Source organism: Blastococcus sp. SYSU DS0510, from assembly GCF_054050835.1.
The window spans coordinates 112,810-169,577 of record NZ_JBJHAC010000002.1 but is presented as its reverse complement, the minus strand read 5'-3'; the positions used below and the strand labels follow the sequence as shown (position 1 = coordinate 169,577).

The window sequence follows — 56,768 nt, the reverse complement described above, 5'->3', positions numbered from 1 at the left end:
GACGGGCTACGGCCGGCCGCCTGGTCTGCGGCGGCGTCCGGCCCTCGTTCTGCCGCAGCGGTTCGCGCTGGGACACTGCCCACATGCTCAAGCCTCGCCGGTCGGTCGACGAGCAGCTGCGCAGGGCGCTGTCTGACCTTGAGACTGCGCGCGCGCAGGCTGCAAGCCTAGAAGCGGGCCTCGAGTCCAACCGCCGCATCGGGATGGCGGTCGGCATCCTCATGGAGCGCCACCGGCTGACTTCCGACCAGGCGTTCGCGCTCCTGGTCGACGCAAGCCAGCGCCAGAACCTGAAGCTGCGCGAACTGGCTGACCGGATGACCGTGAGCGGCTCACTCGACGACTAGCAACGGCCCCCGCACGGGATCGAAGGAACGGTGGGCGTAGCGCGGACCGGTACCATCGGTGGGCCGACTCCGTGGGACCTCACGTCCGCGTCCCTGTCCAAGGGGGTCTCTGTGACTGGCTCGCTACCTGCGGGCACCGCGCTGCCGGCGCAGTCGGATGCGGCGTTCGAGCGCTTCGCCCGCCTGGTGCGCCGCCAGCTGAACGTCCCGGTGGCGCTGGTGACGATGGTGTCGGACGACGAGCAGGTGTTCCCCGGCGCGCTGGGGCTGCCCGAGCCGTGGCAGTCCACGCGCAAGACACCGCTGAGCCACTCGTTCTGCCAGCACGTGGTGCGCTCGGCCGCGCCGCTGGTCATCACCGACGCGCGCACCGATCCGCTGGTCGCCGACAACCTGGCCATCCCCGACCTGCATGTCATCGCCTACGCCGGCGTTCCGATCACCGACGCCGACGGCAAGGTCGTGGGGTCGGTGTGTGCCATCGACAGCCGGCCACGGGAGTGGTCGGACGAAGACGTGGCGGTGCTGACCGACCTGGCCGGTGCGTGCGGCTCGGAGCTGCGGATGCGGGCGGCCCAGCTGCGCGCCGACGCCGCCGTGGCCTGGGCGGAGGAGTCCGCGGCGCACGCCCGGCAGCTGCTCGTCGAACGCGAGTTCGACCGGTCCCGGTGGTCGCTGGCGCTGGCTGCCGGGCAGGTGGGCACCTTCGACCTGGATCTGGACACCGGCGCGCTGACCGTAGATGACCGCCTGCTGGGGCTGTCGGGCATGGATCGGGCAGGCTTCTCCGGCAGCCCCGACGACGTGTACGCCCACGTGCACCCCGACGACCTCGCCGATGTCGTCGCGGCGGTGCAGTACGCCGTCGACACCGGCGCGACCTACGACGCCGAGTACCGAATCGTGCATGCCGACGGCGCGCACCGCTGGCTTGCCGCCCGGGGGCAGGTGATCGGCGGTGGCGACGGCGCCGGTTCGCGTCTCGTGGGCGTGGTGCACGACACCACCGCCCAACGGGAGCCGCTGGCCCTGGCAGCTCAGGCGGTCGAGTCGATGGCGGTCGGCTTCCTCGCGGTGGACACCGACTGGGTGATCACGCACGTCAACGCCGAGGTCGAGCGGATCACCGGCTTCCCCCGGGAGAAGGTGCTGGGCCGCCCGCTGTGGGAGGCGTTCCCGGCCGCCGTCGGCACCGAGTTCGAGGACCACTACCGCCGCGCCGCCGACACCGGGCAGCCGGTGTCCTTCGACGCGTACTACCCCCAGCCGCTGGACGTCTGGGTCGAGGTGCGCGCCGTGCCGAACCCGACCGGGGTGGCGCTGCACTTCGTCGACGTCACCGCCCGCGCCGTGGCGCAGCAGCAGGCGGAGCGGGCGGCCGGCCGGGAGCGGCTGCTGGGCCGGATCACCGAGGAGCTGGTCGGCACCCTGGACCCCGACGAGGCCGCCGACCGGCTGGTCCGGCTGCTCGTCCCCGCGCTGACCGACTGGTGCATCGTCACCTTGAGCGTGGACGACCAGGCCGCGGGCGTCCGGCGCGGCCTGCGCCACGCCGCCGCCCAGCACGTCGACCCCGCGATGCAGGAGGTCCTGGATGACTACGCCCGGGTCCGGTTGGCTGCCCTCTCCAACGACGCCGTGCTGAAGCGGGCCATGCGGACAGGTCAACTGCAGCTCCTCGACGCCGACGCGACCGCGCGAGCCCTCACGAGGCTCCCCCCCGGGCCGATGCACGATGCGCTCCGGGCGCTGGCACCCGAAGCGGTGGTGGTGCTCCCACTACCTGGGCGGGACGGCTCGGTCGGGATGCTCACCCTGGCCAACGGCACCGACCGGGGCGCGTTCAGCGCCGAGGATCTGGTCACCGCCCGGCACGTCGCCGCCCGCGCCGGGCTGGTGCTGGACAACGCCCGGCTGTTCCGGCAGCAGCGTGGGCTGGCCGAGGGCTTCCAGCGGTCGCTCCTCACCGCTCCGCCCGAACCCGACCACCTGCAGATCGCCGTCCGGTACGTGCCCGCAGCTCAGTCGGCGGAGGTCGGCGGCGACTGGTACGACGCGTTCATGCAGCCCGGCGGCGCGACCCAGCTGGTCATCGGCGACGTCGTCGGGCACGACGTGGCTGCCGCAGCGGCGATGGGGCAGATCCGCAGCATCGTGCGCACCATCGGCGCCCTGGACCAGAATGGGCCGGCTGCGGTGCTGCGCCAGGTGGGCCAGGTGATGGAGACCCTGCAGTCGCGAATCCTGGCCACGACGCTGATCGCGCGGCTGGAGCAGACCGACGACGAGCGGGAGGCCGGGCTGACCCGGTTGCGCTGGTCGAACGCCGGCCATCCGCCGCCGATGACGATCGCCGCTGACGGCACGGTGACCGCGCTGACCACCGAGCGCACCGACCTGCTGCTCGGTGTGGATGCCCACGCGCTCCGGCGAGAGTCTCAGGTGACGCTGGAGCGGGACGTGGTCGTCCTCCTGTACACCGACGGGCTCGTCGAGCGCCGGAACTCCGACCTCGACGCGGGAACGGCTCGGCTGAAGGCTGTGCTGGCCGAGCTCGCCGGCCGGGAGCTGAACGAGCTGTGCGATGAGCTGCTGGCGAGGATGCTGCCCGACGCGCCCGACGACGACGTCGCCCTGGTCGCCGTCCGGCTGCACCCGCAGGACCGGCCGCGCCCGCCGGAGGCCGGCCCGCACCGGGTGCCGCCGGGCTTCCCGAGGGACTGACCCCAGGACAGCGCGGGGGTCGGCTCAGACCCAGCGGGTAGTGAGCCGGACGCTGCTGCCGTGCGCGTCGCGGCGCAGGGCCACGTGGTCGCACAGCTGGCGGGCCAGCCACAGCCCCATCCCGCCGGCCGACAGGTCCTCGCCGTGCGCCGGCCCGTACCCGGCGAAGGGGTCGGCCGGGCCGGTTCCGGCGTCGCCGATGGTGCACACCAGCTGACCCGGCGCGGTCCACAGCCGCAGGCTGACCGGCCGGTGGCCGTGCCGGACAGCGTTGGAGGTCATCTCGTCCACAGCCAGCTGGAAGTCCTCCAGCAGGTCGGCCGGTCCGGCGAGGTTGCTCAGATGGCGGCGGATGGTCCGCCGGAGCCCGATGAAGTCGGTGACGTCGTCGGCGACCAGCGCGGGCGGCGTGCGCTCCAGCGGCTCGTCGGGGACCGAGAGACCGGCCAGGTAGGTCGCCGGGTCGACGTAGTCAGCGTTCGTCGCCCGGCCGTCACGGCTTACCAGCTGCGGGTGGGTGCGCCGGGCAGCAGTCAGCAGCGGCTCGGGCAGGGCGGTACTGAACACGCACAGCCCCCACAGCGGTGACGACGCGAACGCGGCGTTGATCACCGCCTCGTAGCGCTGCCACTCGGTCCAGTCCGCGGCGGTGGTGCCGAAGTCGACCTCGCCGACGACCCGGACCCGCCGGCCTGGGCCTGCCTGCTCACCCAGTCCGCGGAAGGTGGTGATCGCCGTCGGCGTGCGGGACCGGTAGAGCGCGTGCCGCTCGAGCACCAGCACCAGCGAGTGGTTCTCAACCGCGTCGTGCAGGGCGGCGGTGACTGCCGGGCCGGCGGCGATCACCGCGCCGTCTCCAGCTGCCAGGCCCTCGAGCAGGAACGGAGCGGCGAGGTCGGCCAACTCCTCGACCGAGTCGTAGAACAGGGCGTCATGCCGGAAACCCGGCCCCGCGCAGCCGCCCGACACGGTGCCAGCCGGGCCGCCGTGGCCGTCCGTGCACCTCGGGATCTGCTGGCCCAACGCGTCCAACCCCCATGTCGTGCCGCTCACGTTCGGGTAGGGGCGGTCCGTCCCACGGTAGCCGCGGTCCCGAATCTGGCCACCCGGCGCCGGCCTCGGCGCGCACTTCACCCGCGCCGGCCAGCCCACAGGCCGCCGCGCGAGCTCCTCGGTGGCGATCGCCGCGTCAAGCTCGGCCGCCACGGCCGCCACCACGTCGGTCACGGGCAGCGCCTGCGGTGGCGGCGGGGCAGGCATGCGAACCGCGCGTGCGGTGAACACCATGTCCGCGTAGCCCTCGGCGTACGCGGAGTCAAGCCGGCCCAGCTCCGGATGCCACGCCCCGAGAACCACGGTCAGAACTTCATCCGCCCTCGGCTGCAGCATCTGCGTCTCGAACGCGAAGTCATCCGTGCCGCGGAACCCACGCAAGCGCGCGTACTGCCACCTCCCGTGCCGTGTCTGGACCGCCAGCACGACGTCCCACAGGGAGTCGTTGACCGCCAGCAGCTCAGGCACGTGGGGCAGCAGTGGACTGCAGGCCCAAAGCAGCACGTCACTGACCGCCCGCATCGCCGACTCGACGTCGTGCCGCAGGTCGAGGGCGGCCAGGACGTCGTCGAGCAGATCATTGCCCTCCACGGTCGCCAACCCGGTGAGCAGCACAGCGCAGTTGCCGCGCTGACCGACCTTGGCCGCAACGATCGGCGCCCCCGGCCGGAGCTCGGTGCGCAGACTGTCAGCCGCGAGAACCGCACCCCCGACCGTCAGGGTGGCAACGGCGAGGGGCACACCGCCGGACTCTCGCACGACGCGGTGCAGCGCCCTGCCACGCAACACGCCGAAGGTCATGGCGACAGCGTCGGCCCAGACGCCGGGGCTCGCCGCCGAGCGGATGGCCGACACCAAGGACTGCCGCAGGGAACCACGGTCAGTGGTGGTGCTGAACTCCGAAATCGTTCGCGTTCGTCGACGGGTCGGGAAGTCGCGCCTGATCGAGGAGTTCATCGAGCGTGCCGGCGTGCCGCACGTGTTCTTCACCGCGTCGATGCAGCAGCCGGCGGAGGAGCTGCGGCTGTTCGCCGAGGAGGTCGCCGCCTCCGACCTGTCCGACGCGACCACATCCGCCGGCATCACCCCGGCGACGTGGGAGGCCGCACTGCGGCTGCTGGCCACCGCCCTGCCCACCGACGGCCCCAGCATCGTGGTGATCGACGAGCTGCCGTACCTGACCGGCCCCGACAACGCCTTCGAGGGCGCTCTGCAGAAGGTGTTCGACCGGGTCATCGCTCGCCACCCGGTGCTGCTCATCGGCGTCGGGTCAGACCTGGCGATGATGGAAGCGCTCAACGCCTACGGGCGCCCCTTTCACCAGCGCGCCGTGGAGATGATCGTGCCACCGCTGAGCCCGCTCGAGCTCGGCGCCATGCTCGACCTCGACCCGGCCGACACCTTCGACGCCTACCTGGTCACCGGCGGCCTGCCGCTGGTCTGCGAGGAGTGACCCCGCGGCCTGCCGATGTGGGATTACCTGGAGGAGGCGCTGTCGCACTCCACCTCGGCGCTGGTGGTCAGCGGCCAGCGCGCATCAAATGGCTGGAGAACCAGCCCTTCGACGACCGCGACTTCGCCGCTCTCGTGACCCACCGCGGGCAGCTGCCCGGCGCATCGTCCGACACCCCGCTGCTCGTCGTGTCCCGCTCCGGAAGCTCCATCGAGGGTGCGCACGTCCTGAGCCCGGCGCAGCTGTTGGAAGGCTGGCGCTGACCGAGGACGGGGCTGTGTAAGAACTCCGCCGGAAACGTGTAAGAACTCCACCGATGCCGGTGCTCCGCTGCTGGTCAGAGCAACGGTTAGCACCCCACCACCAGGAGCTAACCATTGCTCCCAGAAGCGCCGACCGTTGGTCGGCGCTTCTGACGTTTCCGACCTCTTACACGAAATCCGGCATCGTCTTACACCGCAGGTCAGCAAGCGTATTACCCGGCCTCTCTACACCGACCGGCGTGATTGCCGCTATCGAGATCCATCGGACGGTCCCCTCGGGTGCCGAGCCTTGCCGATCCCGTCCAGACCGCCGAGCGGCTGCGTGCCGCCGGACTGATCCCGACCGAGCCGCTGCCGCCGCCGTTCCACGAGCAATGGACGGTCACGTGCGCCGGCTGTGCCGCAGAGGTCACGGTCGCTGCGGGGAAGCACCGCAAGGGCTCTGGCTGCCGGAAGTGCACCGACCAGGCCACTGGGCAGGCCCGCCGCCTGGACCCGGAAACTGCGGCCGCGGAGTGCCGGAGCGTCGGATTCGACCCGGCCGAGCCGTACCCCGGCTCCGCTCTGGACCCGTGGAAGGTGACCTGCAGGGCCTGCGGTGCGGCCGCGGTCAAGACCCTGCGCCGCCTCCGGGAAGGTAAGCGCTGCAGGGCCTGCTTCCACCGCGATAGAGCCCGCCGCCGTCTCGCCGCGCACGCTGCGGCGGCGGAGGCCGTCATGCGCGACGCCGGGCTGGAACCCCAGGAGCCCTATCCCGGATCCGACAAACCGTGGCTGTGCCGGTGCACCGCCTGCGACTTCGTGAAGCCGATCCGGCACTCGGACGTGCGCAAAGGCCATGCCGGCTGCTCGGCATGTGCGGTCAGCGGCTTCAACCCGGCGGCACCGGCGGTGGTGTACCTGCTCACCGATCCCCGCCGGGGGGCGCACAAGATCGGCGTGACCGCGGCCGACAGCACCCGGTTGGCCCTGCACCGGCGCCGCGGCTGGACGGTGTTGCACACCGTCGCGGTGCCGACCGGCGCGCACGCGCTCGAGGTCGAGCGGGCCGTGCTCCGCTGGCTGCGCGAGGACCGGGGTCTTCCGGCAGCTCTGGACGGTGAGGACGGCGCGACGGAGACTGTCGACGCGGCGACGGTCTCCGCCCGAACCATCTGGGCCCGCGTGGAGCAGGAGGTGGCGTCGCTGCCGCCCGACCGGGCCGACCTGGACGCGTACGTGCGCCGCCGGGACCCGAGCCGGTGGCCGCGCGCGCTCAGTTCAGAGACCGCGGAACAGAAGCTCAGGGAGCACGGGATGACCCCGCTGGAGCCCTATCCGGGCCGTGTCACCGACCCCTGGCGCGCCCGCTGCGACACCTGCCGAACCGAGGGTGCGCCGATGCTGGCCAACCTGCGTGACGGCAAGGGCGGCTGCGTGCCGTGCGGCGCCCGGGAGAGCGCGCGGAAGCGAAGCCTGAGCGCCGAGGTGGCCATGGACCGGCTCACCGCCGCAGGCTGGGTGCCCCAGGAGGCCTACCCGGGCCGATCGACGGACCGCTGGCGGATCGCCTGCGCCCGCTGCGGGCACCCGCGGCACGTCTCCGTCCACGTGGTCGGGCTCCGACCTCGGTGCCGGGCCTGTCCCGCGGTGCCCGCCGTTCTGCTGCCTCGGGTCGTGGCCGGTGACGAAGAGCCGCTGGCGGCCTAGCCGGCCTCGCGGGGTGGCCCGGACGCCGGTACTGGCCGGCGGCGGGCCGCTGCCGGGCCGGGTCAGCTCGCGCCCGGCGGCGAGTGTGTAAGAAGTCGGCCGAAATCGTGTAAGAACTTCGCCGGCCGACCGGCTTCGCTGCTGGTCAGAGCAACGGTTAGCACCCCACCCATGGATCTGCAGGTGGACGGCTCATCGGCCTCTGCAGCGAGCCGCCTGACGGGCATCTGGGCCGAAGGGCGCACCCTTCGCATGCCACCTGTCGGGGGCAGGGGGAGCCCCGACGCGGTCGGCTGGGAGATCTTCCCGGCGGTCGCGGGAAGGCGCCTGATGGCAACTCCGTGTCGACGCAGGACCGTTGGGTCCGGGGATCGGAGAGCCCGGTCTCGAACGAACGGAGGACGCTATGTCCCGGACGGCATGGCGGGTGGCGGGAAGCCTCGCGCTCGCGCATGTGGTGCTCATCCTCGTCGGCATCAGCCAGCAGCGGTCCCCGCGGCTCGGGGACGGCGCCGAAGCGGTTGCCGCCGAGTACGTCGACGGCGACCTGGCCCGGATCATGACCGGCGGCTACGTCGAGTCCGTCGGTTTCCTGCTGCTGCTCCCGGTGCTCGCCTTCCTGGCCCGGGCGCTGAGCCGCTCCGAGACCGGCGGCTGGGCGTCGCAGACCGCCTTTGCGGCAGGCATCGCCTACGTGGCGCTCAGCCTGGCTCCGGGGCTCGCCGCGGGCGCGGCCGCCCTGTACGGCGCTCAGCACGGTGCCGACATGGTCACGGTCTCGCTCGTCAACGACGTCCGGAACTTCACCTTCTTCCTGAGCGTCCTGCTGCTGGGGGTGCACGCCGCCGGTGTCGGGATCGCCGTGCTGGCCGACGGGGAGCTGCCCCCGTGGCTCGGCTGGGCCGGCCTGGGAACGGGGCTCGTCCTGGTCGCCTCGGTGCCCGCCGCGCGGCTGGGCGCCGTCGACTGGGCCACCGTGGCGTGGATGGTCTGGTTCCTCGCCCTTGCGACCGTCATGCTCAGGTACCGACCCGGCGGACCGGATGCGGCAGCGCGACCGGTCTTCTCCGGGGCGTCGGGCGACCCGCTGACCACGTCGCCCCGCCGCGGGGCCGGTACCTGACCGTCGCACACCAGGACGATGCAGCATGAGGACGCCTCGGCACAGCGTGGTCTCGGGCGCCGCCGCGGTGGCGGCAGGTGGCGCGGCGACGTCGGCGGTCCTGACGGCCGCGCAGGTCGGCGAGTTCCCTGCCGGCGCATGGGTCGTGGCGCTGGTGATCGTCGTGTACGCCGGGGTGGGCGTGCTGATCTGCCTGGCCCGCCCGGGGCACCGGGTCGGACTCGTGCTGCTGGGCGGAGCAGCGGTGTGGGGGCTCGGCGAGGCCATCCTGGCGGTGGGTGTCCAGGGACTGGTCACGACCCCGGGGACCGGGTCGGCCGCGGCCTTGCTGGCCGTGGCGGGCACGGTGCTGCGGGGGCTCGGCTGGCTGGTGCTGGTCCTGCTGGTCCCGCTGGTCTTCCCCGATGGGCGCCTGCCGGGGCGGCCATGGCGGTGGGCGATCGCCGCGTCGGCAACGGCGCTGTTCCTCTTCACGGCGACGTCGGTCCTCGCCCCTGCCCCCATGGACGAGCGGCTGGCCGCCATCGACAGCCCCGTGGGCCTGCCTGCCGGTCTCGGCGGAGTCGTCGACGGTCTGGCCGTGCTCGCCCTGGGCGCGGTGGCAGCGGCGGTGGCGGGGGCGGTGGGCAGCCTCGTCTCGCGGTGGCGCGGGGGTGGACCGCTGCTGCGTCAACAGCTGCTGTGGTTGACCTGGGCGGCCGCCGTGCCGGCGGCGATCCTGCCGCTGATCCTCCTCGGCGCAGCGGAGACCTTGGTCTTCGGGCTCGCCGTGCTCCCGCTGCCGGTCGCCATCGGTGTGGCGGTGCTGCAGCACCGGCTGTACGACGTGCACCTGGCGGTGAGCCGCACGATCGCCTCCGTGGGGCTGTCCGCCGCCCTCGCCGCCGTGTACGTGCTGGCCGTCGCGGGGGTCGGGGCATTGCTGGACGCACGACGGGAGCGGTGGCTGCCGTGGCTGGCCACCGGCCTGGTGGCACTGTCCTTCTCGCCCCTGCGTCAGGCGCTGCAGCGAGCGGCGAACCGGCTGACCTACGGGCAATGGGCGCAGCCGGAGGAGGTGCTGGCCGCCGTGCGACGCCGGGTCGCCGATGCGACGGACATCGACGGGCTGCTCCAGGACCTGATCCGGGAACTGGCCGAGGTGCTCGAGTTGCCGGCGATCGTCGTGCTCGACGGAGCAGGCCGGCCGCTCGCCGTGCACGGCGCCGCTGAGCTCGCCGACCGGGAGACCACGCTGACCGGCTACGGCCGCGCCGTGGGAGTGCTGCGCTGGACGATGCCCCCGCGGCCGCTGCGGGACCGCGACCTCCGACTCCTCGACGACATCAGCGGCCAGCTCGGAGCACTGGTGCACGCCTCGTCCCTCCTCACCGGGCTGCGTGCCGCCCACGAGCGCCTGATCCTCGCCCGCGAGGACGAGCGCCGACGGCTCCGCCGCGACCTGCACGACGGGCTCGGCTCCGCGCTCGCCGGGCTGACGCTGAAGGCCGAGGCCGCCCGCAACCTCCTCGGAGACCCCACGGCGGCCGACGCAGCGCTGCTCGACCTGCGGGCCGGCATCCAGAACACGGTGCAGGACGTGCGCCGCGTGGTGGAGGGACTGCGTCCGCCGTCCCTCGACGAGCTCGGCCTGGTGGGCGCGGTGCGCGAGCTGGCCGAACGGCTGGAAGGAGAGCTGCCCGACGGCACGGACGTCGACGCGGACGACGAACTGCCCGCGCTGCCCGCGGCGGCCGAGGTGGCCTGCTACCGCGTGATCCAGGAGGCCCTCACCAACGCCGTGCGCCACTCCGGGGCGTCCACCTGCCGGGTGACCCTCCGAACCGACGGCGAGGAGCTCTGCGCCGAGATCGCCGACGACGGCTCCGGCATGGTCCGACCTCGCGCCGGGGGCTCCGGGCTGCCGGGCATGCAGGAGCGCGCAGCCGACCTCGGCGGAAGCCTGGCCATCGACGCCCGTCCCGGAAGGGGTACCACGGTGCGCCTACGGCTGCCGATTCCCCGCGCCCAAGCCGCGGCACCACGCTCGGACGGAGCCCTGCTGTGATCGGCGTCCTCGTCGTCGACGACCACCCGCTGTTCCGGGACGGGCTCGCCGCCCTGCTGGCGACCGTCCCCGACGTGCGCCTGCTGGCCACGGCGGGAGACGGCGCGAGCGCGGTGCTGCTGGCCAGCGCGCACCGGCCGGACGTCGTCCTGATGGACCTGAACCTGCCTGGCGTCCCGGGACTGGAGGCGACCCGCCGGATCGTCCGCGAGCTGCCCGGGACCGCCGTCCTGGTGCTGACGATGGTGGACGACGACGACGCGGTGACCGCCGCGATGCGCATGGGGGCCCGCGGCTACGTGCTCAAGGGGGCCGGGCAGGACGATGTGCTCGGCGCGATCCGCACCGTGGCTGCAGGGGGCGCGGTACTCGGCGCCGGAGTGGCCGCCCGCCTGCTCTCCCGCGGTCCGGCCGCGCTCGGTGGTCGAGAACAGCTCACCGACCGCGAGGCCGAGGTGCTCGCCCTCGTCGCCGACGGCCAGAGCAACGCCGAGATCGCCCGCGAACTGCAGGTCAGTCTCAAGACCGTGCAGAACCACGTCTCGCGGGTGCTGACCAAGTTGCAGGTCCGCGACCGCACCCAGGCCGCTCTGCGCATGCGGGGCCTGTGAGAACGTTCGCGCAGGTGCGACGACGACGGCTACCGCCCGAGGCGTTCGAGGCCATTGCGCCCGCGCGGGGCCGTCGGCGGGCACCGGGCCCGGTGCTCCGGACGTGGCAGGCGTCTGCCGGTGAGTGGCCGGGCTGGACGCCCCCCTCCCCGGATCGCTCCGCCGCCGGCTGCGGAGCGCTGGGACACGACCTCGAACGGGCTGCTCAAGCACTCGGTTCACCCGACCGATGGAATGCAGGTCAGGTCGTCACCGAACGTGAGCGGAGCAACCAGCGTGTCCATCTCCACTGCCGGCGTCACCCGGGTCCTCGTCCTCGCCGACGCCCCGGTCCTGCGTCGCGGCCTCGTCGGCATGGTCGACGAGACCGCCGGCCTGCAGGCCGTGGGCGCACCCGGTGAGCCGCGTCGTGCCCTGGTGCTGGCCGAGTCCGCGCGCCCCGACGCGGTGATCGTGGAGCTCGGCTCCGGCCGCAGCGCGACCCTCACCGCCATCCGAGACCTGCGCCGCCGTTTCCCGCGCACCGCCATCGTCGCCGTGGCGACCTCCGAGGACCCGGCCGTGGTCAACGAGGCGCTCGCCGCCGGCATCCGCGGCTACCTGCTCATGAACGCCTCCGCCACGCTGCTGGGCTGGGCCGTGCTGGCCGCCCGCGCCGGGCGCACCGTCGTCGACCCCCAGATCCGCCGGGTCCAGCCCGGGTCCGCCGCGCCGGTCGCCCGCGAGCTCACCCCCGAGGTGCCGCTGACCCGCCGGGAGTCCGACGTGCTGGACGAGCTGGTCCAGGGCCAGTCCAACCGGCGCATCGGCGAGAACCTGTTCATCTCCGAGGACACGGTGAAGTCGCACGTCAAGGCGATCCTGCGCAAGCTCGGCGCCCGCGACCGGGCGCACGCCGTCTCGATGGTGCTCTCGGCCCGCAACGGCTGCACCTGCGGCGCGCACGACCTGACCTCCGCCGCCGCCGAGGTCTGACCCGACCGGCGGGCCCGGCCCGGTGGCCCTACGCGGGGTTACCGTGCTGGGCATGGTCGGCGTCCTGACGGCTGTGCTGCTGGTCGTGCTGCTGGCCGGGATCGTCGTCTGGTGGGTCTCGGTGCCGCAGCCGGCCGGCCGGGCGCTGCCCGCCCGCGAGCGGGTGCTGCGGGAGCGGGCGGTCGCCGCGGCCCGGTGGGGCGCGGCGCACGACGAGGTCGACGGGACGACGCGGGTCCTGCTGCGGCGCAGCTGCCCCGGGCTCGACGGGCACCCGGAGGTGCTCGAGGAGCGGGTGTTCGAGAGCTTCCCGGCCGACGACCCGATGTGGGAGGCGCGCTTCACCGAGGCGATGGCCGGTGCCCGCTTCCGCTGCTCCTACCTCAACAACGAGGAGGGGCAGGCGTAGCCGATCCGCCGGAGGGCAGGATGGGCGGCATGGGTCAGGTCGTCGCCACCACCGAACGAGTCCTGCGCGCACCGGCGGACGTCGTCCGCGCCGCGCTCGCCGACTACGCCGTCACGCGGCCGCGGGTGCTCCCCGAGCAGTACAGCGAGTACCGCGTCGACGCCGGCGGGCAGGGCGCCGGCACGAAGGTGCACTGGCGGCTGCAGGCCACCTCCAAGCGGGTGCGCGAGCAGGACGTCGTCGTCACCGAGACCCCGGACGGGGCGCTCGTGGAGACCGACACCAACTCCAGCATGGTGACCACCTGGACCGTCACGCCCGCGGACGCCGGGGTCTGCACGGTGCGGGCGCGCACCACCTGGACGGGTGCCACCGGCATCGGCGGGTTCTTCGAGCGCACCTTCGCACCCAAGGGCCTGAGCCGCATCCAGGACGCGATGCTGGCCCGGCTCGAAGAGACCCTCACCCCGGCCTGACCGGCCGTCAGGACGCGCGCTCGTCACCCGGCCAGCGGTAGCCGGCCGCCCGGATCCGCCGGGACAGCTCGTCCCGCAGGTCCGCGCACTCCGCGGCCCGCTCGGCGAGCTGCGCCGGGTCCACGGGGAGCCCCGTGCGGTCGATGTCGGCGGGCACCAGCGCGGGCGCCCCTCCAGCGTGCGCACCACCGGCCGCGGGGGCGTGCGCGACGTACTGCTGGACGGCGGAGACGACCGATCGACGCACCCCGGCAGGGAGCCGGGAGGCAGGGTCGGCCGACGACGACAGCAGCAGCGTCGCGTCCAGCAGGACCGCCACCGCTGGGGCGGTGCCGAGCTCCGGCGCCCGGGGCCGGTAGGCGTGCAGCAGCGGATACGCGCGGTGCTGCTGGGCGAGCGTCGACAAGGTGGACGACAGCGACGACAGGGGCACCACCGCCGGGACCACCGAGCCGGGCGTGGCCAGGCCGGCCGCCGCCTCCGCGCCGGTGCTGCCGAACCCGGTGACCTGCGAGGCGAAGCTCCGCTTGACGACCACCGCGGAGATCACCGAGGTGAGGTACGAGACCCCGAGGGTGATGAGGAGCATCCCGCTCAGCGAGGCCGCCATGGTGGCCAGCTGGGAGCCGGGGCCGGCCGGCTGGAAGCCGCCGTTGCCCAGGGTGGCGATGCTGTACCCGGCGAAGTAGAAGCGCTCCCAGACCGACGCCGCTGCCCCGCTCGACGAGCCGACGACCGCCTCCTCGTCGCCGAGGAAGACGAGGGACCACCCGAGCCAGAGCAGGGTGAACCAGGCACCGACGGTCAGCCCGATGACGATGACCCCCGGCCCTCCCACGGCGCGCACCGGTGCGGCGTCGGCGATGGCGGGCCGCCGGGCCAGCCGCCACACGGCGTCGGTGACCAGCCGGGTCAGCGGGCCGGGACCGCTGGCGACGGCGAGCGTCGTCCGCACCTCGTCCACCACGGCGAAGGACACGATCGCCAGGCCGATGACGTCCCACCACCACCCCCCGGTCACGGGGTGCTCCGGCATCGTGCGTGCGCGCGGCGGTCGACGGTCGGCCTCCTCCATCGGGCCCGGCGGACGGGCGGTCCCGCAGAGGGTGACCGGGAAGGCTGCGCACTACACACCGCCGCCGACGGCGCGCGCGCCGTCGGGCAGGGACCATGGGCCGGTGACCGCAGCGCCACCCGCCGTCCAGGGACTGACCGAGCTGACCGGACTGCTCGCCGCCGGCGGGACGCTGGTCCTCTCCGGGGCGGGGCTGTCCACCGACTCCGGCATCCCGGACTACCGGGGTGCCACCGGCTCGCTGCGCCGGCACACCCCGATGACGTACCAGACGTTCACCCGCGACCCACGGGGCCGGCACCGGTACTGGGCGCGCAGCTTCGTCGGCTGGCGCCAGATCGCCGAGGCCCGGCCCAACGCCGGGCACCGGGCCGTCGCCGCGCTGCAGCAGGCCGGCGCGGTGGCCGACGTGATCACCCAGAACGTCGACGGGCTCCACCAGGCGGGCGGGGCGCGCGACGTCCTGGAGCTGCACGGCGGGCTGGACCGGACCGTCTGCCTGGCCTGCGGTGACGTCGCCTCCCGCGCGGACCTGGACGTGCGGCTGCGAACGGCCAACCCGGGTTTCCGGCCCGAGCCGACCGACGAGGTCAACCCCGACGGCGACGTCGAGCTGCCCGACGAGGAGCTCGACGGGTTCGTCATGGTCGACTGCCTGGCCTGCGGCCGCGGTCCCCTCAAGCCCGACGTGGTCTTCTTCGGCGAGACGGTGCCGCGGGATCGGGTCGACGCCTGCTTCGCGCTCGTCGACGACGCCGGGGCCCTGCTGGTGCTCGGCTCGTCGTTGACCGTGATGAGCGGCTACCGGTTCGTCATCCACGCCGCCAAGCGGGGCATCCCGGTCGCGATCGTCAACTCCGGTGCGACCCGCGGGGACGCCAAGGCGTCGCTCAAGGTCGACGCCCCGCTGGGGGCCGTCCTGCCCGAGCTGGCCCGCCGGCTGTCGTGACGGAGGGGGTCGGGCGCACCGACGACGGCCGGTGGATCGTCGTCGGGGGCCGCCGGTGGCGGACCGCCGACCCGGCCCTGCCGGGCGACGTCCGCGCCAGGCTGCTGCACCACCTCGGGGTCGCCCGCTCCGCCGTCCGGACCAGCCGGGGCGACGACGCCGCCGTCGCGGCTGCCCGCGCGCGGGTGCAGCTGGCCAAGACCGGCCTGGGCGAGCGCGGGGCGCCCTGGTGGGAGCAGGACGACGACGCGCGACGCGAGCGCTGGGAGGCGGCGCTGCGGGCGCTGGGCGGTTGAGCCCGCCACGGCAGGGGCAGGTAGGCCCGCGATGCAGACCTTCGTGCCGGTGGCGGACTTCGAGGAGAGCGCCCGGCTGCTCGACTCCCCGCGGCTGGGCAAGCAGCGCGTGGAGACCCTGCAGATCCTGCGCGCGCTGGAGCTGCCCGACTACGGCTGGGCCAGCCACCCGGCGGTCGCGATGTGGCGCGGGCGCACCCCGGCGCTGGTGAGCTACGGGCTGGCCATGGTGCGGGTCTGGCGGGAGCGCGGCTTCGCGGACACGACCGAGGCACTGATCGGGGAGTTCGCCCCCGACGTCGTCGGCCGGTCGCAGGCCGAGCTCGCCGCGGCCGGCCTGCTGCCCTCCTGGCTCGGCGACGAGGAGCTGCACCGCTCGCACCGGTCGAACCTGATCGCCAAGGACCCGGAGTTCTACCGCGGCCCCTTCACCGAACGCTTCGGCCCCGAGCCCGACGACCTGCCCTACCTCTGGCCGGGGCCGGACGACCTCCCGCCCGCGCCGGAGCCCGACGGCGTGCGGGTGTGGGTGGTGCGGCCGCGGGCGCACAACGAGCTCGGCGCCTGCCTGGCGGCCGGGGTCGTGGGCCTGGGCACCCAGTCGGGCATCGACGTCGACGCGACCGGGATGGAGCCCGCCGAGCTGCGGGCGCTGTCCAAGGAGATCTCCGGCCGGCGCCCGGCCAAGGACCTGCGCCAGCTGTCGGCCTTCCTCGACCAGGTGCGGCCGGGCGACCCGGTGGCCCTGCCGGTCGAGCACGGGGCCGGGCTGCTGCTCGGCGAGGTGGTGGGGGACTACCTGTTCCAGGGGCGGGAGCTGCTGCCGCACCGCCGGCCGGCGCGCTGGGACCGGGTGGTGCCGCGGGCGGCCGCCCGGCCGCCCGCGACCCTGCAGGACCCGCGCGCGCTGTTCCAGGTGACGGTGGACCCCGCTGTCCTGCGTCAGCCGGGCAGCGGCACGTTCTGCAGCCGCACCTGACCGCGGGCGACCAGCTTGCCGTCCTCCCGCGTCAGCGCGACCTGCCACAGCTGCTGGGTGCGCCCCTGCTGCACCGGCTCGGCGACGACGTCGACCCGCCCGGCGGTGACGCTGCGGAGGAAGTCGGTGCTGTTGTTGACGCCGACGGCGAACTGGCCGAGCTCGCGCACCGCGAGGCTGGCCCCGATGCTGGCCGCGGACTCGACGACGGTGCAGTACAGCCCGCCGTGCACCACGCCCCAGGGGGTGTGCTGGTCGGGGCCGAGCTCCACGTGGCCGGCCACCCGGGTGCCGGTGGCCTCGGTGACCTGGAAGCCCGCCGCCGCCACGAAGCGGCTGGCCGTGGTCGCGTCCACCTGGTCGCCGCTCACGCGTCCCACACCAGGCAGAACGGGTGGCCCACCGGGTCGGCGTAGACGCGGAAGTCGCCCCCGCCGCCGGGGAGCTTCCGGGCGCCCAGCGCCAGCACCTTCGGCTCCGCCTCCTCGATGTCGGCGACCCGGACGTCCAGGTGGAACTGCTGCGGGCGCTCGGGGTCGGGCCAGTCCGGCGGCCGCAGGTCCGGGGCCTGCTGGAAGGCCAGCCGGTAGCCGGCGCCGGTGACGACGACCCAGTCGTCCCCGGGCTCGCCCCGGCTGATCTCCATGCCGAGGAGGTCGGCGTAGAACCCGGCGAGGGCGTGCGCGTCCGGTGCGTCGAGCACGACGGAGTGGAGTTGACCGATCATGGGGCCATCCTGGCGCGCGGCCGGGTGGGCCGACAGCCGGACCCTGCCCCCGCCAGGATCCCGCCACGGCGCCGCCGGGGCCCGTACCGCAGGATCGAGGGCATGCCCGACCCCGCTGCACCCGTCCTCGGTTCGCTGACCTGGTCGCCCGCCGCCGACCGGCCCGAGCTGCTGGCCCCGCCGGTCGCCGCCGCGCTGCCGGTGCTGGCCGGGCCGGCGTGGGTCGCGGAGATCGCCGACGACCTCGCCGACACCGCCGCCTTCACCGACGCCTACGGGGTGCCGCTCGCCGCCTCGGCCAACTGCGTCGTCGTCGCGGCCCGCCGGGCGGGGGAGACGACGCTCGCCGCGTGCCTCGTCCTCGCCACCACCCGCGCCGACGTCAACGGCCTGGTGCGGCGGCACCTGGGCGCCCGCAAGGCGTCGTTCGCGCCGCAGGACGTCGCCGTCGCCGAGAGCGGCATGGCCTTCGGGGGCATCACCCCGGTCGGCCTGCCCGCCGCCTGGCCGGTGCTCGTCGACGCCGCCGTCGCCGCGGCGGACCTGGTGGTCATCGGCTCGGGCACCCGCGGGAGCAAGCTCGCCGTCCCCGGCGCGGTGCTCGCCGCGCTCCCCGCCGCGCAGGTGCTCGAGGGGCTGGGGCAGCCGCTGCCCGCGGAGCCACCCGCACCGCCGCCGCTGCGGCTGGACCGGGCGCCGGACGACACCGACATCGGCTGGGGGGAGCGGCCCGCCGACGGCGCCTACGACGACCGGCGCTACCACGAGGACCGGCCGCCGCACTGGGGCAGCGACTAACGGCCCTCGTGCAGGGTCCCGCCGCGAGCTTGCGAGTGGTGGGGGGCACGAGGGTCCTCCTGCTGCTGGGCGCGGAGCAGGTCGCGGATCTCGACGAGGAGCTCGACCTGCGTCGGTGCCACCGGGCCGGGCTCCTCACCCGCAGCCCGCCGGTCGAACAGCCGACGCATGGGGAGCACCACCACGAAGTACAGGATCGCCGCCGTCAGCACGAAGGTGATCACCTGGCTGAGGAAGGCACCCCAGGTGAAGAGCTGACCGTCCACCTCGAAGGTCCCGCCCAGCTCCCCGCCGCCGCCGACCAGGCCGATCAGCGGGGTGAGGAACGACTCGGCGAACGTGTTCACCACGGCGGTGAAGGCCGCGCCGATGACCACCGCGATGGCGAGGTCGACGACGTTGCCGCGGAAGAGGAAGTCCTTGAAGCCTCTGAGCACGGGGACCATCCAGCCACACCCCGGTCCGCGCGTCAGGCCGGGGGTGGGGGCAGGCTGACGGTGAGCGTGGCGGCGGCCGCGGCGGCGGCGAGTCGCGCCGCGGTCTCCCCGTCGACGGCGAGGACGAGCAGCCCGGCCCCCGCGTCGCCGTCGTCCCCGGTGGGGGCCGCGAGCACCAGGGCCCCCGCTGCCACCCGCTCGGCGGGGCCGACGCCCGGCTCGGCGGCCAGCACGTCCACCCGGTCGCCGGCGCGCAGCAGCGCCGCGACCGCCAGATCGGCCAGCCGCACGGGGGCCGCCACCTGGCCGGCGGGCAGCAGAGCGGTCAGCCCGGCGCCGACCAGCCGGGCGTCGGTGAGCGGCTCGCCGCGGCGGACGGGCCCGGCGAGCACGCGGCGCTCCAGCTGCTCCGGGGCGGCCACCACGCCGCCGGGCACCGCACCGGCCGGGAGCCGGACGAGCGCCAGGTCGCCGCGCGCCAGGACGGTGCCGGCGGGCAGGTCGGCGGCGGCGGCGACCACGGCGACGTCGCGCGGTGACGTGCGCTCGACGGGAGCGGGGCCGGGGCGCAGCGCGAGCCCCACGGCGAGCGCGGTCAGCAGCGCGGCGGCCAGCCGGCGGGCGGTCAGCAGCGGGAAGGGGGGTCGGCGCAGTCGGAGCACGCCGCCGACCCTTCCCGGGTCGGGCCGGGCCGGAAAGCGGTCGGGCGGAGCTGTGGAGGGGCGGCGGGCCTGTGGACGAGGCCCGGCCGCCTCTCCTCAGTTGGCGGCCTTGGCCCCGCTGCCGGAGGTCGCCGCCGGCGTCGAGGCGGGGGCGGAGGTGGAGCTCTCCTTGGCCGGCGTGGAGGAGGTGCCCGACGAGGAGCCGTTGCTGCTGCCCGCGGTCTCGGACGTCTTGCCGCCCGAGCGGCTGTCGGTGCGGTAGAAGCCCGAGCCCTTGAAGACCACGCCGACCGAGCCGTAGACCTTGCGCACCGCGGCGCCGCACTCGGGGCACTCGGTCACCGGGGCGTCGGTGAAGGACTGCACGACCTCGAACTCGTGCTTGCCCTCGGCGTTGGCGCAGGCGTACTGGTACGTGGGCACGGCGTGGCTCTCCCTGGTCGAGCGGAGGTAGGGGCCCGGGTTGGCACTCGCACCCGGAGACTGCCAATGATGCGCCATGCGAGGACCGGCCGTCCACGTCTGCCGCTCAACGTCACTCCCGGAGCGCGAGGCCGAGGAGTCGGTGCGGCCACCCGGGCGCGGGAGGAGGCCTCCGTCGTCCTGCACGGCCGGCCGCGGCGCGGGCGCCGGTGGCGCCCCGACCCGCCCGGCGGGAACGCGGCCCCGGTACCAGGCGACGAAGAGGGCGATCGCCAGGAGCAGTTCGGCGAGGTCACCTCCGTAGTACATCCACCGGGCCGCCAGCTCCTTGCCCGCCACTCCCTGCTCCGCTCCGGGCGGGAGGAGGGCGGCGTGGGCGTAGAGGAGCTTGGCGAGGTAGCCGTGCGCCGCGGTGGACGCGAACAGGGCCGCCAGCCGCGTTCCCATGCCCGGCCGCCCCGGCGCCGGGTCGGGGCCCGCGATGGCCCAGACGAACAGGCAGCCGGCGAGCAGGAAGTGGACGTTCAGCAGGGTGTGCAGCAGTGCGTCCCCCCTCGCCGCTGCGTACAGGGGCGTGAGGTACAGCAGGTAGAGGGTGCCGGTGGCCAGCAGGGCCGCGGTGAACGGGTGGCCGAGCACGTGCAGGTACCGGCTGCCGAGCACCGTGCCGATGCGCCGGCGCACCGGCGTCGAGGACGCACCCAGGAGGAGCGTGACCGGCGCGGCCAGGACCAGCCCGAGCGGCGCGAACATGCCCAGGAGCAGGTGCTGCACCACGTGCCCGGCCGGCTCCCGGTGCGCGAACGCCGCCAGGGGCGGGGAGACGGCGGCGGCGACGAGGACGACGCCCGCCGTCCAGCCGGCCGTCCGCCCGACGGGCCACGGCCGCTGCAGCCGGTGCCGGGCACGGCCGGTCGCGGCCAGGTAGACCGCGATCGCCCCACCCGCGAGGAGCACGGTGGCGATCCAGTGCCCGGTGGCGTCGGTGGCCGCCGGGGCGTGCTGGTGCGGCACTCAGCCGACCGGGCCGGCGGCTCGCGCCGCACGGCCCTCGTCCCGGCTGCGCACGGCCAGCACGACGCCGATCAGGACCAGCACGCCGCCGCCGACGTTCCAGGCGAGGTCGTAGGGCAGCAGGTCGACGCCGTAGCGGATCTGGTGCACACGCAGGACCTTGTGGTCGACCAGGCCGTCGAACAGCTGGAACCCGCCGAGACCCAGGAACAGCCCGGCCCAGGCGGAGCGGGGCGCGAGCGCCTGACGTCGTCGCAGGTCGGCGAAGAGGAAGAAACCGGCGACCAGCAGGATCAGCTCGGCGGCGTGCAGCAGCCCGTCGGACATCAGGGCCACGCTGCCGGTGGAGCGGTCGTAGAAGTGGTGCCAGGCGAGCAGCTGGTGGAAGACGATCTCGTCGATCGCCGCCATCAGCCCGACGCCGATGACCGCTGCCACCAGCATCGACCGTCGGCGGTCCGGACCGGCCACGTCCGTGCGCGTCCGGCCCGGGTTCACCGCCATGCTGACTGCCTCCTCGGCCACCGGACCCGCTCCGCCCTGCTGCCCGGTCCATCCTGTACCGCGCACGGACCCGCCGCAGGGCGCACCCGCCGGCCCCGTCCGTCCCGCCTACCTCCGGGTGAGCCGGAGGCGGATGGCCCGGTAGGTGATGCCGACGGCGGAGACGACCACGCCGCCGACCACCGCCTCGACCGGTAGCGCGACGACCAGCACCAGGCAGCCGACCGCGCCGAGCACCTGCAGGGGGCGGGGGAAGCGGCGGTGCGCACGGTCCTGGGTGAAGGCCGCGGTGTTGGCCACGAAGTAGTAGAGCAGCACGCCGAAGGAGGAGAAGCCGATCGCGCCGCGCAGGTCGACGGTGAGCACCAGCAGGCAGACCACGGCGGCGAGGGCGAGCTCGGCGTGGTGCGGCACGGAGAACCGCGGGTGCACCGCGGCCAGGAACCCGGGCAGGTCACCCTGCCGGGCCATCGCCAGCCCGGTGCGGCCGATGCCGGCGACGAGCGCCAGCAGCGCGCCCAGGGAGGCCGCGGCGGCGCCGACGCGCACCACCGGCTCCGCCCACGCCCACCCGCCGGCGTCCACCGCCGCGGCCAGCGGCGCCGAGGTGGCGGCGACGCCGTCCGGCCCGAGGGCCACCAGCACGGCGACGGCGACCACCGCGTAGACGGCGACGGCGATACCGAGCGCCAGGGGGATGGCCCGCGGGATGGTCCGGGCCGGGTCGCGGACCTCCTCGCCCATCGTCGCGATCCGGGCGAACCCGGCGAAGGCGAAGAACAGCAGGCCGGCCGACTGCAGGACCCCGTGCACGCCGCCGTCGGTGAACGTCCAGGTCGCCAGCCCGTCCCGGCTCGCCCCGCTCCCGAGCAGGCTCGCCGTGACCGCGACGGCGAGCGCGGCGAGCACGACCGTGACGACGACGCGGGTCAGCCCGGCGGTGCGGGTCACGCCGCGGTAGTTCACCGCCGTCAGGGCCAGTACCGCGGCGACGGCCACCGGTCGCTGCCACCCGGCCGGTGCCGCGTAGGCGGCGAAGGTCAGCGCCATCGCCGCGCAGCTCGCCGTCTTCCCGACGACGAAGCCCCACCCCGCGAGGAACCCCCACCACGGGCCCAGCCGCTCGCGGCCGTAGACGTAGGTGCCCCCGGAGGTGGGGTACTCCGCGGCCAGCTGTGCCGAGGCCGTCGCGTTGCAGTAGGCGACCACCGCTGCGATCGCCAGCCCGATGAGCAGCCCCGCGCCGGCGGCCTGCGCGGCGGGGGAGAAGGCGGCGAAGACCCCGGCCCCGACCATCGAGCCGAGCCCGAGGACCACGGCGTCGGTGGTGCCCAGCCGGCGGGCCAGTGCAGGGCCTGTGCTCACGGTGCTCCTCGCGGCGGCGTCGGCCGACGATAGCGGGGCTGCTCAGCGGTGCGCGGCGGGCTCGTGGTGGGCGTGCGCGGCGGTCTCGAGCTGGAAGGTGGAGTGCTCGATGCCGACCGGGAAGTGCTCGGCGAGGCAGGCCTGGAGCTGGTCCAGCACCTGCGGGGCGTGCCCGTCGTGGAAGCAGCCGTCCTCGACGACGACGTGCGCCGAGAGCACGGGCAGCCCGCTGGTGATCTGCGAGGCGTGCAGGTCGTGCACCCCGATGACGTGCGGCAGCGCCAGCAGGTGCGCCCGGACGGCGTCGAGGTCGACCCCCGGCGGCGTGCTCTCCAGGAGCACCGACACCGTCTCCCGCAGCAGCCGGACGGTGCGGGGCACGATCAGCGCCACGATCACCAGCGAGGCGATCGCGTCGGCCTGCAGCCAACCGGTCAGGGCCACGACGGCGGCGGCGACCAGGACGGCGACCGAGCCGAGGGCGTCGTTGACCACCTCGAGCGTTGCGGCGCGCATGTTCACGTTCCCGCCGTGCCCGCCCCGGGTGAGCACCACGATGCCGGCGAGGTTGGCGGCCAGCCCGATCGCGCCGAAGACCAGCACGGCGGTGGTGGCGATCTCCGGCGGATCGGCCAGCCGGCCGATCGCCTCGACCGCGATCCAGCCGCCGACGGCCAGCAGCACGGCGGCCTGCAGCGTGGCCCCGAGCACCTCGGCGCGCCGGTAGCCCCACGTGCGCTGCGCCGTCGCGGGCCGCGCCGCCAAGGTGGCCGCGACCAGCGCGATCGCCAGGCCCGCGGCGTCGGTGGCGGCATGTGCGGCGTCGGCGAGCAGGGCCAGCGATCCCGAGACGAGCGCGCCGACGAGCTGGACGACCAGCACGCCCGCAGTCAGGGCCAGCACCACGGCCAGGCGGCGCCGGTTCCCGGACGCCGCGGCGTGGCCGTGGTCGTGCCCGCCGCTCACCGGTCGTCCTGCGGCCCGGGAGCGGCTCCGCAGCACGTGTCCACCGCGGCGTCCGGGCCCGGGCGGCCGGGCGCGCAGCAGCCCTCGCCGCGCCACGCCTCGACCCCCTCGCGGAGGGCGACGCCGGCGATCACCAGGCCCGCGACCGGGTCGGCCCAGCTCCAGCCGAGCCAGGCGTTGAGCACCAGCCCGACGAGGACGGCGGCGCTCAGGTAGGTGCACAGCAGCGTCTGGGTGGAGTCGGCGACGACGGCGCCGGAGCCCAGCGCCCGGCCGGTGCGGCGCTGCGCCCAGGAGAGGAAGGGCATGACCACCAGGGAGACCGCGGCCAGCGCGATGCCCACGGGGGAGGCGTCCGGGTCGCCGCCGGCGACGAGCGCGCGCACCGACTCGAACGTGACGTAGCCGGCCAGGGCGAAGAAGGAGCAGGCCATCAGCCGCAGCGCCTGCCGCTCCCTGCTCTCCGGCAGGTGGTGCCGGAACTGCCAGAGGATGATCAGGCCGCTGGAGACCTCGACCACCGAGTCCAGGCCGAACCCGATCAGCGCGACCGACCCGGCGGCCAGCCCGGCGGCGATGGCGATCACCGCCTCGACGACGTTGTAGGCGACGGCGGTGCCGGCGAGCAGTTGCGCCCGGCGCCCGAGTCGGGCGCGGTCGGCCGCGCTCGGTGGAGTGGTGGTCGTCGCGCTCACCGGGCCGCCTCCTCGCCGTAGGCGGGGCAGAGGGTGACCGCATCCCCGGTGCCGGCGAGCAGCCGTTCCGCGGCGGCGAGCAGGCCGAGGACCTCGGTGGTGGCGGCCAGCGACCACAGCGAGGCCCGCCCCTGCGGCCGCGAGGTGACCAGGCCGCAGTCCCGCAGGCACGCCAGGTGCGCCGACACGGTCGACTGCGCCAACCCCAGGTGGCGGGTCAGCTCGACCACCTTGTGCTCCCCGAGGGCCAGATGGCGCACGATCGCCAGCCGGTTGGGGTCCCCGAGGCTCCGGAACAGGCACGAGGCGGCGGACAGCGCCGCCGCCTCGTCGACCTCGATCATCGTCATCCGGCGATGATAGCGGCCTCGCTCGGTCGTCAGGCGGGGACGTACTCGGCGAGGTGCTCCCCGGTGAGCGTGGACCGGGCGGCGACCAGGTCGGCCGGGGGCCCCTCGAAGACCACCAGGCCGCCCTCGGATCCGGCGCCCGGGCCGAGGTCGACGATCCAGTCGGCGTGCGCCATGACCGCCTGGTGGTGCTCGATGACGATCACGGTCGTCCCGGAGTCCACCAGCCGGTCGAGGAGGCCGAGCAGGTTCTCCACGTCGGCCAGGTGCAGGCCGGTCGTCGGCTCGTCCAGGACGTAGACTCCGCCCTTCTCCGCCATGCGGGTGGCCAGCTTCAGCCGCTGGCGCTCACCCCCGGAGAGGGTGGTGAGCGGCTGGCCCAGGGTGAGGTAGCCCAGCCCGACGTCGGCCAGCCGGTCGAGGATCGCGTGCGCGGCGGGCGTGCGGGCGTCGCCGCCGCCGAAGAACTCCTCCGCCTCGGCCACGCTCATCGCGAGCACCTCGGCGATGTTCCGGCCGCCCAGGCGGTACTCGAGCACGGCGGCCTGGAACCGCTTGCCCTCGCACTCCTCGCAGGTCGACTCGACCGTGGCCATGACCCCGAGGTCGGTGTAGATGACGCCGGCGCCGTTGCAGGTCGGGCAGGCGCCCTCGGAGTTGGCGCTGAACAGCGCGGGCTTCACGCCGTTGGCCTTGGCGAACGCCTTGCGGATCGGCTCGAGCAGGCCGGTGTAGGTGGCCGGGTTGGACCGGCGCGACCCCCGGATCGCCGACTGGTCGACGACCACCACGCCCTCCCGCCCGGCGAGGTTGCCGTGGATGAGGGAGCTCTTGCCCGACCCGGCCACGCCGGTGACGACGGTCAGCACCCCGGTGGGGATGTCGACGTCGACGCCGCGCAGGTTGTTCTGCCGCGCCCCCCGGATCTCCAGCGCGCCGGTGGAGGTGCGCACCTCCGGCTTGAGCCGCACCCGGTCACCGAGGTGGCGGCCGGTCAGGGTGCCGCTGCGGCGCAGCTCCTCGACGCTGCCCTCGAACACCACCTCGCCGCCCGCGGTGCCGGCGCCCGGGCCGAGGTCGACGACGTGGTCGGCGATCGCGATCGTCTCCGGCTTGTGCTCGACCACCAGCACGGTGTTGCCCTTGTCGCGGAGCCGCAGGAGCAGGTCGTTCATCCGCCGGATGTCGTGCGGGTGCAGGCCGATGGTGGGCTCGTCGAAGACGTAGGTGACGTCGGTGAGCGAGGACCCGAGGTGGCGGATCATCTTGGTGCGCTGCGCCTCGCCGCCGGAGAGGGTGCCCGCCGGGCGGTCCAGGGAGAGGTAGCCCAGCCCGATCTCGACGAAGGAGTCGAGGGTGTGCTGCAGCCCGGCCAGCAGCGGCGCCACCCCGGGGTCGTCCAGCTCGCGCAGCCAGGCGGCGAGGTCGCTGATCTGCATGCGGCAGAGGTCGGCGATGTTCTTGCCGCGGATCTTCGACGACAGGGCCTCGGCGCTCAGCCGCGTGCCGTCGCAGTCCGGGCAGGTCTCGAAGGTCACCGCGCGCTCGACGAAGCGCCGGACGTGCGGCTGCAGCGCGTCGACGTCCTTGCTGAGCATCGACTTCTGGATCTTGGGGATCAGGCCCTCGTAGGTCAGGTTGATCCCCTCGACCTTGATCTTCGTGGGCTCGGCGTGGAGGAGGGTGTGCCGTTCCTTCTTCGTGAACTCGCGGATCGGCTTGTCCATGGGCAGGCCGGCGCCGGCGAAGAGGCGGCCGTACCAGCCGTCCATGCTGAACCCGGGCACCGTCAGGGCGCCGTCGGCGAGCGACTTCGAGTCGTCGTAGAGCGCGGTCAGGTCGATGTCGTTGACCGACCCCATGCCCTCGCAGCGCGGGCACATGCCGCCGAGGCGGGTGAAGGTCACCTTCTCGGCCTTGCTGCCGGCGCCGCGGTCGACGGTGATCGCCCCGCTGGCCGAGACCGAGGGCATGTTGAAGGAGTAGGCGTTCGGCGAGCCCAGGCTGGGCTCCCCGCGCCGGCTGAAGAGGATCCGCAGCATCGCGTTGACGTCGGTGGCCGTGCCCACGGTGGAGCGCGGGTTGGCACCCATCCGTTCCTGGTCGACGATGATCGCCGTCGTCAGCCCTTCGAGGACGTCGACGTCGGGCCGGGCGAGCGAGGGCATGAAGCCCTGCACGAACGCGCTGTAGGTCTCGTTGATCATCCGCTGCGACTCGGCGGCGATGGTGCCGAACACCAGCGAGCTCTTGCCCGACCCGGAGACGCCGGTGAACACCGTGAGCCGCCGCTTGGGGATCTCGACGCTGACGTCCTTGAGGTTGTTCTGCCGCGCCCCGACCACCCGGATCAGGTCGTGGCTGTCGGCGGCGGCGCGCACCGCGTCCGGCTCGGTCACCGTGCTCATCGTGCCTCCGTCCGTCCGGGCCCCCGCCGATGTGGCGAGGGCCCGGTGTCTACCAACGATGTCCGACAGGGATGACTGCGGGGACGCCCGCTTCTCAGCGGAGCTGCTGGATGCGGACGGTGTTGCCGGCCGGGTCGCGGAACGCGCAGTCGCGGATGCCGTAGGGCTGCTCGGTCGGCTCCTGCATCACCTCGGCGCCGGTGGCCTGGATCCGGTCGAAGGCGGCGTCGAGGTCCTTGGTGGCCAGGACGACGGAGGCGTAGGTGCCCTTGGCCATCATCTCGGCGATGGTCCGCTGCTCGTCCTCGGTGATCCCGGGGTCGGCGGTCGGCGGGTGGAGCACGATCGAGGTCGCCGACTCGTCGGCCGGGCCGACGGTGAGCCAGCGCATGCCCTCGTAGCCGACGTCGTTGCGCAGCTCGAAGCCCAGGGCGTCGCGGTAGAAGGCCAGGGAGGCCTCGGGGTCGTCGTGGGGGAGGAAGGCGTGGTGCACGGTGAGATCCATGGCGATCACGCTAGGGACGCGGCGGGTGCCGGCGCTTCTCGATTCCTGACCGGTCTGGTGACCTGCTTCGCCGTGCACGACGGGATGCCGGAGGTCGCCTCCGCCGCCTCCCGCCGGTAGGTGCTCGGCGGTACGCCGACCAGTTCGGTGAACCGGGTGCTGAAGGTGCCCAGCGACGAGCAGCCCACCGCGAAGCAGACCTCGGTGACGGTCAGGTCGCCGCGCCGCAGCAGCGCCATCGCGCGCTCGATGCGCCGCGTCATCAGGTAGGCGTAGGGGGACTCGCCGTAGGCGCGCTTGAACTCCCGGCTGAGGTGGCCGGCCGACATGTGGGCCCCACGGGCGAGCGAGGCAACGTCCAGCGGCCGGGCGTACTCGCGGTCGATCCGGTCCTTGACCCGGCGCAGCCGCACGAGGTCGCGCAGGTGCGGGTCGGCGGCCGGTCCGCTGGTCACGGGCCGGATCGTGCCACGCGTTCGCCGCCGCGTCAGCGGTCCTGGCGCTCCCGGTAGCGGGCGGCCCGCCGGGCCGCCGCCGCCCGCTTCCGCTCCGTCTCGCGCTGCTGGGCGACCAGCCCGGCACGCTCCCGGGCGGCGGTCGCGGTGCCGGCGGGGTAGCCGGCCTTCACCACGCGGTTCTCGGTGGTCTCGGGCATGTAGGCCAGCGAGAAGATCAGGCCCAGGAAGATCCCACCGCCCGCGACCGCCAGCCGCAGCCCCAGCGGCGCGGGCAGGAACGCCACGACGAGCGCGATGGGGACGGCCAGCTGGACCAGGGTCCGGAGGACGTGCCGGGCCCACCACGTCCCGGTCGTGGTGTCGTGCAGGACCCAGCCCCGGTGGCGCTCGGGCAGGCGGCCGCCGAGGGCGTACCAGAACCACCGGTGGGGAGCCGGGCGGACGACGGGGGCGCGGCCGTCGTCCCCGGGCGTCCTCGGACCCGCGTCGCCGTCGCTCACCCCGCCATCGTCCCAGGGTCACCGGCGCCGGTGGTCGCCCCCCGCGCCGTCCTGGCTCAGCTCCCGGGAGGTCAACGGCCCAGGTGGCGGTAGCGGTGCAGCCGAGTGCGGAACCGCTCGGTGTCGTCGCGGCCGAGCAGCCCGGCCAGCTCCTCGCCCAGCACCCGGCCCAGCCGCAGGCAGAACTCGACCGGCTCGTCGGCCGCGTCGGGCCGCTCGGGCACCACCCGGTCGACGATCCCGGCGCGCCACAGATCGGTGGCGCGCACGCCCTGGTGCGCGGCCATCTCGTCGGCGCGGTCCACGGTGCGGTGCACGATGGCGCTCGCGCCCTCCGGCGGCAGCGGGCCCAGCCAGCCGTTCGCCGCGGCGAGGACGCGGTCGGCCGGCACCAGCGCCAGCGCGCCGCCGCCGGTGCCCTGGCCCAGCAGCACCGCCAGGGTGGGCGCCTTGAGCACCACCAGGTCGTGCAGGCAGCGGGCGATCTCCCCGGCCAGGCCGCCCTCCTCGGCCTCGCGGGAGAGCGCCGCGCCGGGGGTGTCGATGAGCGTGACGAGCGGCAGCCGCAGCTCCTCGGCCAGGTGCATCCCGCGGCGCGCCTCGCGCAGCGCCGCCGGCCCCAGCGGCGCCGACAGCGACTGGCCGCGCCGGTCCTGCCCCAGCACGACGCAGGGCGCCCCGCCGAAGCGGGCCAGCGCCAGCAGCAGCCCGGGGTCCTTCTCGCCGGCGCCGGTGCCGGAGAGACCGACGACGTCGGTGGCCGCGGTCCGCAGCAGCCGCCGGACGCCAGGGCGGTCCTCCCTCCGCGACGCGGTCACGACCTCCCACGCGCTGCGCCCGTCCTCCGGGTCGTCGGCGTCGGTGCCGTCCTCGGCGGTCGGCCGCTCGGCGTCCCGGACGTCGAGGTGCCAGGTCTGCCGGGCCGAGAGCACCCGCAGCGCGCGGTCGGCGACGTCGGCGATCTGGTCGTGCGGGACCACGGCGTCGATGAGACCGCGGGCGGCCAGGTTCTCCGCGGTCTGCACGCCCTCGGGGAAGGGCTCGCCGTAGAGCGCCTCGTAGACCCGCGGCCCGAGGAACCCGATGGCGGCGCCGGGCTCGGCGATGGTGACGTGACCGAGCGACCCCCAGGAGGCCAGCACGCCGCCGAAGGTCGGGTGGCGGAGGTAGACCAGGTAGGGCAGCCCCGCCTCCTTGTGCCGGGCGATGGCGGCGGTGATCCCGATCATCTGCAGGAAGGCGACCGTGCCCTCCTGCATGCGGGTGCCCCCGGAGACCGGCGCCGCCAGCAGCGGCAGCCCCTCGTCGGTGGCCCGCTCCACCGCCGCGATCAGCCGCTCGGCGGCGGCCACCCCGATGGAGCCGGCGAGGAAGCCGAACTCGCCGGCGACGACGGCGACGCGGCGGCCGCGCAGCCGGCCCTCACCGGTGATGACCGACTCGTCCTGCCGTGACTTCTCCGCGGCGCGGGCCAGCTCGGCGGCGTAGCCGTCCGCCACGTCGCGGGGCGGGACGGGGGAGTCCCACGACTGCCACGACCCCGGGTCGAGGACGAGGTCGCGCAGCGTCCGGGCGTCCGGCCGGGCGGTCACGTGGCGGGGCCGTTCAGCCAGGCGCGGATGGCCTCGCCGTCGGCGCCCAGCACCGGGGGAGCCGAGTGCTCCCGGCGCGTGGTCTCGGTCTCGCCGTCGGCCCCGGCGGCGAAGAAGCGCAGCGGCGGGCCGGGCAGCTGCAGCCGGCCCAGGGTGGCGTGGTCGACGTCGACCAGCAGCCCCTGCGACAGCGCCTGGTCCCAGCCGTAGACCTCGTCGATCGTGCGGACCTTGCCCGACGGGATGCCGACCTTGGCCAACCGGTCCAGCAGGTCCTCGGCGGGGATGTCGGCGAACGCGCCCTCGAGGAGCGCGATCACCTCCTCGCGGTGCTCCACCCGGTCGCCGTTCGTCGCCATCCCGGGAGCCTCGGGGTCGAAGCCGAACTCGGCGCAGAGCTTCCGCCAGAGGGAGTCGTTGGCGCACGCCACCTGGACGCTGCCGCCCTGGCAGTGGAAGAGCCCGTAGGGGGCGATCGAGGGGTGGTGGTTGCCCTGCGCGGCACCGACCTTGCCGGCCACGGTCCACGCCGTCCCCTGGAAGGCGTGCACGCCGACGATCGCGGCGAGCAGCGAGGTGCGCACCACCTGCCCGCGGCCGGTGCGGCCCCGCTCGATCAGCGCGGCGAGGACGCCGTAGGCGCCGTACATGCCGGCCAGCAGGTCGCCGATGGGCACGCCGACCCGCTGCGGGTCGTCGGGCCCCGAGCCCGTGAGCGACATCAGCCCACCCTCTCCCTGGGCGATCTGGTCGTACCCCGCGCGACCGCCCTCGGGGCCGTCGTGGCCGAATCCGCTGATCGCCAGCGTCACCAGCCGCGGGTTGAGCTCGGCCAGCACGTCGGTGCCGAAGCCCAGGCGGGCCAGCGTGCCCGGGCGGAAGTTCTCCAGCAGCACGTCGGCGCGCTGGAGCAGCCCGGTGAGCACGGTCTTGTCGCCCTCGTCCTTGAGGTCGAGGGTGATCGACTCCTTGTTGCGGTTGGTCGAGAGGAAGTAGGTGGACTCCCGGTCCCCGCTCTCGGGGGTCACGAAGGGCGGCCCCCAGCTGCGGGTGTCGTCACCGGTCCCCGGCGTCTCGACCTTGATCACGCGGGCGCCGAGGTCGCCCAGCATCATCGCGGCGTGCGGCCCGGCGAGGGCGCGGGTGAGGTCGACGACGAGGACGCCGTCCAGCGGTCCGGGCATGGTGTGCTCCCTCGCTCGGGGGGTGCGGCTCCGATGGCTGCGCCCCGGAAGTGTCTCAGCGCTGAGACATCGATGGCCGGCCGGGTCACAGCCAGCCGGGCACGACGAAGACCAGCCACGACAGCAGCGGCCCGACGGCCACCACGATCGCGGCGTAGGCCAGGATCTGCTTGTAGAAGCGGTCGCGGTCGATGTCCTGCGCGTTGGCCAGCACCAGCGCGCCGTTGGTCGAGAACGGGCTCACGTCGACGATCGTGGAGGCCACCGACAGGGCGACCACCACGCCGATCGCGCTGATGGCCCCGGCCTCGAGGAACGGCACCGCGAGGAGGATGGCGACGCCGATGATCGCCGTCGACGACGCGAAGGCCGAGACGACGCCGCCGATGTAGGCCAGCAGCAGCGCGATGAGCAGCGGGACCCCGAGGCCGATGACCGCGTCGCCGACGTAGTCGATCGTGCCGGCCTCCTCGAGGACGAACACGAAGGTCAGGACGCCGGCGATCAGGAGGATCGTCGACCAGCTGATCTGGGTGACCGCGCCCTTGTGCTGCTGGGCGGAGAACAGCGCCAGGACGACGGCGACGGTGATCGCGACGAAGCCGATGTCCAGGTCGAAGGCGAGCGCCAGGACGGCGACGACGACCAGCCCGATCAGCGTGAGCACCTGCTCGAAGCGCACCGGCGACGGGCGGTCGGGGTGGATGTGCTCGTCGTCGTCCCCGCCGACGGCGGGCCCGGGCGCGGCGCCGTGGCCGCGCACCACCGTGCCGTGGGCGTGCTCGCCGTGCGGGATCGGCTCGGCGGCGACCTTGCGGCCCAGGAGCTTCCGGCCGCCGAGCGCGAAGAACAGGACCAGGGCGATCGCGATGTTGAAGAGCAGCGCCCCGAGGAAGACCGCCAGGGGGCTGCTCGGCAGCCCCTCGTCCTCGACGATGGTGTTCACCGTGACGCCGTAGACGCTGATGGGGGAGAAGCCGCCGCCCTGGGCGCCGTGGATGACCATCATCCCCATCAGCAGCGGGCTGATCTCGTGCCGGGCGGCGAAGGTGAGCGCGATGGGGGCGATGATCGCGACCGCCGCCGGCGACAGCGCGCCGATGCCCGTGAGGACGGCGGTGACGGCGAACATGATCCACGGGATGGCCGCCACGTGGCCGCCGACCATCCTCACCGCGCCCCGGACCAGCAGGTCCACCGTGCCGTTGTTCTGCGCGATGGCGAACAGGTAGGTGACCCCGATCAGCGTCAGCACCAGGCCGGCGGGGAACCCGCTGATGATGTCGTCGGTGGTCAGCCCCACCGAGAGGGTGCCCACGACGAAGGCGGCGACGAACGCCAGCGCCCCCATGTTGATCGGCAGGAAGGTCGCGATCGCGAAGATCACGACCAGCGCCAGGATGGTGACGATCTCGGGCGACACGGTCACTCCCACCAGGTCCGGGGCTGCGGCTCGCTCACTGTGTCAGTGACTCGCCGGTAGCGCCTGCCATCCACCGGACGGCGTGACCACCGCCGTCACCCGCACGTCGTGCGGCTCGCCCGGCAGCCGGTCGACCACCTCGTCGTCGAACACGACCGCCACCAGGACCGCCCCGGGGCGGGCATGCCGCAGGGCGCGGTCGTAGTACCCGCCGCCGCGGCCCAGCCGCGTCCCGTCCCGGGCGACCGCCGTCGCGGGGACGACGACGGCGCCGGCCGCGGCGAGCGCGGCCGGGCCCAGCCGCGGCCCGACCGGCTCCAGCAGCCCGAACCGGCCCGGCGCGAGCTCGCCGGTGTGCACCGCCCAGTCCAGCTCCCGGCCGCGGGCGGGCACGACGGGGAGCAGCAGGCGGTCGCGGCCGGCCAGCGCGGCCGGGAGCCGGCCGTGCCCGGGCTCGGCCGGGTCGGGCACGAACGCGGCGACGGTGGGTACTCCGGCGAGCCGGTCGGCCAGCGTGGCGGCGACCGCCCGCGCGGCCGCCGTCCGCTCGTCGGCAGGGCGGGCCGCGCGGCGTCCCAGCAGCTCGGCGCGGAGCGCGGCCTTGGCGGCGGCCTCCGCGGGCGAGGTGCTCACCGACGCAGCCTAGATAGGCTGCCCCACATGTCGATGCCCCTCACCCGTACGGCCCGGAAGGCGGTCATCCCCGTCGCAGGAATGGGCACCCGCTTCCTGCCGGCCACCAAGGCCGTCCCGAAGGAGCTGCTCCCGGTCGTCGACCGGCCGGCCCTCCAGTACATCGTCGAGGAGGCCGCCCGCGCCGGGCTGCCCGAGGTGCTCATGGTCACCGGCCGCGGCAAGGCGGCCATCGAGGACTTCTTCGACCGCACCCCCGAGCTCGAGATCGCGCTGGAGAAGAAGGGCGACGCCGGTCGCCTCGCCGCCGTGCACGAGTCCACCGAGGTCGCGCAGGTGCACTTCGTGCGCCAGGGCGAGGCCCGCGGGCTGGGTCACGCGGTGCTGCAGGCGGCCGCCTTCGTCGGCGACGAGCCGTTCGCCGTGCTCCTCGGCGACGACCTGATCGACGCCCGTGACCACCTGCTGGAGCAGATGCTGGCCGTCCAGGCCGAGCACGGCGGCTCGGTGATCGCCCTGCTCGACGTCGGCCGGGAGAACATCGACAAGTACGGCGCCGTGGCCGTCGAGCCGACCGTCGACGGCGCCGACGTCGTCGCCGTCACGGGCCTGGTCGAGAAGCCACCCGTCGACGAGGCCCCCAGCAGCCTGGCGATCATCGGGCGCTACGTGCTCGCGCCGGAGATCTTCGACGTGCTGCGCGAGACCGCGCCCGGGCGGGGTGGCGAGATCCAGCTGACCGACGCCCTGGCCACCCTCGTCGAGCGCGGTGAGCCCGTCCACGGCGTCGTCTTCGGCGGCCGCCGCTACGACACCGGCGACAAGCTGGACTACCTCAAGGCGGTCATCCGGCTGGCCAGCGAGCGCGAGGACCTGGGTCCGTCGCTCCGCGGCTGGCTGCGCGAGTTCGTCACCGAGCTGCCCGCCGAGGGCGCGTCGTCGTCCTGACCGGCGCCCGCGAGGGCACGATCGGACCCGTGGCACGACGCCGGCCCCGTCCGGGGCCGGCGCTGCCGCGGGGGCCGGTGCCGGGAGACGGCACGGCGGGACGACGGTGGTGAGGATGCTCGGGCAGAGCGACGACGGCAGCAACGGCGGGGAGTTCCGGGGGCACCGGGACACCGCGCAGGTCGACATGCCCATGGCCTCGCCCCGGCGCACCGGCCCGGTCGCCGGCACGCCGGCCGCCGCCGAGCCGGTGCCGGCGCAGCGGGCGCTCACCGGACCGGTGCCGCTGCCGGCGGACGGCCGCTCCGACGCCTCCCCCCACGTGCGCACCGTCGAGCGGCACCTCGACGAGATCCTCGCCGCGGTGCCGCAGCCGGACCCGATCGAGCTCGCCGTCCTCGACGCGCAGGGCCTGCTCTGCGCCGAGGACGTCGTCAGCCAGCGGGCGCTGCCGGCCTTCGACCAGGCCGCCCTCGACGGCTACGCGGTGCGGGCCGAGGACGTCGCCGACGCGACCGTCGCCCGCCCGGCGGAGCTGCCCGTCGTGGGGGAGAGCGTGGCGGGGGCCAGCGGGCCGTCGTCGATCGGCCCGGGGCTGGCGATGCGGGTCGCCGCGGGAGCGATGCTGCCGTCCGGGGCCGACGTCGTCGTCCCGGCGGTGTGGACCGACAACGGCGCGGCGCGGGTCGCCGTCCAGGCCGGGCCGCCGGTGGGCAGCTACGTGCGGCTCACCGGTGACGACGTCGCCCCGGGGGACCCGGCCGTGCACGTCGGCACCCCGATCGGGCCCGCGCAGATCAGCCTGCTGGCCGCCGTCGGGCGCGACCGCGTCCTCGTCCGTCCCCGACCCCGGGTCGCGGTGCTGAGCGCCGGCACGGAGCTGGTGGACATCAGCTCCCCGCTGGCGCCGGGCCAGGTGGTGGACGTCAACAGCTACGCACTGGCGGCGGCCGCCCGCGACGCCGGCGCCGACGCCTACCGGTGGGGGATCCTGCCGGGCGATCAGCGGCGGCTGGCCGAGGTGCTCGAGAGCCAGCTGCTGCGCAGCGACCTGGTGCTCATCTCGGGCACCTTCACCGGCTCGGGGTTCGACATGGTGCAGGAGGCGCTGGGCGCGCTCGGGGACATGCGCTTCCGCCAGGTGGCCATGCACCCCGGCCCCGCGCAGGGCTTCGGCCGGCTGGGGCGCGACGAGGTGCCGGTCATCTGCATCCCCGGGGAGCCGGTCGCGGCGCTGGTCTCCTTCGAGGTGTTCGTCCGCCCCTCCATCCGCCTGATGCTCGGCAAGCGGCAGCTGTTCCGGCGCACGGTGCAGGCCATCTCCGGCCAGCAGTTGCTCTCGCCGCTGGGCTACCGCCAGTACCTGCACGGCAGCGTCATGCGACACCCCGACGGCGGCTACGTCGTCGAACCCGTGGGCGAGGCCACCGACGCCCTGCTGGCGCGGATGGCGCGCGCCAACTGCCTGATCGTCATCGACGAGGACGTCACCGAGGTGGCCGCCGGCGGGCTGGTCACCGTCATGCCGCTGCTGCTCGGCGGCTGACCGCGCCCGCCGTGACCGATCCGCTGCTGCACCCCGGCTGGCCGGCGCAGCTCGCCCGGGGGCCGGTGGAGCTGCACCCGCTGCGCCGCCGCGACGCCGCGGAGTGGAGCGCCCTGCGGCTGGCCAACGAGGACTGGCTGCGCCCCTGGGAGCCGACCGCCGCCGTCTCCTGGCAGGACCGGCACAGCCCGGCGGCCTACCGGGCGATGCGGCGGGTCATGGCCCGCCGCGCCCGCGTGGGCACCTCGCTGCCCTTCGCGGTCCGGGTCGAGGGGCGGCTGGCCGGTCAGGTGACGGTCGACAACATCGTCCGGGGCGCGCTGCGCACCGGGTACCTGGGCTACTGGATCGACCGCTCGGTGGCCGGCCGCGGCGTCGCCTCGCTGGCGGTGGCGCTGGTGTGCGACCACGCCTTCGGGCCGGCGGGGCTGCACCGGCTGCAGGCCGACATCCGCCCGGAGAACGGGCCCAGCCAGCGGCTGGTGGAGCGGCTGGGGTTCCGGCGCGAGGGGCTGCTGCGCCGCTACCTCGACATCGACGGCGACTGGCGCGACCACCTGAGCTACGCCCTGCTCGCCGAGGACCTGCCGCGCGGGGTGCTGGAGCGCTGGGAGCGGTCCGCCCCGGGTCGACCCGTCGACTGATCGGCTCGTCGGGATAGCACGCACGGTGGCCGGTGCGGAGGTGGCCGCGGGTGACACGCCGTCTCCCGTCACACCGGTCCCACAACACGTCGGCGACACACCCGCGCGCCTCCCGGACACCGACCTCCGGCCTGCATAACCTCGCCCGGCGAGTGACTGATGTGACAGGTGGTGTCGTATGGGATCGGGTGTGCTGCTGGCCGCTCTGGTCGTGCTGTGGTTCGTCGTGCTGGTGCCCATGGTGGTGACCCGCGGCGACGGGCAGGACGGCCGGCTCGAGCCTGCCGACTCGGGGCGGACCCTGCAGCGGCGTCGCGCGGTGGACCCCGTGCGTCACGCGGCGACCGAGCGGGTGTCGATCGACCGCGAGGTCCTGCGCACCACGGGGGAGCTGAAGGTGGACGTGCACGCGCTGCGCCGCCGGGTGCTGGGCGGCCTGGTGCTGCTCACCCTGGCGTCGCTGGCCGGCGCGCTGCTGCTGACGCCGTGGCTGTGGATCCTCCAGGCGATCGCCACCGTCGCGACCGCGGGCTACGTGCTGGTGCTGCGCAAGGTCGCCCGGCGTGAGCGGCTGGCCGCGCGCCGCGCCGCCCGTGCCGCGGCGCGGGAGTCCCTCCGGGCGCCGGCCCGCCCGGCCGCCCGGCCCGCGCCGGCCCAGCGCACGTCGCCGGAGGTGCACGAGACCGTCGCCCAGGAGGCGCTGCCCGTCCTGCCGCACCCCAGCGTCCCGCTCGCCCCCGTGCACGCCCTGCGCCCCGGGCGCGTGGTCGCCGCGCGCACCCCCGCGCCGGCCGGCTGGCAGAACAGCGCGGTGGTCGGGCTGGACGACGACGACATCGGTTTCGCCGACATCGACGAGTACCGCCCCGCCCGGGCGGCCAACGGCTGAAGACGCACCCCCCGCCCCCCACCGTTCGCACGCTCGCGGCGGGGCCTGCACGGGGCCGGCCCCGCCCCCGGTGGCGGGGCCGGAGCGGGCGGGCGGTACTCTTCGACCCAGCACTGGGGGCTGTGGCGCAGACCGGTAGCGCACCTCGTTCGCATCGAGGGGGTCAGGGGTTCAAATCCCCTCAGCTCCACCCACACGATGGTCGGCGCCGTCGGGGATTCCTCCCCGGCGGCGCCGTCGTCGTTCCGACGGGGGCCCGATCCGCCGCCCAGACCGCTACGCTGCCCGGCGACACGGGGCGGGACGGCCCCCACGGGAGGCGCTTCGATGGTTGGGTCACAGGTCGGGGCCTCCCCGGCGCCCCGGCGCGCCCGCGGGCGCGCCGGCGACAGCGCCGCCACCCGGCAGCTGATCCTCGACGTCGCCGCCCGGGAGTTCGGCGAGCGCGGCTACGCGGCCACCTCGCTGAACGACATCGTCGCGGGCACCGGCATGACCAAGGGCGCCCTCTACTGGCACTTCGAGTCCAAGGAGAGCGTGGCGGTCGCGGTCGTCCACCAGATGTTCGAGACCTGGCCGGTCCTGCTGCGCGGCGTCATCGACTCCCACGACGACGCGCTCGACGCCCTGGTCGCGGTCACCTACGTGGCGGGGCGGCAGTTCGCGACCGACCCGGTCACCCGCGCCGCCAAGCGCCTCATGGCGGAGCTGCCCCCCGAGGCGCTGGCGAGGCTGCCGCAGCCCTACGTCGGCTGGCAGCACGCGCTCGCGCAGCTGATCACCCAGGGCCAGGCCCGCGGGCAGATCGACCAGCGCGCCGACCCGGCCGGCACCGCCCAGGTCATCGTGGCGAGCTTCTTCGGCATGCAGCAGGTCTCCCAGGAGCTCAGCGCGCGACGCGACCTGGAGGGCCGGCTGGACTCGTTCTGGGCGTTGGTGCTCCCGCAGCTGCGTCCCCAGCCGGTCGTCTGACCCGGCCGCCGGCCGCCGGCTGCGCGATCGGCGAGGCCGTCGTCGTCACCGTGCCGGCTCCGGGCAGGCGGTGAGCGCTCAGAACCAGGAGGGGAACCACATCCGCTGCGCCCACTCGGGGTGGGAGAGCGGCTGCCCGGTGAGCACGGGCCAGAAGAAGGCGAAGGTGGCCGCCACGATCGCGATGTACCCGCAGGCGGTGGCCAGCCCCGCGCGCCGGCGCCACTCGCCGGAGCCCGGGCGGCCGACGACGTCCTGGAGCAGCAGGGCGACCGCGAGCACGAAGAACGGCAGCACCGGCGCCATGTAGAAGAGGAACATCGTGCGCTCGAGGTTGAGGAACCAGGTGAGCCAGCCCGCCGCGATGCCGACGGCCACGGGGACCGCGGCGGGGTCCCGCCGGGCGACGATCCGCCAGGCGAGCCAGAGCGTGGCGGGGGCGAAGAGGAACCAGAGGGTCGGCGTCCCCACCATGAGGATGTAGCGGATGACCTGCTCGCCCTCGGCGTCGACGAGCCCCTGGGGGTTCCACAGCAGGATCGGCCGGCCGGTCACCAGCCACGACCACGGCCCGGACTCCCACGGGTGCGGGCTGGACAGGCCGTTGTGGAAGCGCAGCCACTCGGCGTGCTCGTGCCAGAGCGACCGCAGGGCGTCGGGCACCCACGGGAACGCCGTCTCCGGGTTCTGCTGGGCCCACGCCTTGCCCTGCGAGGTCTCGCCGAGGAACCAGCCGGTGAAGCTGGCCAGGTAGGTCAGCACCGGCACGGCGGCCAGCGCCCACAGCGCGCCGGGCAGCCCGCGGCGGGCCGCCGTCCGGGTCGGCCGGGGGACGCCCGCCGCGCGCCACGCGGAGCGGTCCCAGAACAGCGAGAGGACGGCGAAGAAGGCGAGGAACCAGACGCCGCTCCACTTCACCGCGCAGGCGCAGCCGAAGAGGACGCCGGCGGCGATCCGCCAGCCCCGCGGGCCGAGCCGGAAACCGGTCGCGCCGACGTCCGCAGCCGCCCGCACCCGCGCGCGGACGACGTCCCGGTCGACGACGAGGCAGGAGACGGCGGCCAGCACGAAGACCTGCAGGAAGATGTCGAGGAGCCCGATCCGCGACAGCGTGAACTGGAAGCCGTCGACGAGCAGCAGCACCCCGGCGAAGAGGCCGATCACGGTGGAGCCGGTGAGCCGCCGGGTGAGCCGGAAGAGCAGGACGACGGCGATCGAGCCCGCCACGGCCGAGGGGAAGCGCCAGCCGAAGGAGTCGTAGCCGAACAGCTGCTCGCCGAGCGCGATCAGCCACTTGCCCAGCGGCGGGTGCACGATGAACGAGTAGCCGCGGTTGTACTCGAAGCCCCAGACGAGCAGCTCGCGGGCCTCGGGCGGGTAGTACGCCTCGTCGAAGACGAGTTCGCGGGGGTAGCCGATGTCCCAGAGCCGGAGGGCCAGCGCCACGGCGCCGAGGACGGCGGCGATCGTCCACGCCGTCCGCCGGTCGTCCGGCAGCGGCGGGACGACGTCGCGGTGGCGGGCGGGGAACGGCGGACGGCGCAGCCGGGACCCGGCCGGCCGCGGGGGCCCCTGCGGGTCGTGCTCCGCCCGCCCGGGTGCCAGCACCGCCATGCGGTCAGGGTAGACACAGGGCCCGTCTGCCCCCCGGCACTCGCAGGCTCCCGCCGGGCCCCTGCAGGCGGGCCGCGGAGGCGGGGCGTGACAGGCTCGGCGGGTGAGCGGACGGCTGGTGCTGGGTGGGGCGCCCCTCGGGCAACCCGGGGACGTCGGCCCGCGGCTGCGGGCGGCGATGGCCGGCGCCGACGTCCTGGCGTGCGAGGACACCCGCCGCCTGCACCGGCTGGCCGCCGACCTCGAGGTGACGCTGACCGGCCGGGTGGTCACCTTCCACGAGTCGGTGGAGCGGGCGCGCCTGCCCGGGCTGCTCGATGCGCTGTCCTCGGGTGCCACGGTGCTGCTGCTCACCGACGCCGGGATGCCGTCGGTCTCCGACCCCGGGTACTCGCTCGTGCGGGCGGCGATCGACGCCGGGATCGAGGTCACCTCCGTGCCCGGGCCCTCGGCGGTGACGACGGCGCTCGCGGTCTCGGGCCTGCCCGTGGACCGCTTCTGCTTCGAGGGCTTCCTGCCGCGCAAGGCGGGGGAGCGGCGTTCGACCTTCACCGCGCTGGCCGACGAGCGGCGGACGATGGTCTTCTTCGAGTCGCCGCACCGGCTGGCCGACGCGCTGGCCGACGCCGCGGCGGTGCTGGGCGAGGACCGGCCGGCCGCGGTGTGCCGCGAGCTGACCAAGACCTACGAGGAGATCCGGCGCGGCGGGCTGGGCGAGCTGGCCGCGTGGGCGGCCGACGGCGTCAAGGGCGAGATCACGCTGGTGGTCGCCGGGGCGCCGGCGCGCGCCCTGGAGCTGACGGGGCCCGAGCTCGCCGCCGCCGTCGCCGACGAGGAGGCCGCCGGCGCGACCCGCAAGGACGCGATCCGGGCTGTCATGGAGCGCACCGGGCTGCCCAAGCGGACCGTCTACGACGCCGTGGTCGCCGCCAAGCGCCCCTGAGCCCTCGCCACTGTGCGCTTCCCGGGGTCTCCGGGCGGCAGGTGACCCCGGGGACTGCACACCGGCCGCGCCTGTGGACAGTCCCGACGCGCGGAGGGCCCGATCCGGCACGGTTCGGCGGTGCCCCGGCCACCGACGCAACCGATCGCCCTGTGCGGCGACCCCTTCCGCGGCAGCGCGGCGGTCGCCCGGGGCCTGCTGACACCGGACCAGCTCCGCAGCCGCGCCTGGCGCCGGCTCTTCCGCGACGTCTACGTCCACCGCGACGTCGAGGTCACCCACCGGCTGCGGGCGCTGGCCGCCGCGTCGCTCGTCCGCCCGGACGCCGTCGTCACCGGGTGCAGCGCCGCCGTGCTGTGGGGAGTGGAGCTCGCCGGTCCGGGTGACGACGTGGAGCTGACCGTTCCTCCGTCCCGGCGGCCGGTCCGCGTCGCGGGCATCCGGGTGCGCCGGGCGGCGCTCGCGCGGGACGACGTCCGACCCTGCTTCGGCGCGCGGGTGACCCTGCCCGAGGCGACCGCCGTCCGGGTGGCCGCCGCCCTGCCGCCGGACGACGCCGTCGTGGCGCTCGACCGCATGGCCGCGGCGCGGGTGATCGACCTGGCCGAGGTGCGGCGACGGGCCGGTCTCGCTCGCGGGGCGGGGTCGGCGCGGGCCCGGCGGGCGTGCGCGCTCGCCGACGGGCTGGCCGAGTCGCCCCAGGAGACCCGCCTGCGGTTGCTCATGGCCCGGGGCGGGCTGTCGGCGCCGGTAGCCCAGTACGAGGTGCGCCACCGGGGGAGCTTCGTGGCGCGCGTCGACTTCGCGTGGCCCGAGCTGAAGGTGGCCGTCGAGTACGACGGGGCCTGGCACGGCGAGCCCGGCCAGCTCGCCCGCGACCGGCGGCGGCTCAACCGGCTCCAGGAGGCCGGGTGGCGCGTCGTCTTCGTGACCGCCGCCGATCTCCACCGTCCGGCCGAACTCCTCGCCCGCTTGGCCGCCGTCGTGCAGTTCCCGGGTCTACCCGGCCGTCGGTGACCCCGACGAGCGCACAGTCGGCGCCGCCTACAGCCAGCCGTTGCGCTTGAAGCCGCGGTAGAGCAGCACGATCGCGCCGAGGATCACCAGCAGCACCAGCGGGTAGCCGAACCGCCACTCGAGCTCGGGCATGTGCTCGAAGTTCATGCCGTAGATGCCGGCGATCGCGGTGGGCACGGCGATGATGCCCGCGTAGGCCGAGATCTTCCGCATGTCCTCGTTGTCGGCCATGGTCGTGCGCGCGAGCGACGCCTGCAGGATCGAGGTGAGCAGCTCGTCCAGCCCGCCGACCTGGTCCCGCACCCGGATGGCGTGGTCGAGCACGTCGCGGAAGTAGGAGCGCATCGCCTCGGGGACGACGTCGACCGGCCGCTCGGCGAGCTTCTGCAGCGGCACCTCCAGCGGTGAGACCGCCCGGCGCAGCGACAGCAGCTCGCGCTTGAGCTGGTAGAGCCGGCCGATGTCGTCGGTGCGCTCCGGGCTGAAGACCGACGCCTCGAGCTCCTCGACGTCCTGCTCGACGGCCGCGGTGACCTCCACGAAGGTGTCGACGACGAGGTCGGCGACCGCGTAGAGCACCGCGGAGGGGCCCAGGCACAGCAGGTCGCGCTGCTCCTCCAGCCGTTCCCTCAGGCCGGTCAGCCCGCCGTGCTCGCCGTGCCGCACCGTGATCACGTACCGGGGGCCGAGGAAGACCATCACCTCACCGGTGTCCACGACCTCGCTGGTGGCGGTCAGCTCCTCGTGCTCCACGTACGTCGCGGTCTTGAGCACCATGAAGAGCGCGTCGTCGTAGGGCTCGAGCTTGGGGCGCTGGTGGGCGTAGACGGCGTCCTCGACGGCGAGCGGGTGCAGGTCGTACCGCTCGGCGATCGCGCCCAGCTCTTCCTCGGTGGGCGCGAACAGGCCCAGCCACACGAAGCCGTCGCGCTCCTCGGCGACGCGCAGCGCCTCGTGCGGGGTCACCGGCTCCTGCCGCTCCCCGCCGACGTAGACAGCGCAGTCGACGACGGCGCCCTCGTCCGGCCGGCGGGTGGGGCGGCGGTGCTGCGGTCCGGCCGGCTGCGGGCGCAGCGTCGGCGGGTCGCTCGGTCCGAGGCGGGTGGCGGGGTGCTCGTCCCGGGTGGTCATCGCGGGTGCCGCCTTCCTCGCGGGTCGTCGTCCGGGATCAGCAGCCTAAGCGCGCGCGGCTCCCGGATCGGGCGGGTGTCCCACCCCGAGGGGTGAGGCGGCCGGGACCGGTGCTCCAGCCACCGCCCCGACCGGCCGTCGAGTCACGAGACACCTCCGACCGGTCAGGGAGAGAACCCTCGTGGCGAGCACCGTCCTCGACGTCCGCAGCACCGTCGGGTCGTCCCACCCCCGCCCGGAGCGGCGGGCCCCCGAGGTCGCGGTCGGCGGCGGGCTGCGACGCATCCCGGTGCCGGCGCTCGCGGCCGCTGGGCTCTCGGTCCTCGAGGCCGTCGGTCTCCTCGCGTTCGGGCTCGCCCGGGCCGACGTCGTCCTGGCCTCCCCGGTCCGGCCGTCGGGCTGGGTCGTCGGACTGGCCCTGGTCGTGCTCGCCGCCTGGGTCGTCCTCACCGCCGGCGCCGGGGCGGCGCTGGTGGACGGCTCCACCCGCACCCTGCTCGTCGTCACCTCGGTGGCCGAGCTGGCGGCGGTGTCGGTGCTCGGCGGCATGGCGGTCCTCCTGCCGTTGCCGACCGCGCTCACCGGTGGCCTGCCGCTCCCGCTGCTGTTCGCCGGCGCCTTCGGGCTCACGATCGGCAAGCTGCTGCTCGTGGACGCGCCGTCGGCCCGGGAGTGGGTGCTCCAGGGCCCGCGGGTCCGCGTGCGCCGCCCCGACCCGGTGGTCGTGCACCGCTCGCTGTGCGCCCTCACCCTCGGCGGCATCGCCCTCGTCCTGGGCGGCTTCGCCGTGCTCAGCCCGGTCGAGGCCGGCCCGCCCGGCCCGGTCGGCAGCGTGGTCTCCCAGCCCTGAGCGGGTTCCCCGGCGACCGGCCGCGGGGTCCGCCTAGTCTCAACGCGTGAGTGATCGGCACATCCTGACCGCCGTCGCGTGGCCCTACGCCAACGGCCCGCGGCACATCGGCCACGTCTCCGGCTTCGGCGTCCCCTCCGACGTCTTCAGCCGCTACCACCGGATGGCCGGGGACCGGGTGCTGATGGTGAGCGGCACCGACGAGCACGGGACCCCGATCACGGTCGCCGCCGACGCCGAGGGCATCACGCCCCGCGAGATCGCCGACCGCAACAACCGGATCATCGTCGGCGACCTGCAGTCGCTCGGGCTCAGCTACGACCTGTTCACCCGGACGTCGACGGCCAACCACGCGCAGATCAGCCAGGAGATCTTCCTGGGCCTGCTGAAGAACGGCTACGTCTTCCCGAAGACGACGCTCGGCGCGATCAGCCCCTCCACCGGCCGCACCCTGCCCGACCGCTACATCGAGGGCACGTGCCCGATCTGCGGCTACGACGGCGCGCGCGGCGACCAGTGCGACAACTGCGGCAACCAGCTCGACCCGATCGACCTGATCAACCCGGTCAGCAAGATCAACGGCGAGACGCCGAAGTTCGTCGAGAGCGAGCACTACTTCCTCGACCTGCCGGCGTTCACCCGGGCGCTGGGCGACTGGCTGGGCACCCGCAAGAGCTGGCGCCCCAACGTCCTCAACTTCAGCGTGAACCTGCTCGAGGACCTCAAGCCGCGCAGCTACACCCGCGACATCGACTGGGGTGTGCCGGTGCCGCTCGACGGCTGGCGCGACCGGCCCGACAAGCGCATCTACGTCTGGTTCGACGCCGTCGTCGGGTACCTGTCGGCGTCCATCGAGTGGGCCCGCCGCTCCGGTGACCCCGACGCGTGGCGGCAGTGGTGGCAGACGCCGGACTCCGACGCCTACTACTTCATGGGCAAGGACAACATCGTCTTCCACTCCGAGATCTGGCCCGCCCAGCTGCTCGGCTACAACGGCGAGGGCGACAAGGGCGGGACGCCGGGCCCGCTCGGCCGGCTGAACCTGCCCACCGAGGTCGTCTCCAGCGAGTTCCTCACCATGGAGGGCCGCAAGTTCTCGAGCAGCCGCCAGGTCGTCATCTACGTGCGCGACTTCCTGGCCCGGTACGACGCCGACGCGCTGCGCTACTTCATCGCCGTCGCGGGCCCGGAGAACCAGGACACCGACTTCACCTGGGAGCAGTTCCGCCGGCGCAACAACGAGGAGCTCGTCGCGGGCTGGGGCAACCTGGTCAACCGCAGCGTCTCGATGGCGGCGAAGAACGTCGGCGCGGTGCCGACGCCGGGTGAGCTCACCGACGACGACCGGGCGCTGCTGGGCACCACCTCCGCGGCCTTCGACACGGTGGGCGACCTGCTGTCGCGCAACCGCCAGAAGGCCGCCATCGGCGAGGCGATGCGGGTGGTCGGCGAGGCGAACAAGTACCTCTCGGACCAGGCGCCGTGGAAGCTCAAGGAGGACCCGGCCCGCCGGGACACCGTCCTGCACACCGCGCTGCAGGCGATCAAGGACTGCAACGCCCTGCTCACCCCGTTCCTCCCGCACTCGGCGCAGAAGGTGCACGAGCTGCTCGGGGGCGAGGGCACGTGGTCGGTGGCGCCGGAGATCCAGGAGGTCACCGACCTCGACGACGGCTCCCCGTACCCGATCATCACCGGGGCCTACGACCAGGGCCAGGCGGTGTGGGCGTCCACCCCGCTCGCCGCGCCGGGCACGCCGCTGGCGCCGCCGACGCCGATCTTCACCAAGCTCGACGAGTCCGTCGTGGAGGAGGAGCTCAAGCGCCTGGAGGAGGGCGGGCAGTGAGCCGGTCGGCGTCTGCCCGCGCGAACCGGCGGGACGAGCCGCCGCCGTCCCCGGAGCCGTTGCCGGCACCGGCGGTGGACAGCCACACGCACCTGGACATCGTCCTGGACGGCTTCCGTCCCGAGGAGGGGCCGACGGCGACGGACGCCGACGTCGACGCCGAGATCGCGGCCGCCGTGGCGGTGGGCGTCCCGCGTCTGGTGCAGGTCGGGGTCGACGTCGCCTCCTCCCGGTGGTCGGCGGAGCTGGCCGCACGGCACCCGAACGTCCTCGCCGCGGTCGCCGTGCACCCCAACGAAGCCGGTGCCGGGGAGGCCGACGACGACGCCCTCGCCGAGATCGACCGCCTCGCCGCGCTGCCGCGGGTGCGGGCGGTGGGGGAGACCGGCCTGGACCGCTACCGCACCGGCCCCGAGGGCTGGGCGGCGCAGGAGGCGTCCTTCCGCGAGCACATCCGCATCGCCAAGCGGCACGGGCTGGCGCTGGTCGTCCACGACCGCGACGCGCACGACGAGGTGCTGCGGGTGGTCGACGACGAGGGGGCGCCCCAGCACGTCGTCATGCACTGCTTCTCCGGCGACGCGGCGTTCGCCCGGGCCTGCGTCGAGCGCGGGTTCGTGCTCTCCTTCGCCGGCACGGTGACGTTCGGCAGCGCGGGCTACCTGCGCGAGGCCGCGGCGCTGACCCCGCTGGAGCAGCTGCTCGTGGAGACCGACTCGCCGTTCCTCACCCCGGTGCCGCTCCGGGGCCGGCCGAACGCCTCGCGCTTGGTGCCGCACACGGTGCGCGCCCTCGCCGAGGTGACCGGGACCGACCTGGCGCAGTTCTGCGACGCGCTCACCGCCACCGCCGAACGCGTCTTCGGCACCTGGCACTAGCGCCGCCGCCGGGACGCCGGTGTTACCGGAGCGTGACCGGCGCCTGCCCCACGCCCGGCATTCCGGGGGACACTGGCACTCGTGGGTCGTCTCATCGCCGTCGTGGTGTTCATCGCCGTGCTGGTGCCCGGTGTGCTGCTGGCTCGCGCATGGGCGCTGGCGAGCGGGCGTCGCGCCGTCGCCGGTGGCGCCGTCGAGCTGGCCGACCCCAGCCGGGAGGGGACGGCGACGCTGCAGCGCCAGGCGGCGCACGGTCGCCGCTGGCGGTGGCTCGGCCTGCTCCTGGGCATCGCCGGGGTGGTGGCGAGCGTCGTCGTGCTCGCCGAGGCGTCGGTCTTCCTGTGGGTGCCGATCCTCGTCGTCGGCTCGCTGGCGGGCGTCCTGCTCGCCGAGGCGACCCGGCCGCGACCGCGCTGGCAGCTGAGCGCGCCGCCGCGCCGCCCGCGCCAGGGGGAGCAGATCTCGGCCTGGCTGCTGTGGACGATGCGCGTGGTGGTCGCCGCGGAGCTGTTCCTCGCCGGGTGGTCGTGGTCCACGGGTGACCTCGGCGGTCCGGTGGCCTGGGCGCTGGTGGCGGTGCCCGCGGCGGCCTGGCTGCTGGCCGAGGTGGCGCTGCTGCGCGCCCTGCTCCGGCCGATGCCCGCCGACGGGGCCGACGTGCCGGTCGACGAGGCGCTGCGCACCTGGACGGCGCACCTGGTGGTCGCCGCCGCGAGCGTGAGCGCGCTGCTGCCGCTCGGCGCCCTGCTGCTGCGGGTGGGGCTCGACCTGGGCGACGAGGTCGGCGAGGGGTTCGACGTGCTGCCGGTCGCCTTCGTCGCCGGGGGGTTCTCCGCGCTGGCCGCGGGGGTCGCGGTGGCCGTGTTCCTCTGGAGCTGGCTGCGGCCCGTGCCCTCGAGCGCGCCCGCGCTGGCCGGCTGAGCACCCCGCGTTCCCCCGGACGGGGGTCTCCACCCCGTGGGCTTGGTCACCCGTCGCCGGCCGGACCGGCGGCCCAGCCGGCGTCCTGGCGCGGCGTGGCGATGACTGGACGTGTCGGCGAGTCGACACAGCGGAGCAGGTGCCCTCTGCTTCACTCCTCGTGCACCAGAGCCATCCGCAGAGTGTTCGTTATCGTGTCGTGACCGACAGCCGGGGTGGAGCGACGACCCGGGCGGCGCCGCACCGGGGCAACCCGGCCGCTGCCGTCCGAGCCGCCGACGCGACCGGGCCGCTCCGGCGGTCCCGACGCTCTCCTGCCCGGGTTCTGTGACCCCTGGAAGTGTCGTGCGCCGCTCCCTGCAGTTCAGCCTCTTCGCCCTCGTCCTCCTCGGACTGGTGGGCGGGACGCTGGCCTTCTTCCTCGCCCAGAAGTCCGTCACGCTGACCGTGGACGGGCAGAGCCGGGACGTCGGCACCTACGCCGGCACCGTGGCCGAGGTGCTCGAGGAGGAGGGGCTCTCCCTCGCGGCGCACGACGTCGTGCTGCCCGCCGCGGACCAGGTGGTGGCCGACGGTGACACCGTCGTCCTCAACCGGGCGCGGCCGATCGAGCTCACGGTGGACGGCGTCTCCCGCGAGGTGCTCGTGACCGCCCTGTCGGTCCAGGAGGCGCTCGACCAGCTCGGCTTCCGCACCGACGGCCTGGTGGTCTCCGCCAGCCGTAGCGAGCGCCTTCCGCTGGAGGGGATGCGGCTGAGCATCACCACGCCCAAGGAGGTCGTGCTCGTCGCCGACGGCCAGGAGCGGGTGGTCACCACGACCGCCGCCACGGCCGGTGACCTGCTCGCCGAGCAGGGCATCGCGCTCAGCGGGACCGACCGCACCAGCCTGCGGCTGTCCCAGGCGCTGCTGAACCGGATGCGCCTGCAGGTGTACCGGGTGCAGGTCTCCGAGATCAGCGAGGCCACCCCGGTGGCGCACGGGCGCGTGGAGACCCAGGACGCCGAGGCCTTCCTGGGCGAGGAGACGGTGACCGTCCCGGGCGTCGACGGGGAGCAGGTGACCACCTACCGGGTGACCGTCGTCGACGGTGCCGAGACCAGCCGCGAGACGCTGTCGAGCAGCGTCACCCGCCAGCCGGTCGACGAGCAGGTCGCGGTCGGCACCAAGACCCGCCCGACCAACCGCCCGGCCGCGGACGGCCTCAACTGGGCCGCGCTCGCCGGGTGCGAGTCCGGCGGCCGCCCGGACGCGGTGAGCTCGACGGGCAAGTACCGCGGCATGTACCAGTTCTCGCAGTCCACCTGGAACTCGGTCGGCGGCACCGGCGACCCCGCCGCCGCCTCGGCCGACGAGCAGACCTACCGCGCGCAGCTGCTGTACCAGCGCTCCGGCGCCGGCCAGTGGCCGCACTGCGGGCCCCGCCTGTTCAGCTGATCCGCTGACCACCGCACCGGAGCCGACCGACGGGCTGCTGGGCCCGGCCGCGATCCGCGACCTGGCCCAGCAGCTCGACCTGCGTCCCACCAAGACGCTCGGCCAGAACTTCCTCCACGACGCGAACACCATCCGGCGGATCGTGCGCACCGCCGACCTGCGGCCCGACGACGTCGTGCTCGAGGTGGGGCCCGGGCTGGGCTCGCTCACCCTCGGGCTGCTGCCCTCCGCCGCGCACGTGACGGCGGTGGAGATCGACCCGCGGCTGGCCGAGCTGCTGCCCGGCACGGTCGCCGCCCGCCGGCCCGACCTCGCCGACCGGCTCACCGTGGTGCGGGACGACGCGCTCCGGATCCGCGAGCTGCCCGGCCGCCCGCCCACCGCGCTGGTGGCCAACCTGCCCTACAACATCGCCGTCCCGGTGCTGCTGCACCTGCTCGAGCTGCTGCCCACGCTCGACCGGGCGCTGGTGCTCGTGCAGGCCGAGGTCGCCGAGCGGCTGGCCGCCGCGCCGGGGACGCCGGCCTACGGCGTCCCGTCGGTCAAGGCCGCCTGGTACGGCGAGGTGCGCCGGGCGGGCAACGTGGGGCGGCGGGTCTTCTGGCCCGAGCCGAACGTCGACTCCGGCCTGGTCGCCCTCGTCCGCCGTCCGCCGCCGCCGGGGGACCGGGTGGCGACCTTCGCCGCCGTCGACGCGGCCTTCGGCATGCGCCGCAAGGGCCTGCGCGCGGCGCTGGCGCGCTGGGCGGGGAGCCCGGCCGCGGCCGAGCAGCGCCTGCGGGCGGCCGGCATCGAGCCCACCGCCCGCGGCGAGCAGCTCTCCGTCACCGACTTCGCCCGCCTGGCCGCCACCGAGCCGGTGCAGCCGTGAGCGCCGTGGTCGTCCGGGCGCCGGCGAAGGTCAACGTGCACCTCGGCGTCGGCCCGCTGCGCGAGGACGGCTTCCACGCGCTGCACACCGTCTACCTCGCGGTGTCGCTGCACGACACCGTCACGGCACGGCCGGGTGAGGGGCTCTCGCTGCGGCTGAGCGGCGAGGGCGCCGACGGCCCCGGGCTGGTGCCCGCCGACCGCACCAACCTCGTCTGGCGGGCGGCGGAGCTGCTCGCCGCGCACGCGGGGGTCCGCGCCGACGCCGACCTGGAGGTGGTCAAGAGCATCCCGGTCGCCGCCGGGCTGGCCGGGGGCAGCGCCGACGCCGCGGCGACGCTGGTCGCGCTGGACGCGCTCTGGGGCACCCGGGCCGGCCGGGAGGAGCTCCTCGGGCTCGCCGCCCGGCTCGGCAGCGACGTGCCGTTCAGCCTCGTCGGCGGGGTGGCTCTCGGCACCGGCCGGGGGGAGCAGGTCTCCCCGGTGCTCGCCGCCGGGCGGTGGCACTGGGTGCTCGGCATCGCCGGGGAGGGGCTCTCGACGCCGGCGGTCTACGGGGAGCTCGACCGCATGCGCGCCGACGGCCGGGCGCCGGACGTGACCGGGCCGACGCCGGCCGGGCCCGTGCTCGCCGCGCTGCGCTCGGGCTCGGTCGACGAGCTCGCCGGGGCGCTGGCCAACGACCTGCAGCCGGCCGCCCTGGCCCTCCGGCCGGAGCTGCGCCGGGCGCTGCGCGCCGCCGAGGACGCCGGCGCCCGCGCCGCGCTGGTCAGCGGCTCGGGGCCCACGGTGGCCGCGCTGGCGGACGACGAGCGGTCCGCCGTCCGCCTCGCCGCCGAGCTGGCCGGCGTCGGGGTCTTCCGCACCGTCCGGGCCGTCAGCGGCCCCGTCCCGGGGGCCCGGCCCGTCGGCTGACCGGCGCGGGCCGGGCGGGGCGCTCAGGCGGCGGCGCTCAGGCGGCGGCGCTCAGGCGGCGGTGGTCAGGCGGCGGTGGTCGCCGGCACACGGCGCTTGGCGGCGAGCCGGACCGGGTCGGGCCACTTGACGTTCCAGGCCCAGCCGAGCTTCTCGAACGCCCAGATCACCCGGGCGCTGATGTCGATCTGCCCGCGCAGCACGCCGTGCCGGGCGCAGGTCGGGTCGGCGTGGTGCAGGTTGTGCCACGACTCGCCGGCGCTGAGGATCGCCAGCGGCCAGAAGTTCGTCGCCCGGTCGCGGCCGGGGGAGACGAAGGGGCGGTCGCCCACCACGTGGCAGACCGAGTTGATCGACCAGGTCACGTGGTGCAGCAGCGCGATGCGCACCAGTCCCGCCCAGAAGAAGGCGGTCCACGCGCCGGCCCAGGTGCCGGTGACCAGGCCGCCGATGAGCGCGGGCAGGAACACGCTGACCGCGGCCCACACCACGAACAGCCGACCGGTGGTGACCAGGGCGGAGTCCTTGAGCAGGTCGGGCGCGTAGCGCTCGGCGTTCGTCTTGCGCCGCTCGAACAGCCAGCCCAGGTGGGCGTGGAACATGCCCTTCAGCAGCGCGCCGGCGCCCGTGCCGTAGCGCCACGGCGAGTGCGGGTCGCCCTCGCGGTCGGAGAACGCGTGGTGGCGCCGGTGGTCGGCCACCCACTGGATGACCGGCCCCTGGATCGCCATGGAGCCGGCGACGGCCAGCCCCAGCCGCAGCGGCCGCTTCGCCTTGAACGAGCCGTGGGTGAAGTAGCGGTGGTAGCCCACCGTCACACCCAGCAGGGTGAAGAAGTAGAAGCCGACCGCCAGCCCCACATCCAGCCAGGAGAGCCCCCAGCCCCACACCGCCGGCACGACCGCGGCCAGAGCGAGGAAGGGCACCACCACGAAGACGTAGAGGGTGACGATCTCCAGGACGCTCTTGCGCCGCCCGATCGCGTTCTCCGGGAGCCCGGCGTGCGGGTCCGCGGGGCGCGGGGGAGCCATGGGCCGGGTGCGGGCAGGAGCGGACAAGGGGCCTCCGAGGCGACCGAGGGGGGTGTTGGCCGGTGCGCGCGGCCCGGCTACGTGGCCGTAACGTACGCCACCGCGGGGGACCCGGCGACCGGACCGCGGGGCGCCCGCGGCCCCGCGCGCGTGCTCCCGGCACCGGCGGGGCCCTAGGCTCGCCGTCGGGCGCCCTCCGCCGGCGCCTCCCGGGCCCGCACCGGCCCGGGGATGGGGGATGGGGTAATCGGCAGCCCGCCGGCCTTTGGAGCCGGGAAGTCTCGGTTCGAGTCCGAGTCCCCCAGCGCAACCCGCCGACGCCTCCCGAGGAGTTCCGTGACCCACCCGCAGCCGGTTCCCGCCCCCGATGCGCCGACGGTGGCCGCCGTCGTGGTCCTGGCCGCCGGGCAGGGCACCCGGATGCGCTCGTCCACCCCCAAGGTGCTGCACCCGCTCGGCGGCCGCAGCATGCTCGGGCACGTGCTCGCCGCGGCCGCGCCGCTCTCGGCGGGCCGGACGGTGGTCGTCGTCGGCTCGGGCCGGGAGCAGGTGGAGGCCCACCTCGCGGAGATCGCGCCCGACGCCCGGGCGGTCGTGCAGGAGGAGCAGCTCGGCTCGGGCCACGCGGCAGGTGTGGCGCTGGCCGCCGTCCGGGACCTCGAGGGCTCCGTCCTCGTCGTCAACGGGGACTCGCCCCTGCTGACCAGCCGGACGCTCACCGGGCTGGTGGCGGCCCACGACGCCGCCGGGAGCGTCTTCACCGTCCTCACCGCCGAGGTCGAGGACCCGACCGGTCTGGGCCGGATCGTCCGCGACGACCGCGGGACCCCGCAGGCCATCGTCGAGGAGCGCGACGCGACCGACGAGCAGCGCGCCATCCGGGAGGTCAACGCCGGCGTCTACGTCGCCGACGCCGCCACGCTGCGCCGGGTCCTGGCCGGCCTCGGGACGTCGAACGCGCAGGGCGAGCAGTACCTGACCGACGCGCTCGCGCCGCTCGTCGCCGGCGGGGCCCCCACGGCCGCCGTCCGGGCCGACGACCCCGACGACGTCCTCGGCTGCAACGACCGCGTGGAGCTCGCCGCCCGCCGCCGCACCCTCAACGACCGCCTGCTCGAGGAGCTCATGCGCAGCGGTGTCACCGTCGTCGACCCGCTCACCACGTGGGTCGACGTCACCGCGACCGTCGGCCGGGACGCGGTCCTGGAGCCCGGCACCCACCTCCGCGGGGTGACCTCCGTGGGTGATGCTGCCCACGTCGGCCCGGACACCACCCTGGAGGACACCGAGGTCGGCGAGGGCGCCACCGTGGTGCGGGCGCACGCGGTCGGGGCGCGGATCGGCGCGCGGGTCTCGGTGGGTCCGTTCGCCTACCTGCGCCCGGGCACCGACCTCGGCGCCGGGGCGAAGGTCGGCACGTTCGTCGAGACCAAGAACGCGCAGGTGGGGGAGGGGGCGAAGATCCCGCACCTCTCCTACGTGGGCGACGCGACGATCGGCCGCGGCACCAACATCGGGGCGGCCACGGTCTTCGTGAACTACGACGGCGTCGCCAAGCACCGCACCACCATCGGTGAGCACGCGCGCACCGGTGCCGACAACATGTTCGTGGCGCCGGTCACGGTGGGGGACGGCGCGTACACCGCCGCGGGGTCGGTCATCACCTCCGACGTCCCCCCGGGGGCGATGGCCGTCGCTCGGGCACCCCAGCGGAATGTGGCAGGCTGGGTGCGTCGCCGACGGTCCGGAACGCCCGCTGCGGAGGCCGCGGCAGCGGCCGAGGGCCGGACCGAGGCACCCGGGACGGACCCGTCCGAGTCCTCCCGTGCGGCCCACGACAGCTAGGGACAGCGAGCCGATGAGTGCGATCCGGCAGACGACGAACAAGAGCATGATGCTCTTCTCCGGCCGGGCCTACCCCGCGCTGACCGACGAGATCGCCGGTCACCTGGGCGTCACCCCCACCCCCACGGCCTCCTACGAGTTCGCCAACGGCGAGCTGTTCGTGCGCTTCGAGGAGTCGGTGCGCGGCTGCGACGCCTTCGTGGTGCAGAGCCACACCGCGCCGATCAACACCTGGCTCATGGAGCAGCTGATCATGGTCGACGCGCTCAAGCGCGCCTCGGCCAAGCGGATCACCGTCGTCGCGCCGTTCTTCCCCTACGCCCGGCAGGACAAGAAGCACCGCGGCCGCGAGCCGATCTCGGCGCGCCTGGTCGCCGACATGTTCAAGACCGCGGGCGCCGACCGGCTGATGACCGTCGACCTCCACACCGCCCAGATCCAGGGCTTCTTCGACGGCCCGGTCGACCACCTCTTCGCCCTCGACCTGCTGGTCAAGCACGTCTGCGCGCGCTGGGGCGACCGCGACATCACCGTCGTCTCGCCCGACTCCGGGCGGGTCCGCGTCTCCGAGCGGTGGAGCGACAAGCTCGGCGGCACCCCGCTGGCCTTCATCCACAAGACGCGTGACCCGATGGTGGCCAACGAGGTCGTCGCCAACCGCGTCGTCGGCGAGGTCGAGGGCCGGGTCTGCATCCTGGTCGACGACATGATCGACACCGGCGGCACGATCGTGAAGGCCGCCGAGACCCTGTTCGACGCCGGGGCCGCCGACGTCATCGTCACCGCCACGCACGGTGTGCTGTCCGGAGCCGCCGTCGAGCGGCTGTCCAACAGCAAGATCAGCGAGGTCATCGTGACCAACACGCTGCCCATCGAGCCGGCCCGCCAGTTCGACAAGCTCACCGTCCTCTCGATCGCCCCGCTGCTCGCGCGGGCCATCAAGGAGGTCTTCGAGGACGGCTCGGTCACCAGCCTCTTCGACGGCGCCAGCTGAGCTCACCCCGCCGGGGGGCGGCCGGGTGGTCCGCGGCCGGTCCCCTGGGAGGATGGCCGGCGTGCCCGCTCGCGCCCGACTCACCGACGCCCAGGTGGCCGCCGTGGCCCGCTACCACTTCGGCCTGGGCGCCGCGGTCCCCGACCTGCCGGCCGGGGAGGCCTTCGAGGACGCCCAGGGCGTGCCGGTCGCCGTCCGCGAGGGCGACGGGCTGGCGGTGGCGGAGATCCCGCGCTGGCGCTCGCCCGCGGCGGTGGCCCGGCGGCTGACCGACCTCGGCTGGGCGGCGCCGGCCGCCTGGGTCGGCCGGCCCCCCGCCGACCCTGCGGAGCTGCCCGAGCGCGTCCTCGCGCTGCTGCCCGTGGCCGGTGCGCCGGCGGACTCCGCCTCGGTCTCCACCGGCGCCGCCGCCTGGGCGGGGGTGCGCGCGACCGGCCGCGAGGTCGAGCTGGTCCTGGTACCGGTCACCGCCGCCGACCCGGAGCTGCCCTGGGGGGAGCTGGCCGCCCGGTACGGCGCGACGCTGCTGGGGGAGCGGGCCGACCCCGAACCCGCCCGGACGGGTGGCACGGTGCTGTTCTTCACGGGGCTGTCGGGTGCGGGCAAGTCGACGATCGCCGGGCGCGTGGTCGAACTGCTGCTCGAGTCCGGTTCGGCGGTCACCCTGCTCGACGGCGACGAGGTGCGCCACCACCTGTCGGCGGGGCTCGGCTTCTCGCAGCAGGACCGGGACACCAACGTGCGGCGGATCGGCTGGGTGGCCGCGCAGATCGCCAAGCACGGGGGGATCGCCGTCTGCGCGCCGATCGCCCCGTACGCGGCGGTGCGCGCCGACGTCCGGCGGGAGGTGGAGGCGCAGGCAGGGCGGGGCAGCTTCGTGCTGGTGCACGTCGCCACGCCGCTCGCCGAGTGCGAGGCCCGGGACCGCAAGGGCCTGTACGCGAAGGCGCGCCGCGGCGAGATCCCGGCGTTCACCGGGATCAGCGATCCCTACGAGGCGCCCACCGACGCGGAGGTCACCGTCCACACCAGCGGCACGGACGTCGAGGCGTGCGCCCGCCTGGTGCTCTCGGCGATGGGGGGCGCTCGGCGGTCGTAGCGCTCAGCAGGCGCTCCTCGCGCGGGAGGGGTTCGCGGGAGGGGTTACAGCACCATCCCCGCGCCGACCGTCGCGTTGCTGCCCTCGTCCACGAGGATGAAGCTCCCCGTCGTCCGGTTGACCCGGTAGGGGTCGGTGAACAGCGGCGCGGTGACCCGCAGCCGCAGCCGGCCGATCTCGTTGAGGGCCAGCGTGGCGGCGCCCTCGTCGCGGTGCAGCGAGTTGACGTCCAGCCGGTAGCGCAGGTCCTTCACCAGAGCGCGGGCCGACCGCGTCGTGTGCTTGACCGCGTACTTCCCGCCCGGCCGCATCGGCTCCTCGTGCAGCCAGCAGACCATCGCCTCGACGTCCTGGGAGACGGCGGGCTGGTTGTGGGGCCGGCAGACCATGTCACCCCGGGAGACGTCGATCTCGTCCTCGAGCCGGATCGTCACCGACATCGGCGGGAAGGCCTCGGCGACGGGTCCGTCCCTGGTCTCGATGGCGGCGATCCGCGACGGCAGCCCCGAGGGCAGCACGACGACGTCGTCACCGGGCTTGAAGATGCCGCCGGCCACCTGGCCGGCGTAGCCCCGGTAGTCGGGGTGCTCGGCGGAGAACGGGCGGATGACGTACTGCACCGGGAACCGGGCGTCGATCAGGTTCCGGTCGGAGGCGATGTGCAGCTCCTCCAGGTGGTGCAGCAGCGAGGTGCCCTCGTACCACGGCATGTTCGCCGACCGGGTGACGACGTTGTCGCCGGCCAGCGCCGACACGGGGATGACCGTCAGGTCGCCCACGTCGAGCTTCGCGGCGAAGGTGCGGAACTCGTCGGCGATCGCGTCGAAGACGCCACGGTCGTAGTCGACGAGGTCCATCTTGTTGACGCACAGGACCAGGTGCGGCACCCGCAGCAGGCTGGCCAGGAACGCGTGCCGGCGGCTCTGCTCGAGCAGGCCCTTGCGGGCGTCGACCAGGATCAGCGCCGCGTTGGCCGTCGACGCACCGGTCACCATGTTGCGGGTGTACTGGATGTGCCCGGGGGTGTCGGCGACGACGAACTTCCGCTTGGGAGTCGCGAAGTAGCGGTAGGCCACGTCGATGGTGATGCCCTGCTCCCGCTCGGCCCGCAGACCGTCGGTGAGCAGCGCCAGGTTGGTGTACTCGTCACCGCGCGCGGCGCTGGTGCGCTCCACCGCCTCCAGCTGATCGCTGAAGATGGACTTGGTGTCGTACAGCAGCCGACCGATGAGCGTCGACTTGCCGTCGTCCACCGAGCCGGCCGT

General features: G+C 74.8%; 55 protein-coding genes and 2 tRNA genes (1 of these 57 running past the window's edge). 33 read left to right on the top strand and 24 right to left on the bottom strand.

Annotated features, from left to right (window positions below):
• Window positions 1-83 precede the first annotated feature (83 nt).
• Window positions 84-347 (top strand): ANTAR domain-containing protein, encoded by a 264-nt coding sequence (locus tag ACI79P_RS02395; RefSeq protein ID WP_456579444.1) that lies wholly within the window; start codon window positions 84-86, stop codon window positions 345-347.
• A gap of 111 nt (window positions 348-458) precedes the next feature.
• Window positions 459-3,071 (top strand): SpoIIE family protein phosphatase, encoded by a 2,613-nt coding sequence (locus ACI79P_RS02390; protein ID WP_456579443.1) that lies wholly within the window; start codon window positions 459-461, stop codon window positions 3,069-3,071.
• A gap of 24 nt (window positions 3,072-3,095) precedes the next feature.
• Here the strand turns inward: ACI79P_RS02390 and ACI79P_RS02385 are convergent, their stop codons facing one another.
• Window positions 3,096-4,925, bottom strand: coding sequence for an anti-sigma factor RsbA family regulatory protein (locus ACI79P_RS02385; RefSeq protein WP_456579442.1), 1,830 nt, complete (start codon window positions 4,923-4,925; stop codon window positions 3,096-3,098).
• Here ACI79P_RS02385 and ACI79P_RS02380 point away from each other — a divergent pair.
• The 8 genes from ACI79P_RS02380 to ACI79P_RS02345 all read left to right on the top strand — a co-directional run bounded on the left by ACI79P_RS02380 (window position 4,924) and on the right by ACI79P_RS02345 (window position 13,170).
• Window positions 4,924-5,577 (top strand): AAA family ATPase, encoded by a 654-nt coding sequence (locus ACI79P_RS02380; protein ID WP_456579441.1) that lies wholly within the window; start codon window positions 4,924-4,926, stop codon window positions 5,575-5,577. The two genes, ACI79P_RS02385 and ACI79P_RS02380, sit on opposite strands and share 2 nt — an antisense overlap.
• Before the next feature lie 980 nt (window positions 5,578-6,557).
• On the top strand, window positions 6,558-7,529 hold the full coding sequence (locus ACI79P_RS02375; protein ID WP_456579440.1) for a hypothetical protein: 972 nt from the start codon (window positions 6,558-6,560) through the stop codon (window positions 7,527-7,529).
• Between the two features lie 406 nt (window positions 7,530-7,935).
• Window positions 7,936-8,652, top strand: coding sequence for a hypothetical protein (locus tag ACI79P_RS02370; protein ID WP_456579439.1), 717 nt, complete (start codon window positions 7,936-7,938; stop codon window positions 8,650-8,652).
• A 25-nt stretch (window positions 8,653-8,677) separates the two neighbouring features.
• Entirely contained in the window at window positions 8,678-10,699 is a 2,022-nt protein-coding gene (locus ACI79P_RS02365; RefSeq protein WP_456579438.1) for a sensor histidine kinase, read from the top strand.
• Window positions 10,696-11,310, top strand: a complete 615-nt coding sequence (locus tag ACI79P_RS02360) for a response regulator (protein WP_456579437.1) — start codon at window positions 10,696-10,698, stop codon at window positions 11,308-11,310. Before ACI79P_RS02365 ends, ACI79P_RS02360 begins: the two co-directional genes overlap by 4 nt.
• Window positions 11,311-11,586: 276 nt before the next feature.
• Entirely contained in the window at window positions 11,587-12,285 is a 699-nt protein-coding gene (locus ACI79P_RS02355; protein WP_456579436.1) for a LuxR C-terminal-related transcriptional regulator, read from the top strand.
• 52 nt (window positions 12,286-12,337) lie between these two features.
• A complete protein-coding gene (locus tag ACI79P_RS02350) occupies window positions 12,338-12,694 on the top strand; it encodes a hypothetical protein (RefSeq protein WP_456579435.1) in 357 nt (118 codons plus the stop codon).
• A 29-nt stretch (window positions 12,695-12,723) separates the two neighbouring features.
• Window positions 12,724-13,170, top strand: a complete 447-nt coding sequence (locus ACI79P_RS02345) for an SRPBCC family protein (RefSeq protein ID WP_456579434.1) — start codon at window positions 12,724-12,726, stop codon at window positions 13,168-13,170.
• A gap of 7 nt (window positions 13,171-13,177) precedes the next feature.
• Here the strand turns inward: ACI79P_RS02345 and ACI79P_RS02340 are convergent, their stop codons facing one another.
• Window positions 13,178-14,191, bottom strand: coding sequence for an ion channel (locus tag ACI79P_RS02340; protein WP_456579433.1), 1,014 nt, complete (start codon window positions 14,189-14,191; stop codon window positions 13,178-13,180).
• A gap of 157 nt (window positions 14,192-14,348) precedes the next feature.
• Here ACI79P_RS02340 and ACI79P_RS02335 point away from each other — a divergent pair, with 157 nt between their 5' ends.
• From ACI79P_RS02335 to ACI79P_RS02325, 3 genes are read left to right on the top strand one after another with little or no spacing between them, the layout of a single operon-like run.
• A complete protein-coding gene (locus ACI79P_RS02335) occupies window positions 14,349-15,194 on the top strand; it encodes an NAD-dependent protein deacetylase (protein ID WP_456579432.1) in 846 nt (281 codons plus the stop codon).
• Window positions 15,191-15,490, top strand: a complete 300-nt coding sequence (locus ACI79P_RS02330; RefSeq protein WP_456579431.1) for a biopolymer transporter Tol — start codon at window positions 15,191-15,193, stop codon at window positions 15,488-15,490. The genes ACI79P_RS02335 and ACI79P_RS02330 overlap by 4 nt, the downstream gene beginning before the upstream one ends.
• 31 nt (window positions 15,491-15,521) lie before the next feature.
• Window positions 15,522-16,469 (top strand): MSMEG_6728 family protein, encoded by a 948-nt coding sequence (locus ACI79P_RS02325; RefSeq protein ID WP_456579430.1) that lies wholly within the window; start codon window positions 15,522-15,524, stop codon window positions 16,467-16,469.
• Here ACI79P_RS02325 and ACI79P_RS02320 read toward each other — a convergent pair.
• Both ACI79P_RS02320 and ACI79P_RS02315 read right to left on the bottom strand, forming a co-directional pair.
• Complete coding sequence (locus ACI79P_RS02320) at window positions 16,433-16,840, bottom strand: PaaI family thioesterase (RefSeq protein ID WP_456579429.1); 408 nt, start codon at window positions 16,838-16,840, stop codon at window positions 16,433-16,435. The genes ACI79P_RS02325 and ACI79P_RS02320 overlap by 37 nt on opposite strands.
• On the bottom strand, window positions 16,837-17,196 hold the full coding sequence (locus tag ACI79P_RS02315; RefSeq protein ID WP_456579428.1) for a VOC family protein: 360 nt from the start codon (window positions 17,194-17,196) through the stop codon (window positions 16,837-16,839). The genes ACI79P_RS02320 and ACI79P_RS02315 overlap by 4 nt, the downstream gene beginning before the upstream one ends.
• 102 nt (window positions 17,197-17,298) lie before the next feature.
• On the opposite strand from ACI79P_RS02315, the gene ACI79P_RS02310 reads away from it, so the two are divergent.
• Window positions 17,299-17,994: a YbaK/EbsC family protein gene (locus ACI79P_RS02310; RefSeq protein WP_456579427.1), complete on the top strand. Its 696-nt coding sequence runs from the start codon at window positions 17,299-17,301 to the stop codon at window positions 17,992-17,994.
• On the opposite strand, the gene mscL is transcribed toward ACI79P_RS02310, so the two are convergent.
• The 16 genes from mscL to ACI79P_RS02230 form a co-directional block, all read right to left on the bottom strand.
• Entirely contained in the window at window positions 17,991-18,431 is a 441-nt protein-coding gene (gene mscL, locus ACI79P_RS02305; protein ID WP_456579426.1) for a large conductance mechanosensitive channel protein MscL, read from the bottom strand. The two genes, ACI79P_RS02310 and mscL, sit on opposite strands and share 4 nt — an antisense overlap.
• 32 nt (window positions 18,432-18,463) lie before the next feature.
• Window positions 18,464-19,093 carry a Flp pilus assembly protein CpaB gene (gene cpaB, locus ACI79P_RS02300; RefSeq protein WP_456579425.1) on the bottom strand — a complete coding sequence of 210 codons (630 nt, stop codon included), beginning with the start codon at window positions 19,091-19,093 and terminating at the stop codon, window positions 18,464-18,466.
• Between the two features lie 96 nt (window positions 19,094-19,189).
• Window positions 19,190-20,530, bottom strand: a complete 1,341-nt coding sequence (locus tag ACI79P_RS02295; protein ID WP_456579424.1) for an FmdB family zinc ribbon protein — start codon at window positions 20,528-20,530, stop codon at window positions 19,190-19,192.
• On the bottom strand, window positions 20,531-21,055 hold the full coding sequence (locus tag ACI79P_RS02290; RefSeq protein WP_456579423.1) for a DUF2243 domain-containing protein: 525 nt from the start codon (window positions 21,053-21,055) through the stop codon (window positions 20,531-20,533).
• 87 nt (window positions 21,056-21,142) lie between these two features.
• A complete protein-coding gene (locus tag ACI79P_RS02285; RefSeq protein ID WP_456579422.1) occupies window positions 21,143-22,399 on the bottom strand; it encodes an APC family permease in 1,257 nt (418 codons plus the stop codon).
• 42 nt (window positions 22,400-22,441) lie between these two features.
• Window positions 22,442-23,365 carry a cation diffusion facilitator family transporter gene (locus tag ACI79P_RS02280; RefSeq protein WP_456579421.1) on the bottom strand — a complete coding sequence of 308 codons (924 nt, stop codon included), beginning with the start codon at window positions 23,363-23,365 and terminating at the stop codon, window positions 22,442-22,444.
• On the bottom strand, window positions 23,362-24,060 hold the full coding sequence (locus tag ACI79P_RS02275; protein WP_456579420.1) for a cation diffusion facilitator family transporter: 699 nt from the start codon (window positions 24,058-24,060) through the stop codon (window positions 23,362-23,364). The genes ACI79P_RS02280 and ACI79P_RS02275 overlap by 4 nt, the downstream gene beginning before the upstream one ends.
• On the bottom strand, window positions 24,057-24,410 hold the full coding sequence (locus tag ACI79P_RS02270) for an ArsR/SmtB family transcription factor (protein WP_456579419.1): 354 nt from the start codon (window positions 24,408-24,410) through the stop codon (window positions 24,057-24,059). The genes ACI79P_RS02275 and ACI79P_RS02270 overlap by 4 nt, the downstream gene beginning before the upstream one ends.
• A 29-nt stretch (window positions 24,411-24,439) precedes the next feature.
• Entirely contained in the window at window positions 24,440-26,818 is a 2,379-nt protein-coding gene (locus ACI79P_RS02265) for an ATP-binding cassette domain-containing protein (RefSeq protein WP_456579418.1), read from the bottom strand.
• Between the two features lie 94 nt (window positions 26,819-26,912).
• A complete protein-coding gene (locus tag ACI79P_RS02260) occupies window positions 26,913-27,323 on the bottom strand; it encodes a VOC family protein (RefSeq protein ID WP_456579417.1) in 411 nt (136 codons plus the stop codon).
• A 5-nt stretch (window positions 27,324-27,328) separates the two neighbouring features.
• Window positions 27,329-27,778 (bottom strand): helix-turn-helix transcriptional regulator, encoded by a 450-nt coding sequence (locus tag ACI79P_RS02255; protein WP_456579416.1) that lies wholly within the window; start codon window positions 27,776-27,778, stop codon window positions 27,329-27,331.
• Window positions 27,779-27,810: 32 nt separating this feature from the next.
• Complete coding sequence (locus ACI79P_RS02250; RefSeq protein WP_456579415.1) at window positions 27,811-28,281, bottom strand: DUF5313 family protein; 471 nt, start codon at window positions 28,279-28,281, stop codon at window positions 27,811-27,813.
• Between the two features lie 71 nt (window positions 28,282-28,352).
• A complete protein-coding gene (locus tag ACI79P_RS02245; RefSeq protein WP_456579414.1) occupies window positions 28,353-29,873 on the bottom strand; it encodes a carboxyl transferase domain-containing protein in 1,521 nt (506 codons plus the stop codon).
• Window positions 29,870-31,057 carry a CaiB/BaiF CoA transferase family protein gene (locus ACI79P_RS02240; RefSeq protein ID WP_456579413.1) on the bottom strand — a complete coding sequence of 396 codons (1,188 nt, stop codon included), beginning with the start codon at window positions 31,055-31,057 and terminating at the stop codon, window positions 29,870-29,872. Before ACI79P_RS02240 ends, ACI79P_RS02245 begins: the two co-directional genes overlap by 4 nt.
• 85 nt (window positions 31,058-31,142) lie before the next feature.
• A complete protein-coding gene (locus tag ACI79P_RS02235) occupies window positions 31,143-32,480 on the bottom strand; it encodes an SLC13 family permease (protein ID WP_456579412.1) in 1,338 nt (445 codons plus the stop codon).
• A 42-nt stretch (window positions 32,481-32,522) separates the two neighbouring features.
• Window positions 32,523-33,113, bottom strand: a complete 591-nt coding sequence (locus ACI79P_RS02230; protein ID WP_456579411.1) for a 5-formyltetrahydrofolate cyclo-ligase — start codon at window positions 33,111-33,113, stop codon at window positions 32,523-32,525.
• Window positions 33,114-33,140: 27 nt separating this feature from the next.
• Between ACI79P_RS02230 and galU the strand changes: the two genes are divergently transcribed.
• The 6 genes from galU (at window position 33,141) to ACI79P_RS02200 (ending at window position 38,112) form a co-directional block, all read left to right on the top strand.
• A complete protein-coding gene (gene galU / locus ACI79P_RS02225; protein ID WP_456579410.1) occupies window positions 33,141-34,061 on the top strand; it encodes a UTP--glucose-1-phosphate uridylyltransferase GalU in 921 nt (306 codons plus the stop codon).
• 115 nt (window positions 34,062-34,176) lie between these two features.
• Window positions 34,177-35,607, top strand: a complete 1,431-nt coding sequence (gene glp, locus ACI79P_RS02220) for a molybdotransferase-like divisome protein Glp (RefSeq protein WP_456579409.1) — start codon at window positions 34,177-34,179, stop codon at window positions 35,605-35,607.
• Between the two features lie 11 nt (window positions 35,608-35,618).
• On the top strand, window positions 35,619-36,251 hold the full coding sequence (locus tag ACI79P_RS02215; protein WP_456579408.1) for a GNAT family N-acetyltransferase: 633 nt from the start codon (window positions 35,619-35,621) through the stop codon (window positions 36,249-36,251).
• A gap of 178 nt (window positions 36,252-36,429) precedes the next feature.
• A complete protein-coding gene (locus tag ACI79P_RS02210; RefSeq protein ID WP_456579407.1) occupies window positions 36,430-37,140 on the top strand; it encodes a hypothetical protein in 711 nt (236 codons plus the stop codon).
• A gap of 116 nt (window positions 37,141-37,256) precedes the next feature.
• Window positions 37,257-37,330: transfer RNA gene (locus tag ACI79P_RS02205), tRNA-Ala, on the top strand.
• Window positions 37,331-37,467: 137 nt separating this feature from the next.
• On the top strand, window positions 37,468-38,112 hold the full coding sequence (locus tag ACI79P_RS02200; RefSeq protein ID WP_456579406.1) for a ScbR family autoregulator-binding transcription factor: 645 nt from the start codon (window positions 37,468-37,470) through the stop codon (window positions 38,110-38,112).
• A gap of 78 nt (window positions 38,113-38,190) precedes the next feature.
• Here the strand turns inward: ACI79P_RS02200 and ACI79P_RS02195 are convergent, their stop codons facing one another.
• Entirely contained in the window at window positions 38,191-39,726 is a 1,536-nt protein-coding gene (locus ACI79P_RS02195; protein ID WP_456579405.1) for a dolichyl-phosphate-mannose--protein mannosyltransferase, read from the bottom strand.
• Window positions 39,727-39,829: 103 nt separating this feature from the next.
• On the opposite strand from ACI79P_RS02195, the gene rsmI reads away from it, so the two are divergent.
• Window positions 39,830-40,669, top strand: a complete 840-nt coding sequence (gene rsmI, locus ACI79P_RS02190; protein ID WP_456579404.1) for a 16S rRNA (cytidine(1402)-2'-O)-methyltransferase — start codon at window positions 39,830-39,832, stop codon at window positions 40,667-40,669.
• A 120-nt stretch (window positions 40,670-40,789) separates the two neighbouring features.
• Window positions 40,790-41,686, top strand: a complete 897-nt coding sequence (locus ACI79P_RS02185) for a DUF559 domain-containing protein (protein ID WP_456579403.1) — start codon at window positions 40,790-40,792, stop codon at window positions 41,684-41,686.
• A 27-nt stretch (window positions 41,687-41,713) separates the two neighbouring features.
• Here the strand turns inward: ACI79P_RS02185 and corA are convergent, their stop codons facing one another.
• Window positions 41,714-42,817, bottom strand: coding sequence for a magnesium/cobalt transporter CorA (gene corA / locus ACI79P_RS02180; RefSeq protein ID WP_456579402.1), 1,104 nt, complete (start codon window positions 42,815-42,817; stop codon window positions 41,714-41,716).
• Between the two features lie 181 nt (window positions 42,818-42,998).
• Between corA and ACI79P_RS02175 the strand changes: the two genes are divergently transcribed.
• The 7 genes from ACI79P_RS02175 (at window position 42,999) to ACI79P_RS02145 (ending at window position 50,534) form a co-directional block, all read left to right on the top strand.
• Window positions 42,999-43,667, top strand: a complete 669-nt coding sequence (locus ACI79P_RS02175) for a hypothetical protein (protein ID WP_456579401.1) — start codon at window positions 42,999-43,001, stop codon at window positions 43,665-43,667.
• Window positions 43,668-43,713: 46 nt separating this feature from the next.
• The gene (gene metG / locus ACI79P_RS02170) at window positions 43,714-45,513 is read left to right on the top strand and encodes a methionine--tRNA ligase (RefSeq protein WP_456579400.1); all 1,800 of its coding nucleotides are present in this window, start codon (window positions 43,714-43,716) and stop codon (window positions 45,511-45,513) included.
• Window positions 45,510-46,391: a TatD family hydrolase gene (locus tag ACI79P_RS02165; RefSeq protein WP_456579399.1), complete on the top strand. Its 882-nt coding sequence runs from the start codon at window positions 45,510-45,512 to the stop codon at window positions 46,389-46,391. The genes metG and ACI79P_RS02165 overlap by 4 nt, the downstream gene beginning before the upstream one ends.
• A gap of 81 nt (window positions 46,392-46,472) precedes the next feature.
• The gene (locus tag ACI79P_RS02160) at window positions 46,473-47,312 is read left to right on the top strand and encodes a hypothetical protein (RefSeq protein ID WP_456579398.1); all 840 of its coding nucleotides are present in this window, start codon (window positions 46,473-46,475) and stop codon (window positions 47,310-47,312) included.
• A gap of 345 nt (window positions 47,313-47,657) precedes the next feature.
• Window positions 47,658-48,749, top strand: a complete 1,092-nt coding sequence (locus tag ACI79P_RS02155) for a ubiquitin-like domain-containing protein (protein WP_456579397.1) — start codon at window positions 47,658-47,660, stop codon at window positions 48,747-48,749.
• Window positions 48,750-48,891: 142 nt separating this feature from the next.
• Window positions 48,892-49,620: a 16S rRNA (adenine(1518)-N(6)/adenine(1519)-N(6))-dimethyltransferase RsmA gene (gene rsmA, locus ACI79P_RS02150; protein WP_456579396.1), complete on the top strand. Its 729-nt coding sequence runs from the start codon at window positions 48,892-48,894 to the stop codon at window positions 49,618-49,620.
• Window positions 49,617-50,534 (top strand): 4-(cytidine 5'-diphospho)-2-C-methyl-D-erythritol kinase, encoded by a 918-nt coding sequence (locus ACI79P_RS02145; RefSeq protein ID WP_456579395.1) that lies wholly within the window; start codon window positions 49,617-49,619, stop codon window positions 50,532-50,534. The genes rsmA and ACI79P_RS02145 overlap by 4 nt, the downstream gene beginning before the upstream one ends.
• Window positions 50,535-50,599: 65 nt before the next feature.
• Here the strand turns inward: ACI79P_RS02145 and ACI79P_RS02140 are convergent, their stop codons facing one another.
• Window positions 50,600-51,592 carry an acyl-CoA desaturase gene (locus tag ACI79P_RS02140; protein WP_456579394.1) on the bottom strand — a complete coding sequence of 331 codons (993 nt, stop codon included), beginning with the start codon at window positions 51,590-51,592 and terminating at the stop codon, window positions 50,600-50,602.
• A 205-nt stretch (window positions 51,593-51,797) separates the two neighbouring features.
• Between ACI79P_RS02140 and ACI79P_RS02135 the strand changes: the two genes are divergently transcribed.
• The 4 genes from ACI79P_RS02135 (at window position 51,798) to cysC (ending at window position 55,503) form a co-directional block, all read left to right on the top strand.
• Window positions 51,798-51,870 (top strand) — tRNA-Gln (locus tag ACI79P_RS02135).
• Window positions 51,871-51,901: 31 nt separating this feature from the next.
• A complete protein-coding gene (gene glmU / locus ACI79P_RS02130) occupies window positions 51,902-53,410 on the top strand; it encodes a bifunctional UDP-N-acetylglucosamine diphosphorylase/glucosamine-1-phosphate N-acetyltransferase GlmU (RefSeq protein WP_456579393.1) in 1,509 nt (502 codons plus the stop codon).
• Between the two features lie 13 nt (window positions 53,411-53,423).
• Window positions 53,424-54,404: a ribose-phosphate diphosphokinase gene (locus ACI79P_RS02125; protein ID WP_456579392.1), complete on the top strand. Its 981-nt coding sequence runs from the start codon at window positions 53,424-53,426 to the stop codon at window positions 54,402-54,404.
• Between the two features lie 61 nt (window positions 54,405-54,465).
• Window positions 54,466-55,503 (top strand): adenylyl-sulfate kinase, encoded by a 1,038-nt coding sequence (gene cysC, locus ACI79P_RS02120; RefSeq protein WP_456579391.1) that lies wholly within the window; start codon window positions 54,466-54,468, stop codon window positions 55,501-55,503.
• Between the two features lie 44 nt (window positions 55,504-55,547).
• Here the strand turns inward: cysC and ACI79P_RS02115 are convergent, their stop codons facing one another.
• Window positions 55,548-56,768, bottom strand: partial view of a sulfate adenylyltransferase subunit 1 gene (locus ACI79P_RS02115; RefSeq protein ID WP_456579390.1) — the 3' portion only. The gene runs 21 nt beyond the window's last position; only the last 1,221 of its 1,242 coding nucleotides appear in the window; its start codon lies off the right edge, out of view; it ends in the stop codon at window positions 55,548-55,550.

Bases quoted from the DNA above. Each gene is read 5' to 3' on its own strand.
- ACI79P_RS02385 (WP_456579442.1), bottom strand. From the start codon at position 4,925: ATGACCTTCGGCGTGTTGCGTGGCAGGGCGCTGCACCGCGTCGTGCGA.
- ACI79P_RS02310 (WP_456579427.1), top strand. From the start codon at position 17,299: ATGCCCGACCCCGCTGCACCCGTCCTCGGTTCGCTGACCTGGTCGCCC.
- ACI79P_RS02380 (WP_456579441.1), top strand. From the start codon at position 4,924: ATGGCGACAGCGTCGGCCCAGACGCCGGGGCTCGCCGCCGAGCGGATG.
- ACI79P_RS02260 (WP_456579417.1), bottom strand. From the start codon at position 27,323: ATGGATCTCACCGTGCACCACGCCTTCCTCCCCCACGACGACCCCGAG.
- ACI79P_RS02195 (WP_456579405.1), bottom strand. From the start codon at position 39,726: ATGGCGGTGCTGGCACCCGGGCGGGCGGAGCACGACCCGCAGGGGCCC.
- corA (WP_456579402.1), bottom strand. From the start codon at position 42,817: ATGACCACCCGGGACGAGCACCCCGCCACCCGCCTCGGACCGAGCGAC.
- ACI79P_RS02345 (WP_456579434.1), top strand. From the start codon at position 12,724: ATGGGTCAGGTCGTCGCCACCACCGAACGAGTCCTGCGCGCACCGGCG.
- ACI79P_RS02325 (WP_456579430.1), top strand. From the start codon at position 15,522: ATGCAGACCTTCGTGCCGGTGGCGGACTTCGAGGAGAGCGCCCGGCTG.
- ACI79P_RS02350 (WP_456579435.1), top strand. From the start codon at position 12,338: ATGGTCGGCGTCCTGACGGCTGTGCTGCTGGTCGTGCTGCTGGCCGGG.
- ACI79P_RS02315 (WP_456579428.1), bottom strand. From the start codon at position 17,196: ATGATCGGTCAACTCCACTCCGTCGTGCTCGACGCACCGGACGCGCAC.
- ACI79P_RS02375 (WP_456579440.1), top strand. From the start codon at position 6,558: ATGCGCGACGCCGGGCTGGAACCCCAGGAGCCCTATCCCGGATCCGAC.
- glp (WP_456579409.1), top strand. From the start codon at position 34,177: ATGCTCGGGCAGAGCGACGACGGCAGCAACGGCGGGGAGTTCCGGGGG.
- ACI79P_RS02370 (WP_456579439.1), top strand. From the start codon at position 7,936: ATGTCCCGGACGGCATGGCGGGTGGCGGGAAGCCTCGCGCTCGCGCAT.
- ACI79P_RS02125 (WP_456579392.1), top strand. From the start codon at position 53,424: ATGAGTGCGATCCGGCAGACGACGAACAAGAGCATGATGCTCTTCTCC.
- ACI79P_RS02395 (WP_456579444.1), top strand. From the start codon at position 84: ATGCTCAAGCCTCGCCGGTCGGTCGACGAGCAGCTGCGCAGGGCGCTG.
- galU (WP_456579410.1), top strand. From the start codon at position 33,141: ATGTCGATGCCCCTCACCCGTACGGCCCGGAAGGCGGTCATCCCCGTC.
- ACI79P_RS02365 (WP_456579438.1), top strand. From the start codon at position 8,678: ATGAGGACGCCTCGGCACAGCGTGGTCTCGGGCGCCGCCGCGGTGGCG.
- ACI79P_RS02270 (WP_456579419.1), bottom strand. From the start codon at position 24,410: ATGACGATGATCGAGGTCGACGAGGCGGCGGCGCTGTCCGCCGCCTCG.
- ACI79P_RS02240 (WP_456579413.1), bottom strand. From the start codon at position 31,057: ATGCCCGGACCGCTGGACGGCGTCCTCGTCGTCGACCTCACCCGCGCC.
- ACI79P_RS02200 (WP_456579406.1), top strand. From the start codon at position 37,468: ATGGTTGGGTCACAGGTCGGGGCCTCCCCGGCGCCCCGGCGCGCCCGC.
- ACI79P_RS02265 (WP_456579418.1), bottom strand. From the start codon at position 26,818: ATGAGCACGGTGACCGAGCCGGACGCGGTGCGCGCCGCCGCCGACAGC.
- ACI79P_RS02210 (WP_456579407.1), top strand. From the start codon at position 36,430: ATGGGATCGGGTGTGCTGCTGGCCGCTCTGGTCGTGCTGTGGTTCGTC.